This window comes from Stenotrophomonas sp. FSL W7-1447 (assembly GCF_037966425.1).
Taxonomy (GTDB): Bacteria; Pseudomonadota; Gammaproteobacteria; order Xanthomonadales; family Xanthomonadaceae; genus Stenotrophomonas; species Stenotrophomonas pavanii.
Genome location: NZ_CP150199.1, coordinates 4,650,001 through 4,705,421 on the forward strand (window position 1 = coordinate 4,650,001; position 55,421 = coordinate 4,705,421).

Annotated in this window: 54 protein-coding genes (2 of these 54 only partly in view); 27 read left to right on the plus strand and 27 right to left on the minus strand. The window is 69.0% G+C overall.

The annotated features are described in order from the left end of the window. A protein-coding gene (locus NSQ78_RS21535) for a benzoate/H(+) symporter BenE family transporter (protein ID WP_049470725.1) crosses the window boundary here: on the plus strand, nt 1–33 show its end. It extends 1,155 nt beyond the left edge of the window; the window shows 33 of its 1,188 coding nt (coding positions 1,156–1,188); the start codon falls outside the window, past its left edge; its stop codon occupies nt 31–33. A 9-nt stretch (nt 34–42) separates the two neighbouring features. On the opposite strand, the gene NSQ78_RS21540 is transcribed toward NSQ78_RS21535, so the two are convergent. From NSQ78_RS21540 to egtB, 5 genes are all read right to left on the minus strand, one after another. Continuing rightward, on the minus strand, nt 43–588 hold the full coding sequence (locus tag NSQ78_RS21540) for a DUF2628 domain-containing protein (RefSeq protein WP_064239543.1): 546 nt from the start codon (nt 586–588) through the stop codon (nt 43–45). A 71-nt stretch (nt 589–659) separates the two neighbouring features. Then, nucleotides 660–1,442 (minus strand): DUF2628 domain-containing protein, encoded by a 783-nt coding sequence (locus NSQ78_RS21545; RefSeq protein ID WP_057495296.1) that lies wholly within the window; start codon nt 1,440–1,442, stop codon nt 660–662. A 26-nt stretch (nt 1,443–1,468) separates the two neighbouring features. Continuing rightward, nucleotides 1,469–3,655, minus strand: coding sequence for a lytic murein transglycosylase (locus NSQ78_RS21550; RefSeq protein WP_080473180.1), 2,187 nt, complete (start codon nt 3,653–3,655; stop codon nt 1,469–1,471). 81 nt (nt 3,656–3,736) lie between these two features. Continuing rightward, nucleotides 3,737–4,711 (minus strand): L-histidine N(alpha)-methyltransferase, encoded by a 975-nt coding sequence (gene egtD / locus NSQ78_RS21555; protein ID WP_064239544.1) that lies wholly within the window; start codon nt 4,709–4,711, stop codon nt 3,737–3,739. Continuing rightward, nucleotides 4,708–5,979 (minus strand): ergothioneine biosynthesis protein EgtB, encoded by a 1,272-nt coding sequence (gene egtB, locus NSQ78_RS21560; protein WP_064239545.1) that lies wholly within the window; start codon nt 5,977–5,979, stop codon nt 4,708–4,710. Before egtB ends, egtD begins: the two co-directional genes overlap by 4 nt. Nucleotides 5,980–6,122: 143 nt before the next feature. Here egtB and NSQ78_RS21565 point away from each other — a divergent pair, with 143 nt between their 5' ends. Further along, a complete protein-coding gene (locus NSQ78_RS21565; protein WP_064239546.1) occupies nt 6,123–7,403 on the plus strand; it encodes a GGDEF domain-containing protein in 1,281 nt (426 codons plus the stop codon). Between the two features lie 2 nt (nt 7,404–7,405). Here NSQ78_RS21565 and NSQ78_RS21570 read toward each other — a convergent pair whose 3' ends face one another. Continuing rightward, a complete protein-coding gene (locus NSQ78_RS21570) occupies nt 7,406–7,798 on the minus strand; it encodes a YchJ family protein (RefSeq protein ID WP_049470708.1) in 393 nt (130 codons plus the stop codon). Between the two features lie 104 nt (nt 7,799–7,902). Here NSQ78_RS21570 and NSQ78_RS21575 point away from each other — a divergent pair, with 104 nt between their 5' ends. Continuing rightward, nucleotides 7,903–8,682 (plus strand): TSUP family transporter, encoded by a 780-nt coding sequence (locus NSQ78_RS21575; protein WP_049470705.1) that lies wholly within the window; start codon nt 7,903–7,905, stop codon nt 8,680–8,682. A 214-nt stretch (nt 8,683–8,896) separates the two neighbouring features. Here NSQ78_RS21575 and NSQ78_RS21580 read toward each other — a convergent pair whose 3' ends face one another. The 4 genes from NSQ78_RS21580 to folE form a co-directional block, all read right to left on the minus strand. Continuing rightward, the gene (locus NSQ78_RS21580; protein WP_064239547.1) at nt 8,897–12,277 is read right to left on the minus strand and encodes an SbcC/MukB-like Walker B domain-containing protein; all 3,381 of its coding nucleotides are present in this window, start codon (nt 12,275–12,277) and stop codon (nt 8,897–8,899) included. Between the two features lie 16 nt (nt 12,278–12,293). Further along, nucleotides 12,294–12,995, minus strand: a complete 702-nt coding sequence (locus tag NSQ78_RS21585) for a DUF4194 domain-containing protein (RefSeq protein WP_049466320.1) — start codon at nt 12,993–12,995, stop codon at nt 12,294–12,296. Next, nucleotides 12,982–14,451, minus strand: a complete 1,470-nt coding sequence (locus NSQ78_RS21590; RefSeq protein ID WP_049466319.1) for a DUF3375 domain-containing protein — start codon at nt 14,449–14,451, stop codon at nt 12,982–12,984. The genes NSQ78_RS21585 and NSQ78_RS21590 overlap by 14 nt, the downstream gene beginning before the upstream one ends. A 112-nt stretch (nt 14,452–14,563) precedes the next feature. Beyond that, nucleotides 14,564–15,175: a GTP cyclohydrolase I FolE gene (gene folE / locus NSQ78_RS21595; protein ID WP_004141296.1), complete on the minus strand. Its 612-nt coding sequence runs from the start codon at nt 15,173–15,175 to the stop codon at nt 14,564–14,566. A 578-nt stretch (nt 15,176–15,753) separates the two neighbouring features. Between folE and NSQ78_RS21600 the strand changes: the two genes are divergently transcribed. The 12 genes from NSQ78_RS21600 (at nt 15,754) to NSQ78_RS21655 (ending at nt 26,055) form a co-directional block, all read left to right on the plus strand. Next, nucleotides 15,754–16,209: a MarR family transcriptional regulator gene (locus NSQ78_RS21600; protein ID WP_005421298.1), complete on the plus strand. Its 456-nt coding sequence runs from the start codon at nt 15,754–15,756 to the stop codon at nt 16,207–16,209. Between the two features lie 107 nt (nt 16,210–16,316). Next, nucleotides 16,317–16,526 (plus strand): DUF1656 domain-containing protein, encoded by a 210-nt coding sequence (locus tag NSQ78_RS21605; RefSeq protein WP_010487502.1) that lies wholly within the window; start codon nt 16,317–16,319, stop codon nt 16,524–16,526. Further along, nucleotides 16,523–17,440, plus strand: coding sequence for an HlyD family secretion protein (locus NSQ78_RS21610; RefSeq protein WP_064239548.1), 918 nt, complete (start codon nt 16,523–16,525; stop codon nt 17,438–17,440). Before NSQ78_RS21605 ends, NSQ78_RS21610 begins: the two co-directional genes overlap by 4 nt. Beyond that, a complete protein-coding gene (locus NSQ78_RS21615) occupies nt 17,437–18,897 on the plus strand; it encodes an efflux transporter outer membrane subunit (RefSeq protein ID WP_057494914.1) in 1,461 nt (486 codons plus the stop codon). Before NSQ78_RS21610 ends, NSQ78_RS21615 begins: the two co-directional genes overlap by 4 nt. Before the next feature lie 3 nt (nt 18,898–18,900). Then, nucleotides 18,901–20,940: an FUSC family protein gene (locus tag NSQ78_RS21620; RefSeq protein WP_064239549.1), complete on the plus strand. Its 2,040-nt coding sequence runs from the start codon at nt 18,901–18,903 to the stop codon at nt 20,938–20,940. Between the two features lie 94 nt (nt 20,941–21,034). Beyond that, nucleotides 21,035–21,433, plus strand: coding sequence for a hypothetical protein (locus NSQ78_RS21625; RefSeq protein WP_064239550.1), 399 nt, complete (start codon nt 21,035–21,037; stop codon nt 21,431–21,433). Between the two features lie 171 nt (nt 21,434–21,604). Continuing rightward, the gene (locus tag NSQ78_RS21630; RefSeq protein ID WP_064239551.1) at nt 21,605–22,039 is read left to right on the plus strand and encodes a hypothetical protein; all 435 of its coding nucleotides are present in this window, start codon (nt 21,605–21,607) and stop codon (nt 22,037–22,039) included. 32 nt (nt 22,040–22,071) lie between these two features. Next, nucleotides 22,072–22,248 carry a hypothetical protein gene (locus tag NSQ78_RS21635; RefSeq protein ID WP_154803416.1) on the plus strand — a complete coding sequence of 59 codons (177 nt, stop codon included), beginning with the start codon at nt 22,072–22,074 and terminating at the stop codon, nt 22,246–22,248. 218 nt (nt 22,249–22,466) lie between these two features. After that, nucleotides 22,467–23,411: a 2OG-Fe dioxygenase family protein gene (locus NSQ78_RS21640; RefSeq protein ID WP_064239552.1), complete on the plus strand. Its 945-nt coding sequence runs from the start codon at nt 22,467–22,469 to the stop codon at nt 23,409–23,411. Beyond that, nucleotides 23,408–24,205: a hypothetical protein gene (locus NSQ78_RS21645; RefSeq protein ID WP_149901874.1), complete on the plus strand. Its 798-nt coding sequence runs from the start codon at nt 23,408–23,410 to the stop codon at nt 24,203–24,205. Before NSQ78_RS21640 ends, NSQ78_RS21645 begins: the two co-directional genes overlap by 4 nt. A gap of 88 nt (nt 24,206–24,293) precedes the next feature. Further along, nucleotides 24,294–25,478, plus strand: coding sequence for a hypothetical protein (locus NSQ78_RS21650; protein ID WP_064239554.1), 1,185 nt, complete (start codon nt 24,294–24,296; stop codon nt 25,476–25,478). Nucleotides 25,479–25,563: 85 nt separating this feature from the next. Beyond that, complete coding sequence (locus tag NSQ78_RS21655; protein WP_223224805.1) at nt 25,564–26,055, plus strand: lysozyme; 492 nt, start codon at nt 25,564–25,566, stop codon at nt 26,053–26,055. Nucleotides 26,056–26,115: 60 nt separating this feature from the next. On the opposite strand, the gene NSQ78_RS21660 is transcribed toward NSQ78_RS21655, so the two are convergent. From NSQ78_RS21660 to recC, 10 genes are all read right to left on the minus strand, one after another. Beyond that, nucleotides 26,116–26,895 (minus strand): hypothetical protein, encoded by a 780-nt coding sequence (locus tag NSQ78_RS21660; protein WP_064239556.1) that lies wholly within the window; start codon nt 26,893–26,895, stop codon nt 26,116–26,118. Nucleotides 26,896–26,929: 34 nt separating this feature from the next. Next, nucleotides 26,930–27,121, minus strand: a complete 192-nt coding sequence (locus NSQ78_RS21665; protein WP_064239557.1) for a hypothetical protein — start codon at nt 27,119–27,121, stop codon at nt 26,930–26,932. Nucleotides 27,122–27,123: 2 nt separating this feature from the next. After that, nucleotides 27,124–27,579, minus strand: coding sequence for a hypothetical protein (locus tag NSQ78_RS21670; protein WP_064239558.1), 456 nt, complete (start codon nt 27,577–27,579; stop codon nt 27,124–27,126). Further along, a complete protein-coding gene (locus tag NSQ78_RS21675) occupies nt 27,576–27,833 on the minus strand; it encodes a hypothetical protein (protein WP_064239559.1) in 258 nt (85 codons plus the stop codon). Before NSQ78_RS21675 ends, NSQ78_RS21670 begins: the two co-directional genes overlap by 4 nt. Before the next feature lie 81 nt (nt 27,834–27,914). Continuing rightward, nucleotides 27,915–28,553 carry a DUF2589 domain-containing protein gene (locus NSQ78_RS21680; RefSeq protein ID WP_064239560.1) on the minus strand — a complete coding sequence of 213 codons (639 nt, stop codon included), beginning with the start codon at nt 28,551–28,553 and terminating at the stop codon, nt 27,915–27,917. 84 nt (nt 28,554–28,637) lie between these two features. Next, nucleotides 28,638–29,144, minus strand: coding sequence for a DUF2589 domain-containing protein (locus NSQ78_RS21685; RefSeq protein WP_188238370.1), 507 nt, complete (start codon nt 29,142–29,144; stop codon nt 28,638–28,640). Nucleotides 29,145–29,260: 116 nt separating this feature from the next. Continuing rightward, nucleotides 29,261–29,680: an AraC family transcriptional regulator gene (locus tag NSQ78_RS21690; protein ID WP_162272199.1), complete on the minus strand. Its 420-nt coding sequence runs from the start codon at nt 29,678–29,680 to the stop codon at nt 29,261–29,263. 500 nt (nt 29,681–30,180) lie between these two features. Continuing rightward, nucleotides 30,181–32,070 (minus strand): exodeoxyribonuclease V subunit alpha, encoded by a 1,890-nt coding sequence (gene recD / locus NSQ78_RS21695; RefSeq protein WP_064239563.1) that lies wholly within the window; start codon nt 32,068–32,070, stop codon nt 30,181–30,183. Continuing rightward, nucleotides 32,067–35,747: an exodeoxyribonuclease V subunit beta gene (gene recB / locus NSQ78_RS21700; RefSeq protein ID WP_064239564.1), complete on the minus strand. Its 3,681-nt coding sequence runs from the start codon at nt 35,745–35,747 to the stop codon at nt 32,067–32,069. Before recB ends, recD begins: the two co-directional genes overlap by 4 nt. Beyond that, nucleotides 35,744–39,088 carry an exodeoxyribonuclease V subunit gamma gene (gene recC, locus NSQ78_RS21705; RefSeq protein WP_064239565.1) on the minus strand — a complete coding sequence of 1,115 codons (3,345 nt, stop codon included), beginning with the start codon at nt 39,086–39,088 and terminating at the stop codon, nt 35,744–35,746. Before recC ends, recB begins: the two co-directional genes overlap by 4 nt. Nucleotides 39,089–39,277: 189 nt before the next feature. Here recC and NSQ78_RS21710 point away from each other — a divergent pair, with 189 nt between their 5' ends. From NSQ78_RS21710 to NSQ78_RS21735, 6 genes are read left to right on the plus strand one after another with little or no spacing between them, the layout of a single operon-like run. Then, the gene (locus tag NSQ78_RS21710) at nt 39,278–40,066 is read left to right on the plus strand and encodes an ATP-binding cassette domain-containing protein (protein WP_049468356.1); all 789 of its coding nucleotides are present in this window, start codon (nt 39,278–39,280) and stop codon (nt 40,064–40,066) included. After that, nucleotides 40,066–40,815, plus strand: a complete 750-nt coding sequence (locus tag NSQ78_RS21715; RefSeq protein WP_005414955.1) for an MlaE family lipid ABC transporter permease subunit — start codon at nt 40,066–40,068, stop codon at nt 40,813–40,815. The genes NSQ78_RS21710 and NSQ78_RS21715 overlap by 1 nt, the downstream gene beginning before the upstream one ends. Nucleotides 40,816–40,874: 59 nt before the next feature. Beyond that, a complete protein-coding gene (gene mlaD / locus NSQ78_RS21720) occupies nt 40,875–41,399 on the plus strand; it encodes an outer membrane lipid asymmetry maintenance protein MlaD (protein WP_049468358.1) in 525 nt (174 codons plus the stop codon). Then, nucleotides 41,396–42,058 carry an ABC transporter substrate-binding protein gene (locus tag NSQ78_RS21725; protein ID WP_049468359.1) on the plus strand — a complete coding sequence of 221 codons (663 nt, stop codon included), beginning with the start codon at nt 41,396–41,398 and terminating at the stop codon, nt 42,056–42,058. Before mlaD ends, NSQ78_RS21725 begins: the two co-directional genes overlap by 4 nt. After that, nucleotides 42,048–42,359 (plus strand): STAS domain-containing protein, encoded by a 312-nt coding sequence (locus tag NSQ78_RS21730; protein ID WP_049468361.1) that lies wholly within the window; start codon nt 42,048–42,050, stop codon nt 42,357–42,359. The genes NSQ78_RS21725 and NSQ78_RS21730 overlap by 11 nt, the downstream gene beginning before the upstream one ends. A 1-nt stretch (nt 42,360) precedes the next feature. Further along, a complete protein-coding gene (locus NSQ78_RS21735) occupies nt 42,361–43,377 on the plus strand; it encodes a VacJ family lipoprotein (RefSeq protein WP_064239566.1) in 1,017 nt (338 codons plus the stop codon). Between the two features lie 84 nt (nt 43,378–43,461). Here the strand turns inward: NSQ78_RS21735 and NSQ78_RS21740 are convergent, their stop codons facing one another. From NSQ78_RS21740 to rmuC, 3 genes are all read right to left on the minus strand, one after another. Beyond that, complete coding sequence (locus NSQ78_RS21740; protein ID WP_053461715.1) at nt 43,462–44,007, minus strand: glutathione peroxidase; 546 nt, start codon at nt 44,005–44,007, stop codon at nt 43,462–43,464. A gap of 137 nt (nt 44,008–44,144) precedes the next feature. Beyond that, the gene (locus tag NSQ78_RS21745; protein ID WP_064239567.1) at nt 44,145–44,540 is read right to left on the minus strand and encodes a hypothetical protein; all 396 of its coding nucleotides are present in this window, start codon (nt 44,538–44,540) and stop codon (nt 44,145–44,147) included. 70 nt (nt 44,541–44,610) lie between these two features. After that, nucleotides 44,611–46,161, minus strand: a complete 1,551-nt coding sequence (gene rmuC / locus NSQ78_RS21750; protein ID WP_049468370.1) for a DNA recombination protein RmuC — start codon at nt 46,159–46,161, stop codon at nt 44,611–44,613. Nucleotides 46,162–46,206: 45 nt separating this feature from the next. Here rmuC and NSQ78_RS21755 point away from each other — a divergent pair, with 45 nt between their 5' ends. Beyond that, nucleotides 46,207–46,809: a glutathione S-transferase N-terminal domain-containing protein gene (locus NSQ78_RS21755; RefSeq protein WP_064239568.1), complete on the plus strand. Its 603-nt coding sequence runs from the start codon at nt 46,207–46,209 to the stop codon at nt 46,807–46,809. 64 nt (nt 46,810–46,873) lie between these two features. Here NSQ78_RS21755 and NSQ78_RS21760 read toward each other — a convergent pair whose 3' ends face one another. After that, complete coding sequence (locus tag NSQ78_RS21760; RefSeq protein WP_064239569.1) at nt 46,874–47,881, minus strand: zinc-binding alcohol dehydrogenase family protein; 1,008 nt, start codon at nt 47,879–47,881, stop codon at nt 46,874–46,876. A gap of 91 nt (nt 47,882–47,972) precedes the next feature. Here NSQ78_RS21760 and NSQ78_RS21765 point away from each other — a divergent pair, with 91 nt between their 5' ends. Together NSQ78_RS21765 and leuE are read left to right on the plus strand one after the other, a co-directional pair. Continuing rightward, a complete protein-coding gene (locus tag NSQ78_RS21765) occupies nt 47,973–48,944 on the plus strand; it encodes a LysR family transcriptional regulator (protein WP_064239570.1) in 972 nt (323 codons plus the stop codon). Between the two features lie 15 nt (nt 48,945–48,959). After that, nucleotides 48,960–49,583: a leucine efflux protein LeuE gene (leuE, locus tag NSQ78_RS21770; RefSeq protein WP_064239571.1), complete on the plus strand. Its 624-nt coding sequence runs from the start codon at nt 48,960–48,962 to the stop codon at nt 49,581–49,583. Nucleotides 49,584–49,613: 30 nt separating this feature from the next. On the opposite strand, the gene NSQ78_RS21775 is transcribed toward leuE, so the two are convergent. Next, a complete protein-coding gene (locus tag NSQ78_RS21775; protein WP_049417160.1) occupies nt 49,614–50,528 on the minus strand; it encodes a LysR family transcriptional regulator in 915 nt (304 codons plus the stop codon). Between the two features lie 97 nt (nt 50,529–50,625). Here NSQ78_RS21775 and NSQ78_RS21780 point away from each other — a divergent pair, with 97 nt between their 5' ends. The 3 genes from NSQ78_RS21780 to NSQ78_RS21790 all read left to right on the plus strand — a co-directional run bounded on the left by NSQ78_RS21780 (nt 50,626) and on the right by NSQ78_RS21790 (nt 53,774). Further along, nucleotides 50,626–51,708 (plus strand): aldo/keto reductase, encoded by a 1,083-nt coding sequence (locus NSQ78_RS21780; RefSeq protein WP_202969452.1) that lies wholly within the window; start codon nt 50,626–50,628, stop codon nt 51,706–51,708. Nucleotides 51,709–51,765: 57 nt separating this feature from the next. Next, nucleotides 51,766–52,182, plus strand: coding sequence for a hypothetical protein (locus tag NSQ78_RS21785; RefSeq protein ID WP_064239572.1), 417 nt, complete (start codon nt 51,766–51,768; stop codon nt 52,180–52,182). Between the two features lie 164 nt (nt 52,183–52,346). Then, nucleotides 52,347–53,774, plus strand: coding sequence for an amino acid permease (locus NSQ78_RS21790; RefSeq protein ID WP_049417155.1), 1,428 nt, complete (start codon nt 52,347–52,349; stop codon nt 53,772–53,774). Nucleotides 53,775–53,866: 92 nt separating this feature from the next. Here the strand turns inward: NSQ78_RS21790 and NSQ78_RS21795 are convergent, their stop codons facing one another. Then, a complete protein-coding gene (locus tag NSQ78_RS21795) occupies nt 53,867–55,108 on the minus strand; it encodes a dipeptidase (RefSeq protein ID WP_064239573.1) in 1,242 nt (413 codons plus the stop codon). Nucleotides 55,109–55,202: 94 nt separating this feature from the next. Next, nucleotides 55,203–55,421, minus strand: the end of a protein-coding gene (locus NSQ78_RS21800; protein ID WP_049468387.1) for a class I SAM-dependent rRNA methyltransferase. Its footprint extends 951 nt past the window's final position; only the last 219 of its 1,170 coding nucleotides appear in the window; its start codon lies off the right edge, out of view; it ends in the stop codon at nt 55,203–55,205.

Consider the following 55,421-nt stretch of genomic DNA (forward strand, 5'->3'; position numbering starts at 1 on the left):
CTGCTGGTGCTGCGGGCGCGGACACCGGCCTGATCCACCCGATCAGGCCGCCAGGCGGGCGACGCTGTTGATCACCGCGACGAACGCCATGCCGATCACTACCGCCCACACACTGGTGCCACCGCGCCGCTGCAGCTCAGTGCGGATGCGGTTGTGCTGCCCGGCATGGGCAGCCTTCACTTTGCCCAGCAGCCGCGTGCAATAGCGCAGGTACAGCGCATTGGCGGTCACCGCGATGGCCAAGCGGGGCACCGCCAGCAACACCACCGTGAGCAGCGGGCTGGCGCGGGCCGCCAGCAACGCGATGCCGAACATGGCCAACTCGAAGAGGATGGCCGCCAGGTACATCTTCCGGTGCAGCAGCCAGTACATCGGCACCAGGAACGCGGGCCAGTGCCACGGCCGCGGCGGCTTCGGCACCGGGCTGTCCAGGTGCCAGCGCTGCCGGTAGAGCGCCGCGTTGGGCCCCACCGGGAGGTTCAGATGGTCCGCATCGGACGGAGCCGTCGTGCCGTCCACCTCTGCCGCAGGCGCCAGATAGGGATTGTCATCGGCCGGGGCAACCGGCGGGGTATCCAGATGCATCATGTCGGCGATTCCTTGCCCGGGACGAACCTGCGGTAGCGGCAGGTGCGGGCAGTTCTGAAGCCGCGCAGGCGTCAGCCCGCCATCGCCTGGCCCACCAGCATCATCGCAACGACCACGATGGCGACCATGGCCGCCCCTGGTGCGTTGGTATCACCCCGCGCGGCCAACTCGCTGCGCAGGCGCGCCTGGTCGTTTCCCGCCAGCGCGCGCGCACGGGCGATCTCACGCTGGCAATGCGCCAGGTACCACCGGTTGGCATACACCGCAGCGAGGGTGTTGATCACGAGGGTGATGACCATCGAGACGCCTTCCGGTACGCCGAGCAGCGCCTCGGCGATGCTGAAGAACACCAGCATGCCGGCCCAGATCGCCGCCAGCGTGTACATCCGCCGGTACACCATCCAGATGACGCCGATCAGGAAGGCCGGCCAGTGCCAGGTGCCACTGCCTCCGGCAACGCCCTGGTCCAGCCGCCAGCGCTGGCGATAGATCGGAAAGTTGCCGCCGACCACGGCGGCGTACAGGGCGATGTCACCTTCCAGCGCTGGCGCTGCCGCAGGTGCCGCCACAATTGCCGGCGCAGCAGCGGGCGCACGGTAGGGGTCGGACGGATCGATGACCGCAGCGACGCTGCCGGCATCGGCGTGCACCGGTTCAACCGGCGGCGGGGACGGGCGATCCGGCGCCAACGACGGATCCAGTTCGGCCAGCGGCCGCCACGATGCCATCCCCTCGCGCCACAGCAGTGTGCGGGCGTTTACGGTCCCGTCCTGCTGCAGGCGGCGCAGCCCGGCCAGATCCACCGGTCCCTCGCTCTGCCTGCTGTTGGCGTACCACCACTGCGCGTCCTGCATGAAAACGTCCCTGTCGCGTTGATCCGTTATTTGTTGACTGGCGTCCAGGGCGCTGCGGACAGCGTCTGCGACAGCACGTGCCTGCCGCCGGGCGGCAGCGTCACCACGTCGGGCCCCGCGTTGGCCGCTTCCAGGCACACATAGTCGCGCCAGCCTGCACCGACGTCCGCCATCTTCGCTGCGGCCTCGGCCCCCGGGTTCCACGCAACCAGCGAGCGGCTTCCCTCGGTACGGATGTCGATGCGGCGCTTGAGCACCGGATCGCGCAGGACATAGTGGCCGTTGGCCTGCGTGTAGATGCGGTCGCTGCGGCCGGGGTCGCGCGGGTCGCGCAACGACCAGGGCCCCTGCTGCCGGCGCGGCTGCGCATAGTTCTCGAACTTGTCCAGATACTCCAGCCCGTCCACGCCATCCACGTCCACCGCGCTGGCGTCACCCACGCGGAAATAGTTGTGCAGCGCCTGGGTGATGCTGGCAGGGGTACTGCCGGTGTTCTCGGTGATCAGCTGCTGGGTGAGCTGGCGACCCACGCGGACGATCATGCGCAGGCGCAGGTCCAGGCGCTGCAGGACCGGTGGCGCCAGGGTCAGCTCGATGCTTCCGTCGTCCAGGCGACGGGCCTGCTGCAGCTCCCAGGGCAAGGTGCGCACGAACCCGTGCGCGGGCACGTCGTTGCCCTGGCCCTGACGGCCGAAGTACGGCCAGCAGACCGGGCTGCCTCCGCGGATCGGCGTGGGCGGTTCGGCGCGCCGGGGAGACAGCCACATCAGGTCCGGCTGGCCCTTGGGCACGAAGGAAAGCAGTTGGCCTCCAAAGACGCTGATGGCCGCGCTGGCGTCGGCGGTGTCCACCAGCCAGGCATCGAGCCCCTGGTACTGCCCGCTGCGCAGGCCCTGGATCTGCTGCACGTTGGATCGACTCCTGATGGCCGGCGACTGCGCGGCGCTGTAGTTGCTGGGAAGCGTGAAACGGGTGGGCACCGGCGCGGTAGCCGGCGCGTCCTGCAGTGCGCGCAGGATACGCTGTCCGGCCCGCCCATCGGTATTGGCCCAGCCCAGGCGCTGCTGCTCGGCCTGGATCGCGCGTCGCGTGGCGTTACCGATCATGCCGTCGGCGGCACCGATGTCGTGGCCACGGGCCAGCAGCAGCGTCTGCAGCTGACGGCGCTCGTCGCGGCCGATGCCGGGATCATCGGTCGGCCAGGCCGTGGCCAGCCCGGCGCCACCGCGCAGCTGGTCGGCCAGCGTAGCGATCGCCAGCGCATAGCTTTCGGCGGCGTTGTAGCTGTAGATCGCATCGTAGTTGCGGAACACCAGCAATGCCGGCCCCTTGGTGCCAGCGGGCAGCAGCAGGGCGGCACGTGCATCGGCGGGCAGGTTGGCCGGGGCCAGGGCGCTGCCATCCAGCGCGGTCACCCCCTGCGCGCGCCAGTCGGCCAGCGCACGGCGCTGGGTGCGGCCCGCCTGGCGGGCATTGAACCCGGCCGGAACGCGAACTTCCATGCCCCACGGCTCGCCACTGCGCCACCCTGCACGCTTGAGGTAGTTGGCGGTGGAGGCCAGGGCGTCGGGAATGCTGCCGACCAGGTCGCGGCGTCCATCGCCATCACCGTCCACGGCGATGCGTGCATAGGTGCTGGGCATGAACTGCGTATGCCCGAAGGCGCCGGCCCACGAGCCGGTGAGCCCTTGCGCCTGCAGGTCGCCACGGTCGATCAGGGTAAGCAGCGCCAGCAGCTCGCCGCGGAAAAAGGCCTGGCGGCGGCCGGCACAGGACAGCGTGGCCAGCGACTGCAGCAACGGGCGCTTGCCGAACACGCGGCCATAGTCGCTCTCTACGCCCCAGACGGCGACGATGGTGGCGGGATCGACACCGTACTGCGCCGATACCCGATCGAGCAGATCGCGGTGCTGCCGCAGCTGGAGGCGTCCATCCTCGACGCGCTGGCGATCGACCAGCGCGGCCAGGTAGTCCCAGATCGGTGTGGTGAATTCCGGCTGCGCATCGAGCAGGCCGAGCACGCTGGGGTCCGCGGTGAGGCCGGCGGTGATTCCGTTGAATCGGTCGACGCTGATGCCCTGGGCTGCGGCGCTGGCCTGGATACCCGCCAGGCAGCGACTGAAAGCGGGATCACCATCGGCAGCAGGTGCCGCAGGCGGCGTCGGTGCCGAGGCGAGCGCGGCCACCAGGCCGAGCGTGGTCAGGATGGGCATGGCGTCCTCCGTGTTGCCGTTGCACGGCCATCTTAGAGGCAGCGCCGCCGGCGAACCTGAAGCGGGCGCGGCCGCTCCGCCCTAGACCGCGCGCAGCAGGCGCAGGCCGTAGGCGGGGCTTTCGACGTCCCAGCGCTGCGAGACCTGCAGGCCGGCCTGCAGCAGCAGCGCCTCGAAGCTGTCGTCGGTGTACTTGTGGCTGTACTCCACGCGGATCGGCTCATCGGCAGCGAAGTGGAACGTGTGGCCATCCAGATGGACGTCCTGTGGCCAGCGGCTGACCAGATCGGTTTCGATGCGCAGCCGCGCGGTGCTGTAGCGCGCGCGGTGGCGGAAGCCGTCGAGATCGAAGTCGCTGCCGATCTCGCGGTTGAGCCGGTCCAGCAGGTTGAGGGTGAAGGCCGCAGTGACACCCTGCGCATCGTTGTAGGCCGCTTCGATCACTGCCGGGTCCTTGTGCAGGTCGATGCCCACCAGGGCGAGGCCGTCAGCGCCCATGGTCTGGCGCATCGCGCGCAGCAGCGCGATCGCCTCTTCTTCGACGAAGTTGCCCAGCGTGGAGCCGGGAAAGAACAACAGGCGGCGCGCCGGCGCACGTTCCGGTGCGGGAACGGCGACAGGGCGGGTGAAGTCGGCACAGACCGGCAGCATCTCGACCTCGGGCAGCGCCGGCGCCAGGTGGTCGATGCTGGACAGCAGCGCCGCACGCGAGATCTCGATCGGGGTGTACGCCACCGGGTCCTGCAGGGCGGCCAGCAGCAGAGCGGTCTTGCGGCCACTGCCGCTGCCCAGTTCCACCACGTGCAGGCGCGGGCCGACCACGCGCGCGACGTCCGGCAACACCCGATCCAGCAGCGCCAGCTCGGTGCGCGTGGGGTAGTACTCGCGGGTCTGGGTGATCTGCTCGAACAGGCGCGAGCCGCGCGCATCATAGAAGTACTTGGAGGGCAGCTGCCGCGACGGGCCTGACAGGCCGGCGAGCACATCGGCCAGGATCTGCTGCCGGCTGGGCGTGAGGTCGGTCAGCGCCTGCAGCGCGTCCTGCACCGTGCTCATGCCAGGTCCCTGGCCAGGCGCAGGCCCGAGAACTGCCAGCGCGCCGGCGGCATGAAGAAGTTGCGGTAACTGGCGCGCACGTGGTCGCGGGGCGTGGCGCAGCTGCCGCCGCGCAGTACCCACTGGCCACACATGAACTTGCCGTTGTACTCGCCGAGGTTGCCGGCGAAGGGGCGGAACCGCGGGTAGGCGCCATACGCGCTGGCGGTCCACTCCCAGACATCGCCAAACAGCTGCCGCAGCCCACTGCCCTGCCCCGCCCGCGGGTGCAGGTGGTCGTCATCGGCGAAATGGCCATGCAGCGGCTGCGACGCGGCGGCGGCTTCCCACTCGAACTCGCTGGGCAGGCGCGCACCGGCCCAGCGGGCGCAGGCGTCGGCCTCGTAGTAACTGAGATGGCAGACCGGCGCATGTGGATCCAGCTCGCGCCAACCGCCAAGGGTGTACTCACGCTGCAGGGTCGCGTCCCAGTACAGGGGATGCTGCCAGTCTTCTGCCTCGCGCAGCGCCCAGCCTTCGCTGAGCCACCAGCGCGGCTCGCGGTAGCCGCCAGCCTCGATGAACGCGCGGTACTCGGCATTGCTGACCGGGCGCTCGGCCAGTGCATGCGCCGGCAGCAGCACGCGGTGAGGGGGCGATTCGTTGTCGTAGGCGAAATCGGCGTGCTGCGGCCATGCCGGGGCGCCGACGGTGACGATGCGTTCGGGCGATTCGATCCAGCCCTGCGCCGTGGCGACGCTGGCGACGGGCCGCAGGTCATCGCGGTAGGCCGGCTGCAGCGGATTGCACCAGAATGCGTGCTTGATGTCGGTCAGCAACAACTCCTGGTGCTGCTGCTCGTGCTGCAGGCCCAGCTGAAGGTGCTGCAGCGCCCGCTCATCCAGGTCACCGGCGGCCAACCGCGCCTGCACCTGGGCGTCGACCTGTTGCCGGTAATCCTGCACCTGCTGCAGCGAGGGCCGCGACAGCAACCCGCGCTGTGGCCTGGCATGCGCCGGGCCGAGGCTCTTGTAGTAACTGTTGAACAGGTAATCCCAGGCCGGATCATGCGCCGCCGCAGTGGCGAAACCGGCCAGCACGAAGCGTTCGAAGAACCAGGTGGTGTGGGCCAGATGCCATTTGCTGGGGCTGGCGTCGGGCATGCTCTGCAGCATGGCGTCCTCGGCGCTGAGCGGGGCGGCCAGTTGCAGGCTGCGCGCCCGCACCCGGGCAAAGTGGCGGGCGAGATCACGCTGCGGGGCAGCGACGGCGACGGGTACGCTGTCCATGCATACAGCATCGGCGCAGTGCGGTGAGTGCGACGTCATGGCCGCGCACCGCACCGTTCACACGGTGACGTATTCAAGAAGCACGCAGGGACGCCGCTAACGGCAATGTTGCGGCCGCATCGTCACCGCACTGGACTTCCCGCGTGCCCCTGCATCCGCTCCGCCAGCCTGCGCATTACCTGTTCGTGCTGCCCGCCGTGCTGGTCGTTCTGGTGCTGTGGATGGCACTGGGCACCGAGGATGTGGCCAGCCCGGCGCAGCGCATCCTGCCCTGGCTGCTGGCCTGCCTCGGCGCTGGCCTGGCCCTGCTCTACCACCATGTGCGCACGCTGTGCCTGCTGCTGGTGGCGGCGGTGGCGTTCGCCCTGCTCCACCGCGACGTTGCGGGTTACCTGCACAGTGGCCATGTGGACGCCCTGACTCCGCTGCGCTTCCACGCGATCTCGGCGTGGCTGCCGCTGCTGTTCGCCGGGCTGGCGCTGTGGCCGGAACGTGGACGCCGCCGCCAGGACCTGCTGCTGCGCAGCGTGGTGTGGGGTGCGGCGCTGCTGGTCTTCCTGCTGCTGGCGGCACAGCAGCCGCAGGGCATGCACGATCTGTTGTCGAACCGTCACTGGCGCTGGATTCCCGCCGACTGGAACGCGCTGGCACAGCTGCCGGCACTGTTGTTCCTGCTGGCGACCGCAGCGCTGGGCTGGCAGGCCTGGCGGCATCCACGGCCGCTGCACACGGCCATGCTGCTGGCCCTGCTGTGCCTGTGGTGGATGCTACCGAGGGTCTTCCTGCAGCCGGTGCTGCTGCCTGCACTGAGCAGCGCCGCGTTGCTGCTGATGCTCGGCGCGATGCTGCAGGAATCCTTCCACATGGCCTTCCGCGATGAGCTGACCGGCCTGCCGGGGCGACGGGCGTTCAACGAGACCCTGCAGCGGGCGCGCGGCACCTACAGCATCGCGATGGTGGACGTGGACCACTTCAAGTCGTTCAACGACACCCACGGCCACGATACCGGTGACGATGTGCTGCGCCTGGTGGCGTCGCGGCTGGCCCGGGTCGGTGACGGAGGCCGTGCGTTCCGCTACGGCGGCGAGGAGTTCGCCGTCGTGTTCCTGGACCGCCCGGCGGAGGCCTGTGTCGATGCCGTGGAAGCGCTGCGGCAGCGCATCGAAGACACGCGCATGCAGCTGCGCGACCGCAGCACCCGCAGCCGTGACGATGAAACCGGCCGGCAGCAGCGCGGACGCGGCGGCAACGGCCAGGTGGTGCAGGTAACGGTGAGCATCGGGCTGGCCGACAGTGACGTGGATCGCCGGCCGATGGCGGTGGTCAAGGCGGCCGACCAGGCCCTGTATGTGGCCAAGGACGGGGGCCGCAACCAGGTGCGGACACACCGCGGACAGCGCGGCCTGGCCGTGCGTGGCGGGTAGATTCAGACCGCGTCGAGGTAGTACCAGCGGCCGTCGATGCGTTGGAAGCGGCTGTGCTCGGTCATTTTCACTGCGCTGCCGCCGCCCACCCGGTAGCGCGCGGTGAAGCGGACCTCGGCACGGTCGGCGCCGGTGACCGTGTGCTCGTGCACGGTCAGGCCCAGCCAATGCGTGCGCTGCCCTGGCGCATCGTCCAGCGTCAGCTCGGCCGGACGCGTGTCCGGGTGCCAGGTCTGGCGCAGGTAGCCGGCCAGACCCCGCACATAGGCGCTGTAGCGCGAACGCATCAGGTGCTCGGCATCGGGCGCGACGTCACCGGCATGGAAACGGCCGCAGCAAGCAGCGTAGTCGGCGGGCAGGCCGCAGGGGCAGGGATCGGCGGATTTTCGGCTCATGGCGGCATTGTCGCCGGGTTGCAGGCATTGATCCACGCGCGCGGCGGGCGCCGCCTGGAGCGGGACAGGCGTATGCTGTCGCGCCCCCCACCTGATGGATCGCCGTGCTGGACCTGGTTCCCCCCGAATTGTGGTGGCTGGTGGTGATCGCCTTCATCGCCGGTCTTGTGGATGCCGCCGTCGGTGGCGGTGGCCTGGTGCAGCTGCCGGGCCTGTTCACGGTGCTGCCGCAGCAGACGCCGGCGATGCTGTTCGGTACCAACAAATTCAGTTCGATGTTCGGCACGGGTGCGGCCGCCTGGCGTTATGCGCGCAACGTGCGCTTCCCGTGGAAGCCGGTGCTGTTCGCAGCCGGCACGGCCTTCGTCTTCTCCTTTGCCGGTGCCACCGCGGTAAGCCTGCTGCCCAAGGACGCGGTGCGCCCGCTGGTGCTGGTGCTGCTGGTCGCGATGCTGGCCTATACGCTGTGGAAGAAGGACTTCGGTGCGCTGCACCGGCCACAGGAGATCGGCCGCCGCGAACTGGTGATCGCGCTGGCGATCGGTGCGGCGATCGGCTTCTATGACGGCTTCTTCGGGCCGGGCACCGGCAGCTTCCTGATCTTCCTGTTCGTGCGCTTCTTCGGCCTGGATTTCCTGCGCGCCTCGGCGGCGTCGAAGGTGGTGAACCTGGCGACGAACGTGGCAGCGATCTCGTTCTTCGTGCCGACCGGCAACATCCTGTGGCTGTTCGCGCTGCCGATGGCCGCAGCCAACATCATCGGTTCGGTGGTGGGCACGCGCCTGGCGCTGAAGGGCGGTACGCCGTTCATCCGCAAGCTGTTCGTGGGGCTGGTGGTGGTGCTGATCGCGCGGATGGCCTGGGATACGTTCCGCGGTGCGTGAATGCGGTTGTAGGCCAGCGGCTACACTACCGGGTCATGAGCCCCGCCCATGGGTGGTGCGCCGGCCGCTGGTAAGCATTCCCATTCGATCGGGTCATGAACCCCGCCCGTGGGTAGTGCCGGCCGCTGGCCGGCATTCCCATTCGATCGGGTCATGAACCCCGCCCGTGGGTAGTGCCGGCCGCTGGCCGGCATTTCCCATTCGATCGGCCGGGTCAGGCCTCGGCTTCTTCCGGTTCGTTGGCCTGCTGGCGGCTGCGCTCAGGCAGCTTCAGGCGCTTGCCTTCTTCGTCGTACTCGATCAACAGCACGCCGGAGTCGTGGCGGCCGCTGATCTCGACAAAGCAGGCGCCGCCGATGAACGGTTCCAGCGTCATCACCGACTTCAGCGGGGTCGCGACCACCATCTGGAAGCCGAAGTTGTCGAAGATGTTCATCGCCAGTGCGGTGAACTCGTTGTCGGCCTTGTCGAAGGCTTCGTCGAGCACCACGGCGGCATAGCTGGGCAGCTGGCTGTCGGCACCGCCGAGCTGGTAGCGCAGCGCCGCGGCCAGGCAGGTGGTGGCCAGCTTCTGGCGCTGGCCACCGGACTTGCCCGCGCCGCTGCGGTAGATCTCGACCTGCTGGCGCGTTTCCGCATCCAGCTCGACGCCAATGAACTCCACGTGCATGCGCACGTCCAGCACCAGTTCGCGCCAGCGCTTGTCCTCGCCTTCCTGCGAGCCCAGGCGGTTGACCAGCTGGCGCAGCACGGTGAACTGCGATTCGGCCAGTTCGCGCTGCTCGGTCTGCTGCTGCGACAGCACTTCGCGCAGCTGCTGATGGAACTCGGCCACTTCCGGCAGGCGGCGGTCGCTCAGTTCGATGGTCAGCAGCGTGCCGCGGTTGAACGGTACCTGTTCCAGGCTGGCGTTCACTTCATCCAGGCGCTGGCCGATCGACTTGCGTGCCTCTGCGCTGTGGCGCTGCAGGGCCAGCAGGTTGTTCTTGCTCTGGTTCTGCAGCAGATCGAAGAAGCGCTCCTCGTGCTGCGGCAGGCCATCGCGCTCCAGCCGCTCGAGGCGGGCGAGGAAGTCCTCGGCCGAGGCCACCGATGCGGTGAAGTCGCCCGATTCCTCCGGCCACTGCTGGATGAAGCGGCGGAAGCAGCCGATCAGCTGGTTCTCGATGCGGTTGAGGTCCTGCTGCGAGGACGACAGCTGCTCGTTCAGCGCGTTGCTGACCTGGCGCATGTGCGCTTCGAGCGTTTCCAGGCTGAGCGGGCCCTGCTCCTGCAGGCGCTCGGCGAGGCCGGCCTCCTGCTCCTGGGCCAGGGTCGGCAGCACCAGCGCACGGCTCTGCTGGCGTGCGCGGTCGAGGCGATCGCGCTCCCTGACCAGCTGGCCACGCTCGACGCGGACGTCTTCGTACGTGCGGCGGGCCTGCTCGATGTCGGCGCGCACGGCGTCGATCTGCTTGGCCAGCCTGGCAAGATCGGCGTTGCCTTCGCGCAGGTCGCGCAGGGTGGCCTCGATATCGGTCAGGCGCTGCTGCGGTGCGGCGACGTCGATCTCGTTCCAGCTGATGCTGACCAGCTCGTGGCAGGCCAGGCGGCGTTCGTTGTCGCGGTCACGCTGGCCGCGCAGGCGCGCGATATCGGTCTCGCAGCTGGCGATACGCTTGGCCAGTTCCTGGGCTTCGCGCTCGAAGGCGCCGACCTTGTCGTGGTTGTTGAAGCCGAGGATCCAGCGCCGGCGGTCGCCCACCGCGCTGCGGTCGTCCTTTTCGAAGCGGTCGCCCGGATGCTTGACCTGGCCTTCGCGGGTAATGCCGCGGTCGACGTTGCGCAGCTGCTTGGCATCCACGCACTCGTAGTCAAACCGCTTCCCCAGCTCGCGGCGCAGCCAGCTTTCGAACACGTGCTCGCGCAGCTCCAGCTTGTGCAGCAGCGACTTCGCCGACGGCTCGCGCGCGAACGCTTCATCGTTGCGGCGGACACGGTAGTACGTGAAGCGCATGCCAAGGTGAGTGCGATTCACCCACTCGGCAACCTCGTTGTAGTGCTTGTCATCGACCAGCAGCGACAGCGCGAAGCCGCCCAGCACGCGCTCGATGGCACCCTGCCAGCCCTGCTCTTCCGAGCGGACCTGGATCAGCTCGCCGACGAACGGCAGCGCCGCCTCGGCAATGCCGGTTTCCTCGGCCAGGCGCGCGCGCAGCTTCTGCATCGGCGCCGGGATGTTGGAGGGCGTGCGCTGCATCGCTTCGAGTTCCGCACGGACTTCGCCGAAACGGCGCTCGTCATCGCGCTTGCCGCCGAGGCGCTCGCTGATCGCATCGTCCAGCGCCGAAGAGGCACGCTGGCGGTCCTGCAGTTCGTTCTGCGCACGCTCGACAAGCTCGGCGAAGCCGTGTGCGTCGTCCGGCAGGTCAGCCCCCAGCTGCTGCGCGGCCAGGCTTGCCTGCTCGCGCTTGGCCTGGCGGCGATCGCGCTCCGCTTCCGCACGGCCCTGCTCGCGTTCCAGTTCCTCGATGCGTTCGCCGCCCTGCTGGCGGCGCTGCAGTTCCAGTTCGGCCAGCCGTTCGGTGTGGTTGTCGAGCGCCGCGCGGCGCTGGGCTTCTTCGCCAAGCAGGCCGCGATCACGTACATCCATCTCGCGCAGGCGCGCTTCGATCAGTGCTTGGCGGCGGCTTTCGCGGAAGCTGTCGACACCCAGCTTCAGCGCTTCGTCGTCGCCGCGACGGCGGTGCATTTCCTTCAGGTCGTTGTAGTAGGCACGCGCCGGCAGCAGGGTTTCCACCTGGCGGCGGGCGGTGACCACCGCCTGGTGCGCGCCATCGAGCTCGGCGAAGTCGCTGACCAGGCGCTCGGCGGCGTCGAAGGTCTTCGGCGTGTCGAGCATGAAGTCGCGCAGGAAGACGTTCAGGTCGCCCAGGTTCTTCGCCGACTGCGTCTTGTGCAGCAGGCGCAGCGCCATCTCGTTGTCGATGCCGAGCAGGTCGCGGAAACGCTCGGCGTAACCGGAGAAGGTGTCGAAATGGTGCAGGTCGGGCAGCTTCTGCTTGAGCTTGCGCAGGTCCAGGTCGAAGCCGCCGAGATCCTTGGCGATGTCGAACGGACGTTCGGCGATCATGTAGTGCTTGCGCACATCGCCGGCCGAGGTGCCGTTGCCGGAGATCCACAGCAGGCGCACCAGGCTGACCACGCGGCCATCGCCGGCGCGGTATTCCAGCACCAGTGCGGTCCAGGTGGCACCCTTGCGCAGGTACTGGGTGGCGATCTCGCCGGTGCCGCTGTCCTGCTGGTCGGCCCAGGCGCCACGCACGTAGGACACCAGGTTGCGGTCGCGGCCACTGCGCTCGGCTTCACGCGCAGCGGCGTTGAAGTCGACGATGGCCGGCGGCGTCAGCAGCGCGGACATGGCATCGAGCAGGGTCGACTTGCCCGAGCCGGAGCGGCCGACGAACAGGAAGCCGCGCTCGGCGATCGGCACTTCGGTCAGGCCGTTGAAGGTGCCCCAGTTGTGCACCTGCAGGCGGCGCATGCGGAACTGCTGCAGGCGCGGGTCCGGCAGGCCTTCGTTGAACAGGGCGGGAGTGTGCTTGGAGATAGCCATGCGATGGTCGGGTCTCTCAGGCCTCGGCGGCCGGGGTTTCGCGCAGCTGGCGGTAGACCGCCGAAAGCTGGGACACGTCTTCGGCGGAGAACAGCAGCTTCAGCGCCGGCGAGACTTCGTGGCGGTCGTCCTGGCCGCTGAGGCGGGTCAGGATGTGGTTGTCCTTCATCTTCTGCACCGCCGATGCAACGCGGCGGTTGAAACCGGCGCGGTCGGTGGACAGGTTCTTTTCGTAGATGGCCAGCGCTTCGGCCATCTCGGCGTCGGCCACCACCGCGCGGTTGCCGCGCGCATCGGCCTCGGCCAGCTGCTGGCGCAGGTACAGCAGCAGCACCGAGTCGATGAAGGTCAGCGGCGAGGTGCGCAGCAGCACCGGCGCATCCACGTCTTCGGTGTCGGCCTGGCGGGTGAACGCCACGCCGCTGTCGCGGTCGAGCACCAGTTCCAGGAACAGGTCCGCCAGCGACGAGCGGATGGCCGCCTCGCTGCGGATCAGCGCGGGCCACAGCTTGGCGTGGCGCAGCTGGTCGATGCTGGGGCCGATCAGCAGCTGGCACAGCGCGCGGCGCGCATCCAGCGGCAGGCGCCCGGTGTCGCCCAGGTAATACACGTCGTTGCCACGGCGGGGCTGCGCCACGGTCGCCACCGGTTCGGCGTCGTAGGCGTCTTCCGCCCCCTCGGCCTGCGGTGCTTCGATGGGATCTTCATGCCAGCTCATGGCGTCTCTCCTGGGTGAACCAAACCAGCGGGATGCGGGCGCGACGGATCTGGCCGTCGCCGCCTCGCCATTGCGCAAGCTCCTGCTCGCCGGCAACCACGTTGCCAAAACGCGTGCCCAGCGACAGGTAGCCGATGACGCTGCCGAGGCCCTGCGGCGCTTCGCGCTGCGACAGGGCCTGGGCGATGCTGAGCCGCGGCTGTGCGTCGAGCAGGTCGTGCAGGTCGCGGCGCAGGGTACGGAAGTCGATTTCGGACGAAGCGACCAGATCGCCGACGCTTTCCAGGCTGATCGCAGCGGCATCGTTGTATTCGACGTTGCCATCGACCTGGGCGCTGCGCGGATCGTGCAGCTTCCATTGCGACCACGAGCGCAGGCGGCTGGTGGTCAGCTGCAGGTCACGGCCGATGCCGCGTTGTGCGGGGAACTCGTCACGCAGTGCCAGCGCCTCGGACTGCGCCTGCTTCAGCAGCTGGTTGAGGCGGCGCTGTTCCAGATAGCCACGGCTCTGCACGAAACCGCGCAGGCTGCGCGCGAAGTTCTGCAGCACATCGTGTACCTGGCCGCCACGCTCGAGCATGGTGCTGGTGAAGCCGCGCAGGAAGTTGCGTTCGTTGCGGTCCAGGCGGCGGGCGAAGCCACGCGCCAGCACCGCTTCCAGGGCGGCATCGAGCTGGGCGCTCTGCTCGGCATCGTTGAGCAGGCGCCAGAAGGCCTGGAAACTGCGCCCGGCATCGCTTTCGCCGATCACATCCACGCCTTCGAACAGCTGCGACAGCACGTCGCCGCGCTCGCCTTCATCGTCGATGATGCGTTCGCGGAACTCGCGGTTGAGCTGCTCGAAGTCGTCGCGCACGCGACGGAAATCCTCGGTCAGCTCGTCGGCCAGGCCGATGATCTGGCGCGCACGTTCCAGCGCGCGCTTGCCGTCCAGCGCGGTGACGCGGCCGGCGCCGACGCGGGCGATCTCGGCATCGATGCGGTCGCGCTCGTCGCGCAGCGCCGACAGGCGGGCGTCGGGGTCGGACTCGGTCTGCGCGGCCAGCTGCGAGAGCTGCTCGATGACCAGTGCCAGGCGGCTCTCGGTGGCGGCCACGCGGGCCTGCTCGAGGCCGTCGGCGAAGCGGATCGCCTGCAGCGCTGCGGTCGACAGCTCGTACTGTTCCTGGTCGGCGCCTTCGGGCAGGCGGCGCTCCAGCCAGCCCTGCGCCAGCCAGTGCGCGATGTAGGCCTGCGCGGTACGCGGCAGCTCGCGCGACAGTTCATCGCCATTGAGCTGGTCCAGTGCCCGTTGCAGGCGCTCGTTGAGCACCGAGGAGGGCAGCGTGCGCTCGCCATCCATCAACAGGCCCTGCAGCAGGCCGATGATTTCCGGAGCGTGGTCGGCGGCAAGCAGCTTCCACTGGGGCTGTTCGCGCAGATGGCGGTAACGGGAGATGCGTTCGCGATGCTTCATGCAGCGAAAAGAGTCATGAGGGCTGGCGGGGACGAACAGCCACCCGCGGCGGCCGCGCGGACAGCCGTGGGCATGCCGGCCGCACGGGGCCGGCGGGGTGCAGGCAAGCGGCTCAGCGCTTGCCGCCCACTTCGATGAAACGCAGGAACTCGGCGCGGGTACGCGCGTCGTCGCGGAAGCTGCCCAGCATCTTGGAGGTGACCATGCTGACGCCACGCTTGTGGATGCCGCGGGTGGTCATGCATTCGTGGGCGCCTTCGACGACCACGCCGACACCGATCGGCTGCAGCACATCCTGGATGCACTGGGCGATCTGCGCGGTCATCTTCTCCTGCACCTGGAAACGGCGGGCGTAGGCTTCGACGACGCGGGCCAGCTTGCTGATGCCCACCACCTTGCCGGCCGGCAGGTAACCGACGTGCACGCGGCCGATGATCGGCGCCATGTGGTGTTCGCAGTGGCTTTCGTACTCGATGTCGCGCAGGACGATCAGTTCGTCATAGCCAGCCACTTCCTCGAAGGTCCGCTCCATGTAGGCGCGCGGGTCATCGCGGTAACCGCTGAACCAGTCGCCATAGGCCTCGGCGACACGGCGGGGGGTATCCAGCAGGCCTTCGCGGGACGGGTCCTCACCGGCCCAGCGCAGCAGGGTGCGCACGGCATCCTCGGCCTGGTCCTGGGTCACGTCGCCCTGCGGGGCGGCCTTTTCGTTGTTCTTGCTCATTGCGTACAGCGTCCCGAACGGGGGGCGAGCATCGTACCCGACCGGGGGGTGGGTCGTCCTGTGGGGACGGTTCATCGGGGGGCATTGTTGGCGCGTCGTTGCTATCGGTTTGGAGTGGGAGAGGGGGCTGCGCAGGACACGCCGTAAACCCGTCCATGGGGGCTCGATGGCGCCATCCATAGCGCCAACGGTCCTGCGCAGCCCCCTCTCCCACTCCCTGGCGATGTCCCGCGGGCGCGGCCTGCCCCCCGAAAGCGGGGGCAAAAGCGGGGGTTCATGGCTTCGGAAGCGGCGCGCCGCTGCTTTGGCCACTCCCCTGGTGGGTGCGGACCGTTGGTCCGCACTGCTTCTGCTCTTGCTTCTAAGAGCCAACCCACCGCGCTCGCGGGGGGGATGGGAAGGCAGCGGGGGCCGGGCGGGGCCGGACCCCCGGAGGTGGGTTTACGGCGTGTCCTGCACCGTCCGGCGCCCGCTGCCCCACCGACACCAGGCAGGCGCAACGCCTTCCTCACTACACCCCACCCATTCAGAAAAACCTATTGATAGGAATGAAATTAGTAGTATCCTATCTATCTCTTATGGACCGACCCCTCGACGAGCGCACCGTGCTGCAGATGCAGCTCAGCTCCGGCCTGCTTTATGCAGGGCGGCAGTGGCAGCGCCTGGCCGACAGCCGGCTCGGCAGCTACGGCATCTCCACCGCCTGCACCATGCCCCTGCTGATGATCGGCCGCTCCGGCGGTGGCATCCGCCAGGTGGCGCTGGCCCAGCAGCTGGGCATGGAAGGGCCTTCGCTGGTACGCCTGCTGGACAAGCTGTGCGCCAGCGGCCTGGTCCGTCGCGAGAGCGACGCCAGCGACCGCCGCGCCAACCTGTTGTGGCTGACCGACGAGGGCCATGCGCTGGTCAGCGAATTGGAAGACCAGTTGATCGGCCTGCGCCAGGACGTGTTCGGCGAACTTTCCATGGATGAACTGCACGCCGTGCTGAAGGCATGGCGCCTGCTGGCCGAGGCCGCCGACCGCATCACGTAAGACCGCTGCTGCCGGACGCTGCCGCTGCCGTGCACACGCCAGCGGCGTTTGCCCGTTGTCGTTGTTCTGTTGTCCCTCCCCCTCCCTCCTCGCCCCCGCCCCTACCGATGCCCGGTGAATTCAGTCTCCACGGAGTGTTCGTCCCGACCCTGCTCGGGTTGATGCTGTTGGCCTATCTGGTCAACAGCGGCCTGCACGCGCTGTTGCAGCGTGCCGGCGCCTACCGCCATGTCTGGCACCCGGCGCTGTTCAACCTGGCGCTGTACGGGATCGTGCTTGGCCTTCTGTTCCACCTCCTGCGTTGGATGCAATCGTGAACAAGATCGTGAAGAAGACCCTGCCGGTGCTGCTCACCAGCGCAGCCGTGATCGTCGCCCTGCTGGTGCTGCGCCAGCTGTGGGTCTATTACATGGATGAGCCGTGGACTCGAGACGCCCATGTCGGCGCCGACGTGGTGCAGGTGGCGCCGGATGTCTCCGGGCTGGTTGAAACGGTGCAGGTGGCCGACAACCAGGCGGTGAGCAAGGGCGACCTGCTGTTCGTGGTCGACCGCGCGCGCTATCGCATCGCGCTGGAACAGGCCAAGGCCAGCCTGGCCGAGCGCCAGGCCTCGGTGGCCCAGCTGCGCCGCGAGATCGGCCGTGACCGCAGCCTGCAGGACCTGGTTGCCGCCGAGGACGCCGAAGTGCGCCGCGCCAAGCTGCAGGCCGCACAGGCCGCGCTGGCCACGGCACAGGCCGCCGTGGACCTGGCCGAGCTCAACCTGGGCCGCACCGAGGTGCGCGCGCCGGCCGACGGCCGGGTCAACGACCGCACGATGCGCGTGGGCGACTACGTGGTGGCCGGCAAGCCGGTGCTGGCGCTGCTGGACACCGGTTCGTTCCGCATCGATGGCTACTTCGAGGAAACCCGGCTGCGCGGCGTGGCGCCGGGGCAGCGCGTGGACATCCGCCTGATGGGCGAATCGACCCCGCTGCGTGGCCATGTGGAGAGCATCGCTGCCGGCATCGAGGATCGCTACCGCAGCATTGGCAGCTCCCTGCTGCCGAACGTGACCCCGGCCTTCGACTGGGTGCGCCTGGCCCAGCGCATTCCGGTGCGCATCGCCATCGACGAGGTGCCCAAGGGCGTGGAACTGATTGCCGGCCGCACCGCGACGGTGACCGTGGACACCGGCCGTCACCCGCACAACGACAAGGCCGGCACTGCGCCGACACAGGCGGGCCTGTGAACGCCGCCCTGCCCCGTCTCGGCCTGATCGTCGCGCTGGCCAGCCTGGCCGCGTGCAGGACCGTTGGCCCCGACTATGCACTGCCGGAAGGCTCGGCCTTCAAGCGCCCGGAGGCCAATGCGGCGTTCATCGATACGCAGAACCCGCAGATTGCCGCCAACCAGGCGCTGCCCGACCGCTGGTGGTCGCTGTACAACGACCCGGTGCTGGATGGCCTGATCACCCAGGCGCTGCGAGACAACGTCGAACTGAAGGCCGCCGATGCGCACCTGCGCCGTGCGGCGGCGGTATACGAACAGGCGCTGGACGCCGGTGGCTTCGAGTACGAAGCCGAGGCCGGGGTCAGCCGCGCGCAGCTGTCGGCCGAATCGTTCCTGCAGGAGCACGAACTGCCGGTGATCAACCTGGCCGATGGCAAGTTCGCGGTCAGCTACCAGTTCGACCTGTTCGGCAAGCTCAAGCGCGGCGCCGAGGCGGCGCGTGCCGACGAGCAATCCGTTGCTGCGGCGCGCGACCTGGCCCAGGTCAGCGTGGTCGCGCAGGTCGCCGACAGCTACCTGGAAATCTGCCACGCCAACCACGAACTGCACGTGGCCGAGCATTCGCTGCAGCTGCAGCAGCGCAGCCGCAGCGTCACCGAGCGCCTGATCGCGGCCGGCCGCGGCACGCCGCCGGAGCTGGCCCGCGCCAATGCGCAGGTGGCACTGCTGGAAGCCGCGCTACCGCCGCTGCGCGCGCAGCGTTCGGCGGCCGCCTATTCGCTGGCCGCGCTGCTTGGGAAAACCCCGGGCCAGCTGCCAGCCGGCGTGATCGACTGTGCGCACGCACCCGGCCTGGCGCAGCCGCTGCCGGTCGGTGACGGCCGGGCACTGCTGCAACGCCGCCCGGACGTGCGCCAGGCCGAGCGCAAGCTGGCCTCGGCCACGGCGCGGATCGGCGTCGCCACCGCTGAGCTGTATCCGGACATCCGCCTGGGCGCCTCGCTCGGTGCCGCCGGCCTGCTGGAAGACTTCGGCACGCCGATGACCCAGCAGTGGTCGATCGGCCCACTGATCTCGTGGACGTTGCCGTCGTCCGGTACCCACGCGCGCATCCACGCCGCCGAAGCCGGTGCCGACGCGGCACTGGCCGAGTTCGACCACACCGTGCTGCAGGCGCTGCGCGAGACCCAGACCGCGCTGGACCGCTACGCCCAGGACCTGCGCCGGCTGCAGTCGCTGCGCACCGCGCAGGAACAGGCCGCCTTGGCCGCCGAGCAGAACCGCCGGCTGTACCAGGGGGGCCGCACGCCGTACCTGTCCAGCCTGGATGCCGACCGCAGCCTGGCCAGCAGCGATGCCACCCTGGCCGCTGCCGAAGCACAGGTCTCGCGCGACCAGATCCACCTGTTCCTGGTGCTGGGCGGAGGCTGGCAGGCCAGCGCCGCCGCGCCCGATGCCGCAACCGCAGCGAAGTAGGCCATGAACGCGCTGACCGACCGCCAGGCGTGGCTGTTCTCGATCAAGACCTACCTGGCCGCGGTGGCCGCGCTGTACATCGCCATGGCCGGCAACCTGTCGCGCCCGTACTGGGCGATGGGCACGGTTTACATCGTCAGCCAGCCGCTGCTGGGGCCGACCCGCGCCAAGGGCGTCTACCGCATCGTCGGCACGCTGGTGGCCGGCCTGGCCACCCTGCTGGTGCTGCCGGCGCTGGTGGAAACGCCGCTGGTACTGAGCGCGGCGATGTCGATCTGGCTGGCCGGGTGCCTGTTCATGGCCCTGCTCAACCGTGGCCCGCGCGGTTACGCGTTCCTGCTGGCCGGCTACACCACCGCCTTCATCGGCTTCCCGGCAGTGACCTCGCCGGAGACCATCTTCGACACCGTGGTGGCGCGCAGCGAGGAGATCATCCTCGGCACCGTGGTGGCGGTGCTGTTTGCTTCGCTGCTGTTCCCGGCCTCGGTACGCCCGATGCTGCGCGCCCGCATCGGCAACTGGATGGAGGACGCCGCGCAGTGGTGCCGGCAGATCCTCGAGCGCGGCCGCGCGCATGCGCCGCGCAATCGGCTGGCCGCGGACCTGGTGCAGTTCGAGGCGCTGATCGAATTCCTGCGCCGCGATGATCCACGCCATGCTGGTTCGGCAGTGTCGATGGAGCGCCTGCGCGAGCGCATGCTGCTGCTGTTGCCGGTGCTGTCCTCGATTGCCGATCGCCTGAGCGCGCTGCGCAGCGATGGCCAGGCCCTGCCGGACGGGCTGCCGGCGCTGGTCGACGACATCCGCGATTGGCTGGATGGCCCGACCAACGCCAGTGAGTACGCGCGACTGCGCGCGCGCATCAGCGCGCTGAAGCCGCAGGTGGACCGCGACCTGCAGCACCTGCAGCTGGCCAGCCTGCTGCTGCGCCTGGAGGAGCTGGTGGACCTGTGGCAGGACTGCCGCACCCTGCAGCACGCGATCGACCAGGGCACGGCGCCGCTGGACCGCGCGCACTACCGCATCCGCACCGAACGGGTGGCCGCCGACAGGCACGTCGACTACGGCATGGCACTGTTCTCCGCGCTCAGTGCCGGCGTGGCACTGATGAGCTACTGCGTGCTGTGGATCGCGCTCGGTTGGGAGGGCGGTGGCAACGGCGCGATGATGGCGGCGGTGACCGCCGCATTCTTCGCCGCACAGGACGATCCGGCCCCCAGCATGGTGCAGTTCCTGGTGTGGGCGATGGTCGCCTCGGTGGTGGCCGGCGTGTACCTGTTCGGCGTGTTCCCGGCCGTGCACGATTTCGGCCTGCTGGCGCTGGTGCTGGCGGTGGCGTTCCTGCCGTTGGGGCTGCTGTTGCATCACCCCAAGAGCGCGCTGTTCGCGCTGCCGCTGACGGTCAACCTGGCCGCACTGCTGAGCCTGCAGAACACCTACAGCGCCAACATCCAGACCTTCCTCAATTCGTCGATCGCGATGTTCATCGGCATCGGCTTTGCGGTGGTGATGACCCGCCTGTTCCGCTCGGTGGGTGCCGAGTGGACCGCGCGCCGCCTGGTGCGGCAGGGCTGGACCACGCTGGCCGAGGCCGCCGAAGGACGTGGCCAGCAGGACCGGCAGCGCTTCGCCGCGCGCATGCTCGACCTGCTGGGCCTGCTCGCGCCGCGCCTGGCGGCGACGCCGGAGGGCAGCGACATCGCCTCGGTGGACATGCTCAACGAAGCACGCATCGGCCTGAACATCCTGCAGCTGCGCCGCGCCCGGCTGGAACTGCCCGAGCGCAGCCGTGAGGCGGTCGAGCACATTCTGGAAGAGGTGGCCGTGCACTACCGCCGGCAGATCGCCGCGCGCAGGCCGATGGTGGCAGCCGACGCATTGCGCGAGCGGCTGGATACCTCGATGGCACGGGTCGGCAGCGTGGCCGCCTGCAAGGCGCGCGACGAGGCGCTGATGGGCCTGATCGGCCTGCGCTTCGCGCTGTTCCCGGAGGCGAAGGCGTTGGCGCCGGGCTTGGCCATGAGTGCGGCCGAACAGCCCTAGCGCGATACCCTGTGCGTCCACAGTCCCCGTTGCCGGGGTCGGATCCTTCGCCGCAGGCGAAGGCGCTGACCCCTGCTCTGCACAGGAAGCTCCAATGAGTTACGACATGATGGTGTTCGAGGCCAGCGCCGCACCACGCGAGGCGGCAGCCTTCATCGCCTGGTTCGAGAAGCAGACGCAGTGGAACGAGCGCCACGAGTATGACGACCCGGCGGTCAGCAGCCCGGCGCTGCAGGCGTGGTTCGCGGAGATGGCGCAGGACTTCCCGCCGCTGGACGGACCACTCAGCAACGACGATGACGATCGTGACGAAGTGACCGAGTACAGCATCGGCCGCCAGGTGATCTACGGCGCGTTCGCCTACTCGGTGGCTGAGCGCGCGCACGGGCGCGTGCAGGACTTGGCCGAGAAGCACGGCGTGGGCTTCTTCGACGTGAGTGCGGATGAAGCGGCGATCGTGTTCCCGGATGGGTTGGTACTGATTCCCGACTGAGCAGATGCGATGCTTCGGCTACCGCATGCTCCATCTGCAACACGTGGCCGCAGATCGGGCACGTACGGACCAGGGCCGCCGCACGTGCGCTCCTATACAGGGAGCGCGGCATGCCATGCCGCCGGCACGCACACCGCGCTGCCGTCCTGCATCGCTTCCTGGAGAACAGCCATGTTCCAGACCCTGCATCGCCTGCGCCGCCCCCTGCTGGCCCTGTTGTCGGCGCTGTCGCTATCGCTTGCCTTTGCTCTGCCGACGATGGCCTGCACCGTGGCCGGCCCGCCGTCGGCAACCAATGCCGCAACCATTGCCACGAGCATCAGCAACGGCCATGCGTATACCAAGCACAGCGGTGAGTTCATCAATGGTGTGGTGATCGCCGGCCTGGCCTTCCCGAACGCCACCATTGCCAGCAAGGGCGCCTTTGCCACCTTCCTGCAACCGATCGTCAGCAGTGGCGCGACCAACAAGGCCCTGTCCAGCAACCGCCATGCGTTCTGGGATACGTCCACCGGCACGGTGGTGATCTTCAATCCGGGTGCCAGCGACTGCGGCACTGCCTTTCGTCCTACCAACGGGCAGGCGTACTACACTGCGCTGAAGTAAGTTCCTGCTGCCGCAGATCTCCGGAGCCTGCCATGTCCCCCCTGCCGCCACTGAGCCACGACGAAATCATCGGCCTGCTCAACGCTCTGAACTACTTCGGCCATGCGGTCGATGCCGATACCTGCCAGACGCTGACCGGGCTGGAACAGGCACAGATGCAGGCGCTGCATGCACGTCTGGACCAGACGCTGGCCGGCACCCAGGACTGACCGCGGGCCGCAACTTCGGCCGCACGCTACGTTGCCTCACGGCCACCGCATGCCCTGCGGTGGCCGTGCTGTCTCTGCAGCATGCTGCACGTTGCACACGGTTGCGCCACGCGGACAAGCAGCCGCAACACCAAGCACCGCGGCGCGGGCAGGTGCTGGCTATACAGGACACGCACACGCCACTGACGGCGCGCTGCTTTCCGTTCCTGGAGACCACCATGGCCATTCCTGCCGCTGCGTCCGATGCGCTGCCCGCATCGGATGCGCCCCCGACACTGCACGCCCAGCGTTGCCTCGGCCAACCGCTGCCCCCACAGCGCCAGCGCGGCCCGTGGCCACAGTTGTTCAAACTCGACCAGCTGGGCCTTTCATCGCGTCTGCTGGATACGCTGGCCACCCACACCGATGCGCTGTGCTGGGATACCTACGACGTGGCCCAGCGGCGCCGGCGCCTGATCAAGCGTCACCACGGCATCCTGCAGGCACCGGTACGCACCCTGCTGGACCGCTGGGACGGCAGTGAACAGGATGCGGCCTGGCTGCCGCTGTTGGACGCATTGCCATCAATGCTGCGCGCGGCGGTGCTGCGCGTGGCACCCCATCGCCGACGCGCCCTGCGGAAGTATGGGCTGGACCGCGTGGCACCTGCCTGCTGGAACATACAGCCACTGGACGACCCGCACTTCGAGCAGCCCGCCAGCGGCGACCGCGCTCCACGCCGAACCTTCGCGTTGCTGCCGCCCGAACTGGCCTGCGATGCCGATCTGCTGCGGCTGTTGGCCGGCATCGCCGAGACCGTGCACGAGCGTTGTGGTGCGACCCGGCTGGCGGTATCGCTGCATCAGATGCTGACCCTCGCGCGACCCCATTGCACGGCCGAACCGGCACCGGAGGGCGTGCACCAGGACGGCGCCGACTACATCGTGTCGGCCCTGGTGATCCGCCGCCACAACGTCTGTGGCGGCAACTCGCGGGTCTACCTCGGCCGCGGCGGACGCCTGCTGCTCTCGCACACGCTGGCCGAGGGCCAGGGCCTGTTCCAGCCCGACGCGCGCTCGCCGCTGTGGCATGAGGTGACTGCCATCCACGCCGACAGCGACGCCGGCGGCGAACGGATGATCCTCGGCTTGGACATCCATGTGCTGCCAGCAGGTGCCGCATGAGCCTGCGCCGCCGACACGGTACCCGCCGTAGGCTATCGTCCCCCCCCTCAGGCTGGCGCGAACGGCTGGTGAAACTGGTGCACATGGTGGCCGAGCAGGCACTGCCGCTGACCATTGCCGGTGTGTCGTTCGTGATCGCACTGGATGCCTGGCTGTCGGCCCGACCGATGCAGTGGGAACACCAGCGGGCGCTGGCTTCGCTGTCCATCAGCAGCGACGTCGACAGCCAAGGCAAGCGCAACGCGGACAGTTTGCACACGCTGACCATCACCAATGTCGGCGAACTGAGCTTTGCCGTGCTGGACATCCAGCTGGAGCTGTCGGCACAGGAGGGGCTACGCGTGCCCTGGTCGCGCAACACGCTGCTGCAGGACCCAGCGGTGCTGCCGATCGGCCTGCGCCCGTTCCATATGGAAGTGGCCGGAGACAGGCGCAGTGCGCGCTTCAGCTTCCGCACCGAGACCGCGGGCTGGCACGTGATCGATCCGGGGCGTTCGGTCGACCTGGTATTCGCCCAGCCATTGCTGGGTCATGGGCGGCTGGGCATTCGTGCCGAGGTGTTTACCCAACCACTGCGCATGGCCGCGATGGGCGAGCAAATGACCGTCGAGCGCGTGGTCGCCGGCCGTATCCGCCACGTATCGGAAGAATCGGGCATGAACGTAATCTCCGATCTGGGCGTGTACCCCTACACCGCCGCGACCACGGTCATGGTGCCCGGCGCCGGCCGTGCCGTGGCCGAGCATGGGCCGGCACACCGAACGCGGCGTTGGCAGGGCTCGGCAAACCACTGAAACACCGCGCGCGATGGGGCGCATGCGAGCGCCCTATACCTGTGTGGCGGGGACGATGAGCCCCGCGCCACCTGCACGGAGTCCACCGATGCCCTGCCCCCGCCCCGCGCCGCGCGCACCTGCCTGCCCTCCCACACAGGCCCGGCGGCGCCGCCATTTCCGGCGCGCCGCGCTGCTGCGCATCGTGGCCCTGCTGCTGGCCGCACTGTTGGGCAGCCTGCTGTCACCGAAATTGCCGGCGGCCGAACCGGAGGCACCACGCGTACTCGGCCTGCACGGCCACCTGGAGCTGGACTACAGCATCACCGTGCGCGTGCAGGGGCTGGCGGTCTGGGCGGCACGCAACGACGCGCGACGGCTGGTGCCGTTCATCGATGGCCGCGCGCTGCCCGGCACGTTTCCCGAATCGATCGACCTGGGCAACGGCCTGCTGGTCTACCACCCACGGATCAACAACGACAGCCGCAGCGTGTGGACGGATCTACTCGGCGCGCCGGATGGCATGCGGCGTGCGGTCACCTTCAGCGTCGGCCCGGTCGACGGCTCGCCGTTCGCCAGCGTGCACGACGAGCGCGGGCGGGTGCAGCTGACCGTGATCTCGCCCATCTACGGCGGTATCGCGCTGGCCGTGGTGGTGGTCACCCTGCTGGTATTCGTGCACCTGGCGCGCACCACCAGCATCATCCGCAAGCCGATCCCTTACGGGCTGGGGCCCTACGATCTCGGCCGTTTCCAGATGGCGGTGTGGTTCTTCCTGATCTACCTCTCCTACACCGCCATCTGGCTCGTGACCGACGACACCGACACCATCCATCCCTCGCTGCTGGCGCTGCTGGGCATCAGCGCCGGCACGGCATTGAGCGACGCGGTGATCGATGCTGGCGGCCCCGCGCCCGGCACTTTCCCACCGCTCGTGGATGCGCCTGCCGCCGACGCGCGCGGGCAGTGGCCGGCCCAACGCACCTCGATCGGGCAAAGCCGCAGCCGCCTGCATGCCGCCCGCCGTCAGCTGGCCGAGCACGGCGGTGCCGGGCCGGACGCTGAAAGCGGCCACAACGCCTCGCACGGGCTGCTGCACGATCTGCTGTCCGATGCGCACGGCTACCGCTTCGACCGGTTCCAGATCTTCGCCTTCACCCTGATCCTCGGCGTGGTGTTCCTGTCCGGTGTCTACAACAACCTGAGCATGCCCGAGCTCAGCCCGACCCTGCTGGGCCTGATGGGCCTCAGTTCGGGTACCTACATCGGCTTCAAGCTGCCCGAGCGGCGATGAAGGCCACCGATGCCCGGCCATGCTCACATGGCACGGCGACCTCTCCTGGATGCGCCCAGACCAACGAGGAAGCACGATGAACGCAATGACGTTGAGCCCACAGGGCATCGACTGGCTCAAGCGGGTGGAAGGACAGCGGCTGCAACCCTACGATGACCAGACAGGCAAGGCGATCGACCATTGGGTGGCCGGTGCGACCGTCGGCTACGGGCACCTGATCACCCGCGACGAATGGGCGGCACTGGGCCGGGGCGTCACCTTGGCCGAAGCCGAACGGCTGCTGCTCAGGGACCTGGCGCCCTTCGAGCAGATGGTCGTCCGCAGCGTGAAACCCAGCCTGGCCCAGCACCAGTTCGATGCCCTGGTGATCCTGTGCTTCAACATCGGTAGCGGCAATTTCGGCCGTTCCTCGGTGCTCAAGCTGGTCAACGATCCGCACGTGGCCACGCCCTACGCCAACCTGGAGGCGGCCTGGATGGCATGGACACGGTCGCAGGGCAAAGTGATGAAGGGACTGGTCAACCGCCGTGGCGCCGAGTGGCGCATGTACAGCAGCGGCAGCTACGACCACTGGTAACGGCAACGCCCCGCGATGCCTGGTCGGGCATCGCGGGGCGCGGGTGGGTACGCGGCATGCTCAGGGCGTGCGTTGCAGACTGCAGTTGGGCACGCATTCCCCGATGCCCGGTTCGATCTGCAGCCGTGTGGCATCCGCATCGGCCTGCACCCGCAGCCAGTGGCCGATCAGGCGGTCGCAGGCCTGCCCTCCCGGCCCCGGCAGTGCGCTGAACCAGCTGCCCTGTGCAGTGGTGCCTTCATAGCGCAGCGGAGCACGACAGCTGCGCGGGCTGTCATAGGCCAGTTCACTGCCCCGGTCGCCAGGGTCACGCGCCGCCAGCCGCAGGCGCAGGGCAATCGGCCGCCCATTGCTGGTCACCGTGCTCACCCAGCGGCCCTGCACGGCATCGGCACCCCCATCGGTGGCCTGGCCGGGTTTCCACATCGCGACTGCGACCGGTGTGGTGCCGGGCACGTGCAGCGTCGCCTGCGGGCCCTGCACTTCGAGCGTGGCGATCTGGCCCACCAGCGCGTTGCAGCGGTAGCCCCCGTTGGCATCGTTGATGGTCAGGCGCACCTGGCCATTTTCGGCGAGGTTACGTGCGGCCTTGACCCTGCAGTTGTAGGGTTCACCGAATTCCAGCGTGACCTGGCGCCCATCCGCGCCGTCACTCAGGCGCAGTGACCAGGGTCGGCCGCTGCCGGCATTGCTGCCTACCCAGGTGGCTGCTGCGGTGGGCGTGGTGGCGTCGGGCTGGCGCAGTGCAGCCACGGCGCTATCCGGGTATGGGCTGGCCCAGGCCAGCAGCGGGGCCAGCAGCAGCGTCGGCGAGCGGCGGAGGGAAAGTGGGGCATGCATCGGAATCTCCTGTCATTGGGGCGGCCACAGCCGCTCAGAGATGGCGGTTCAACAAGGCGATGGCGAACACCAGCAACCACAGCGTGGTGAGCAGCTGACGCCGGCGGCGGCGGCGGCGTTCGGCCGCCTGTTGGCGGCGCTGCGCCAGCACCGGGGCCAGCCAGAGCCGGACCTGGCGTGCATCTTCATCGGACAACCACAGGCGCAGGCGCGCGCGTCGGGCCATGGTCATGCCTCCCGGCCAGTGATGGGATCGATCAGCAGGGGCCTCAGCAGCTGGCCATCCAGCAGCAGTTCGCCGCGCAGCGGGTTGCCGCCGTACAGCACGATGGTCAGCCGGTGCGGCGCGTCACGGTGGGTGGGCAGCAGGGCCAGTGCCGGCGGCTGCCCGTCCTGGTCTGGCTCGGCTTCCTCCACGTCGCAGTCAATCTGCACTTCCAGCGTGGACGCCAGAATGCGCCCAGGCGCGACCAGTTCATGCAGCGGCACGTCCATCGCCTGCCAGCGTCCGTCCTGCCAATGCTGCACGCACAGGGCCTGCCCGCGATACAGGCGTGCCTGCAGGCGTTGCAGGTGGGCTTGTGCGCAGGACTGGCGCGTACGCGCCAGGGCGCGGGCCAGGGTCGCGATCAGGTCGTCCAGGTGCGGGTCGGCATGGCCCCGCCTGCCGGTACCATGGTTCACTCGCTCATCCACACCGGCCGCCGCGGGAAGCCGACGTGGTAGGCCAGCCACTGCAGCACCACCTGGTGCTCGCCGATCTGCAGGATGGTGAAGCTGCGCTCGATGCCCAGGATCGCTCCCTTGGGCGTGTCGCTCAGGCAGCGGTTGAGCAATGACTGGGCCTGGGCCAGATCATCGTCGGTCAGCATCTGTGTCGGGTTGTTGCTACCCACCACAATCCGTCTGACGAACTTTACGTCGTTGAGATCGAACATGAAGCGCTCCCCTGCGTTGGATGACCGGAACCGCCACGCCAGGCCGGCGCGGCGGTCCGTGCTGCGATGCGATGGACCGGCTTACGCCGCCACCGGCACCGGTGCGCTGACCTTGCGCGGTGCGGTGGCGGTCTGCAGGATGTCCATCACCCGGGCCAGTCCTTCAGGCATGCCGGTATCCTCGGCCAGCACCGACACGGTGTACTTGGCCGAGTTGTCCGAGCTGCGGGCATTTTCCTTGTGCGAGGCCACCGAGCCCTGGATGTTCACCTTGGCCGAGAAGATTCCCCAGCCGACCTTCATCTCGGCCTGCAGACTGGCCGAGTAGTCACTGGATTCCTTGGCCGAGAACGAGGACTTCACTTCCATCTCGAAATTGATGTCGACCTTCTGGATGCTCAGGTTCGGCACCTTGACGATGGCCAGCAGTGGCACTTCCAGTTCCACTTCTTCTTCGGCGAAGGGCTGGGCCGCCTTGGTCGCCGGATCGAGGTTGTCGACAGGGCGCTTGAAGCGGAACAGCGCGGTGCGGGTGGCACCGACCGCGTTGGGATCGGCGTTGGCGGGGTCCGGCGGCAGGAAGCCGACAGAGCGGATGAAGCTGGCGGTGGCTTGGGCCAGCTTGATCTGTGAATCGCAGGCGGCCGTCAACGGACCACCGATGAGATCGCTCATCGGCAGGCCCTTGAACTGGCTGGAGATATTGACCAATTCGCTCATTGCGCGTTACTCCTGTGGGTTGGCGTGCCGCCGGCCGCCGGATGCGGCGCGGGGCATACGCGGGGGTGCAACAGCCGGGGTGGATCAGGTTGCCTTGATGGTCTTGAAGACCCCCTGGCTTTGCGCCAGGTGGTTCATCAACCGGGCCGCGCCATCGGTCGGCTCGGTTCCTTCCACGCGCAGCTGCACGTGTACGTTGCCCACGCCCTTGCCGCGGCCGGTGTCCAGTCCTACGTGTCGCGCCGCCGGCCGCGGCGACTCCCAGGCATCCGCTGCGCCCGGCGCAGGCACATCCGGATCCTCGGCTCCCAGGTCCGCCAGGTCCGCGTCGAAACTGATCTCCACTTCCCGGATGCGCAGGTTGTTGGTGGAGACCAGGGGCAACAGCGGAGCGCGGTAGAGGTCTTCATCACCTTCCTCGGCCTGGGGGTGCTGCGAGGGGAGGCGGATGGTGACGCTCCTGGGCCGGTTGTCTTCATCGAAGAAGTCGCGCAGGTTTGAAAGCTGATGCATCTCGATGCTGTCCTGGGCCTCGATGACGGCCCCGGCCAGTGCTTCGATCAAACTGTGGAAAGTCATGGTGCCGCTCATGTCGCCTGCGCTCCTGGTGATGGGTATGCCTGCCGCGGGGCGGCGATGTGCCCGGTGCCACGCGGTCATTGATAGCCGGACGGCAATGCGGCCATCCGGCGTGGTGTTGCAGCGGCTTAGCGCCGGGTTGCAGGCGTGCGCGGCGGGTTGCCGCGCATGCTCGACGGCGGTTCGCCGTAGTGGTGCCGGTAAGCGCGGCTGAAGCCGGACAGGCTGACAAAGCCCACCGCGTAGGCCACATCCGATACATTGCCTTCGCCTTCGCACAGCAGGCGCCGCGCAAGCTGCAGGCGCACCAGCCGGATCAGTTCACCCGGTGGGTGGCCAATACTGGCCACCAGCTTGCGGTGCAGGCTGGTGCGCGACATGTTCAGGGCCGACGCCAGCTGGTCCACCGACAGCGTTTCATCATCGGCATGCCGCTCGATCCAGTGCCGCGCACGTTCAACCAGCCGCGCCGCAGCGGTGCCATGCGGTCGGATGCGCGTGCGCGCCAGCAGCGCATCCCAGGCGTCGTCGGCTGAAGCGGCGTCCATCTCAGCGCAGCTGCAGTGGTGCATGCGCGAGAACAGGGCCAGACTCCATGCCAGACGCGGCCCATCACCGTCGTCATGGCCATCGGCGCCTTCGGGCAAAGGTCCACTGTGTGGGGGGATGAAGTCGAGACTTCGCTGGAAAAACTCCATAGCCGTGCCACCTCCTTCTGCTGAAATGCCGGTCCGATGCATCAACGGATCCCGCCCGCAGACCGCCGGCAGTGCTGCCGGCATGACGGTGGCGATGGCTCAGGATCCCCCGCTGCGGAAAGTCGGGAACGACACCGCAGCATCCTGCTACCGGTGTAACCGGCGGCGTCTGCGCGGATTTGGCATCACGTTGCAGATGTTTGGCAGGACGTTGCAGTGCGCTGTCGTATCGGCAGCGCACCGCTCCTGCTGGATTAGCGGCGTCCCCGACGCCGGGCGATTGTGATGCGCCTCACTGTGTTCACGAGGTCTGCACCGCAGTTGGCTTTGTCATCACGACTTCAGCTCGATCAGAACAACTGGCCCTGTGCCGGTATGTCCTGCACTGTTGAAAACGCGGTATCGGTCTCACCTGCGTCGATGGCACCCAACCGCCATGCCAACCCGCCCAGCCTACCGGCATGGCGTGCCAGCGCCACCTTCAGCACCGCCTCACTGGCGGCAACGTGAAGGCGCTGGCGAGCACGGGTCAGGCCGGTGTAGACCAGTTCGCGCGACAGCACGCGGCTGTCCTGGCGTGGCAGCTGCAACCACACTTCATCGAACTCCGAGCCCTGTGCCTTGTGCACGGTCATCGCAAAGGCGCTTTCGTGCGCGGGCAGTGCTGCGGGGTGGAAGGCGCGCGGCTGCTCGACGGTGTCGCCGGGGAACCAGGCGACCATCGCGCCGCTGCTGTCGCGCAGGCAGATGCCGATATCGCCGTTGAACAGGCGGTGCCGGTAGCTGTTCTCGGTCACCAGCAGCAGGCGGCCCTGGAAGTAGCCCGGGGTGTTGCCCGCCAGCAGCTGCTCGATACGGCTGTTGAGGCCACGCGCGCCCTGCGGGCCTTCGCGCAGCGCGGTCAGCACGCGCAGTCGCCCGGCCTGCTGCAGGGCAAGCACCGGATCGGCGGCGTCGGCCAACGCACGCCAATGGCCCAGCAGGTGCTCGCGCTGGCCGCGCAGCGGGTCCGCCTCTCCTTCGTGGAAATGCACGCCGGCCAGTTCACCGCCGCGCAGCAGCTGCAAGGCGGCGCCGGCCTCACCCTCGCGCACGGCGTCTGCCAACGGGGCCAGCACCAGTGCATCGCTCTGCCGGTACCCACGTTGCAGCTGCACGCGGCGGCCGGCGAAGGCGCGCGGTTCGGCCTGGGGCTGCAGCGTGGACGGCGCCAGCAATCCACGCAGCGCCTGCGCGTCATCGGCGCGGGTGCCGATGCCATCACCGCTGGCACGCAGGATCGCACTGAGCACGTCGCCGGCTTCCACCGACGGCAGCTGGTCGGGATCGCCGAGCAGGATCAGCCGCGTGCCGCTGGCGACCGCGTCAACCAGCTTGGCCATCATCGGCAGATCGATCATCGACGCTTCGTCGACCACCACCACGTCCACCGGCAGCGGATTGTCGGCGTGGTGGCGGAAGCGCGGCGAATCCGGGATCACGCCAAGCAGGCGATGCAGGGTGGTGCCGGTACTGGGCAGTGCTGCGCACAGCGCCGGGTCCACGCCGTGCTCCTGCAGGCGCTGCACGGCCAGCCGCAGGCTCTCGGCCATGCGTTCGGCGGCGCGCCCGGTCGGCGCGGCCAACGCCACCTCGGGCAGCGGTTGGCCGGCATGCCGGGCCTGCGCCGCCAGCAGCAGCAACAGGCGTGCGATGGTGGTGGTCTTGCCGGTGCCGGGGCCGCCGGTGACCAGCGCCAGCGGATGGCGCAGGGTCACGCCGGCTGCGCGTGCCTGGTGGTCCTCGCCGCCCAATGCCTGCGGGAACAGCTGCGCGAACAGCGGTGCCAGCGCGGCCATGTCCGGCGGCGGCAGCGGATGCCGGCCGATGCGCTGCAGCCCGGCCGCCAGCTGCCGCTCGTACTCCCGGTAGCGGCGCAGGTAGAGCAGACCGTTTTCCAGCACCAGCGGCGCGTCCTCGGCGATGGCATCGGCCTGCTGCGGCGTCGCTACCCACGGTGATGCTCGCAACTGTGCCAGCCAGTCCTGCGCGGCAGGCCATTCGGGCACGCCGTCCAGCAACCGCTGCGGCTGTGCCGGATCAAACCCGGCATGGCCCTGCGACACCGCCAGCGAGGCCAGCGCGGCCGCCACTGCCACGCTGTCAGGGGTATCCGCCCGCAAGCGTTGCAGGCTGGTCGCCAGTGCGTGATCGAGCGTGCGCAGCTGGCCGTTGCGATACAGCTCGTGCAGCAGGCTCATGCGCTGCCCCCCCGCGCACGTGCGGCCAGTTCGGCCTGGGCCTGCCCGCCACCGGCGAACAGCGCATCCAGCGCATCCACCAGCGCGAACGGGAAGCGATCCACGTGCACGCCGTTGCCGGTGCCGTCCAGGCCACGGCAGAACAGGTAACGGATGCCGCCCATGTCGCGCTCGTAGTCGTAGGCCGCGCCCAGCCGGAAGCGCAGCCAGCGGTGCAGCGCCACGGTATAGATCAGCGCCTGCAGGTCGTACTCGCTGTGGCGCATGGCGATGGCCAGCAGGTCCGGACTGTAGCCGGGCAGGCGATTGGACTTGTAGTCGAGCACATACCAGCGACCATCGCGCACGTAGGTCAGGTCGATCATGCCGGTCATCAGCCCTTCCAGGCGGCGGCGTTGGCCGAAGCCGCGCCGGCCACTGGAAACGCCGTGTGCATGCAGCACCTGCAGCAGCGCCGGCACCGTGGTGGGTTCGATGGCGAAATGGAAATCGATCTCCGCACGGCGCTCGCCTTCGCCAAGGCTGTGCAGGGCTCCGCCTTCGGGCAGCGGCACGGTGAGCGTGTGGCCGACCAGGGGCACCAGCACGGCCACGCCCTCCTCAAGATCGGCATCGGCGTAGCCCTCGTCGTGCAGCGCCTTGCGCAGCACCTCGGCCTGGCCTTCCGGCGCCGGCAGGCCGGGTTGCCAGCCGGCCCATGCGGCGAAGTCAACGTTCTCCATGGCCTCATGCAGCACGTTGCCGAAGCGGCTGCCCATGAAGCGCGGGTCCACAGGCGTGCTGTCCTCGGCGGCGACGGCCGGGTCCGGCAGTGCCGGTTCCAGCGGCAGTTCCGCGCCCGCGGGTTCGTCGGCGGCGGGCGCCGGCAGCTCGGTGGCCGCCGCTTCGATATCACCGCCAGCGCCAGCATCGGCATGCGCCAGCTGGGTGAAGCTGTATACCCACCAGTCGTGCGGCACGCGCCGGGTCAGTGCCCGCACTGCCGGAAGATCGCCTTCCACTTCAGCCGCCAGCTGCGGCAGCGTGGCCGGGACCTCGCTGTCGTCGATGTGCACGTCGGGATGCGAGCGCAGCACCTGCAGGTCGCCCAGCAGCGGTGCCAGCCGGGTCTTTCGCAGCCGGGCCAGATCGCCCACGGCGATCCACAGCGCGTGCTCGGCGCGGGTCAGGCCGACGTACAGCAGGCGCGCATCCTCGGCGCGCTGCTCGCGCTCGCGCTGGCTGCTGGCCGCTTCCCAGGCGTCGTCCTTGCCCAGCTTCCAGTGCAGCTGGCGCTGACCATCGACGTGCACGGTGCAGTGCGACGCGGTGTTCGGTGCACCGCCGTCGATGCCGACGAAGGGCAGGTACACCAGCGGATACTCCAGGCCCTTGCTCTTGTGCAGGGTGATGATCTGTACGCGGCGTGCATCCGATTCCAGGCGCAGCAGCTGCTGCTCGTCATCCTGGTCGGCGCTGGCCATCTGGCCCTGCAGCCAGTCCAGCAGGCCATGCATGCCCAACGCCTGCGCCGAGGCCTCCTGCAACAGTTCGCCCAACTGCAGGTAGTTGGTCAGGCGGCGCTCACCGTCAATCAGCGCCAGCAGGCGTTCGCCCTGTGCGGCACAGACATCGGCAATCACCGCGAAGGGGCCGCCGCGCTGCCAGCGCTCACGCCAGTGCAGCAGCTGCGCCTGGAACCCGCGTTGCAGGTCGCCCTCGCGCTCCATCGCCGCGATCGCGCTGGCCCGCTGGCCGAGCAGCACGGTGGCCAACGCCGCGCGCAGGCGGCCCTCGTCGGCCGGTTGCAGCAGTGCCAGCAGCAACGCACGCAAATCGCGCGCTTCGCTGGTGGCGAACAGGCTCTGCTTGCCGGCCGCCACCGCAGGAATGCCGACCGCCGCCAGCGCGCGCTGCACCAGGGTGGCCTCACGGTGCGAACGCACCAGCACGGCCATGTCGCCCGGCTGTACCGGCCGCCCGCGCAGCAGCGCCTTGCCGGCGCGCGCATCGACCAGGGTCTGGTGGATCGCGGCCACGCACGCCCGCGTCGCAGCGTCGCGCGAGGCGTCGGCACTCATCGCCTTGTCGGACCCGCTGCGCGGCACGCGCAGGGTCAGCGCCACCGCAGCATCGCCGTGGCGCAGGTAGTCCGAATCGGTGCGCACGCCGCCGGGACGCACCGGCTCGAACTGGATGCCGGGTTCGAGGAAGGCGTCGTCGCCACCGTTGTCGTACAGCGCCTGCAGCGCACGCAGCACGGCCGGTCGCGAGCGGAAGTTCTGGTCCAGCACCGGCGCCTGCTGCGCGGCCTGCTTGGCCTTCAGGTAAGTGTGGACATCACCGCCGCGGAAGCCGTAGATCGCCTGCTTCGGGTCGCCGATCAGGAACAGCGCCGGCGCCAGGCCGAGTTCGTGCACCTCCGGCGAATCGCCGAACACGCTGTGGAAGATGCCCCACTGGCGATCGTCGGTATCCTGGAACTCGTCGACCAGCGCGATGCGGTACTGCGCGCGCAGCTGCCTGACCAGCGCCAGCCGCTGCGGGCCTTCCAGGGCTGCGGCCACGCCATCGATCAGGTCGTCGTAGGTCTGAACCCGGCGCGTTCGCTTCAGCGCCTGCAGGCGCTGCGCGGCTTCTTCGCGCAGGCGGTGCAGGAAGGCCAGCGCGCTGTCCCGCAGCCAGGCATCGCGTTCGGCCAGCAGCGCGACATAACGCGCCAACGGTGCCTGCAAGGGCGACGACGGTGTCCGATCGGCAAACTTCTTGTTGGTCTTGTCGGCCAGCACGTCCGGCAGCAGTGCCGGCAGGCGTTCGCTGGCCAGCAGTTCGCGGGGATCGTCGCGCTCGGCCCAGGCCAGCAGCTGCCGGCCCAGCGGGTGCAACCAGCCCAGCTTGTAGGACACGCCGTTGATCCACTTGTTGTCGACCGCATCGCAGAGATCGATGAAGAACTGCTCGCCGTGCTCGCGCACGCTCGCGGACAGCACTGCCGCCGCGTGCTGCAGGGCGGCCTGCGGGTCGGCCAGCGTCACTGCCTGTGGCAACGGGTGCAGCGGCGGCGCGCCCAGCAGCGCGCGCAGGTCGGCCGCCAGCGCGTCCGGGTTGGACCAGAGCCAGGTCAGCGGCTCCAGCGTGGCCGGATCGTTGGCATGCACGCGCCACAGGTCGGCCGCAAGCTCTTCCAGCAGCTCGCGGTCGCTGGCCAGCAGCTCCGGTGGATCGAACGTGTGGCCGCTTTCCAGCGCGTGCTCACGCAGCACGCGGGTGCAGAAACCGTGGATGGTGAAGATCGCGGCCAGATCGATCTCGTCGGCCGCCACCTGCAGCCGGCGCTTCAGCGCGGCCGGGCTCTCGCTGCCACTCCGCAGGTGGCGCTGCAGCACCTCGCGGGTCAGCCGCACGTCCGGCGCTTCGCCCTCGGCCGGTTCCAGATCGACCAGGCGCGCAGCCAGCGCCAGGCGCTCGCGGATGCGCTTGCGCAGCTCCTGGGTGGCGGCATCGGTGAAGGTGACCGCCAGGATCTGGCCGATGCGCAGGCCCTGCTCCACCACCAGGCGGGTGAACAACGTCGCCAGGGTGAAGGTCTTGCCGGTGCCGGCGCTGGCTTCGATCAGGCGGATGCCGTCCAGCGGCAGGGCCAGGTAGGGATCGCCAGCCATGCGCTGAAGTCCTTCGTCTGCCATGGAGGTATTCATCCGCTGCCCTCCTGGCTGGCGGCGGCAAGCGCGCGGCCTTCGCGCACGGCGCTGAAGACCACCTGGCTGTTGCGCAGCAGGTCGGCGTAGCCCGCGTCGGTGGCGAAGGGGTCGGCACCGCGCAGCAGCAGCTGCCAGGCGTCGCTGCGCGATTCGCCCCACGTGCGGTCACTGCCGTGCCACTGCTTCCAGCCTTCGCTGCGCTGCTTCTCACCTGCCGTGGTGTACAGCACCCAGCCGGTATACGGGGCAAAGCGCAGCGGTTCGCGCAGGCCGCGCCGGCGCAGCTGCAGCAGCGCGCGCAAGGCCGCACGTGCTGCGGGAACATTCAGTGCCGGCAGCACGTGCGGGCCCGGGCCGTTGTCGCCGCCATCGTAGAACTGCACCAGCGGCAGGGCGTCGCCAGCCGCGTTGGCCAGCAGCCAGTCCAGGCCCTGGCGGATCACCGCATTGCCATTGAGCGGGCCGGCGCGCAGGCGCACCAGCCCTGCGGGATGCCGATCGGCCACGCGGCCATGCAGGCGCACGCCGTCGATCTCTACCTCGTAGCGGCGGCTTTCCAGCGGTTCGCCCTGCATCCAGCCCAGCAGCGCGCTGGCATACGGGCGGGTCTTCAGCTGTTCGGTGTCGAACTGGCGCTCGCCCAATGGACCCGACGGCAACAGGCCACGCGCGCGCAGCCGCGGGTACAACGGCTCGGTATCGCCGCTGAGCGTGGCACGCACCACCGCCGCCTGCACGCTGCGCTTCTCCGGGCCGCGCGAAGACAGCACCAGCGGTTCCAGGTCATCGACTTCCTCGACGTCGTCGGCCAGGCGCAGGCCCAGCGACTGTGCGAGGAACTGCCCGGCCGGATCGCACAGGAAACGACGCAGGGTATCCAGCGCGACGTCGTCTTCCACCGCATCGTCGAGCGGCGGCGGCAACGGTGCATCGAACCACGGCTGCAGGTCGCCCCGCTGGCCGCTGAGGCGCCCGGCCGCCGGGTGCCACTGCCGCCGATAGCTGAAGCGACGCGGATCGCCATCGCCGAAAGCGGCCGGTGAGAACGGCTGCAGGGCATGGCGCACGGTGAAGTCGCGGGCGGCCGCAGGCGGGTCGAGGTGATACGCCGCGGCGGCATCGATCAGTTCACTGACCAGCACCGACGGCTCACGCACGCTGCCATCGCGCGGATCGGCGCCCAGGTAGCTGAGGTAGAACACCTCCTGCGCGGCCGCGAACAGCTGCAGGAACAGGAAGCGGTCGTCTTCGCGGGTGGAGCGGTCGCCCGGTCGGCGGCGCGGCGTGTCCAGCTCGGCGGTGAGCTGGTTGAGACCGGCGGCGGGGTCACGCCGGGGGAAGTCGCCGTCATTGAGGCCCAGCACGCAGATCACCCGGAACGGCAGCAGCCGCATCGGCACCATGCGGCCGAAGCTAATGCCACCGGTCAACAACGGCGCGCGCGTATCGGCCTCGCCCAGCACGGCGGCGAAGTGCGCGCGCACCACCTCCGGCGGCACGCCTTCGTCGAAGCCGGCCTTGGCCGCATCGTCGGCGAACTGGTTTAGCAGCTTGCGCAGGCGTTCCAGGGCACGCTGGCTGTTGGGCGAGCTGGGCGCAGTCGGCAGCAGCGCATCCAGCAACGACAGCAGCCGTTGCCGCCATTGCGCCGGCGTCAGCAGCTCACCCAGGCGGCGCTGATAGATCGCCAGCACGCGCAACAGGCGCAGCAGCCGGTCAAGCGCTTCCAGCGCACCGCCTTCCAGTTCGATCCACGGCGCCACGCCGGCCACATCGGCCTCGCTGCCGGTGGCATGGCCCAGCACCAGCCGGTCCAGCGCGAACTGCCAGGTGTAGGCATCGTCGGCCGGCGCCTGGTGCTGGTTGCGGTGCTTCGCATCCAGGCCCCAGCGTGCGCCGGCCTGCTGCAGCCAGCCATGCAGGCGGTCGAAGTCCACCGCTTCCAGGCCCGCCGCTTCGGCCAATGGGGCGCTGGCCAGCAGGTCCAGCACTTCGTTCAGGCCGAAGCGCGAGACCGGCAGGCCCAGCAGGTGCACGAACACGTCGGCCAGCGGCTCGCCGGCGAGCGGGCTGCTGTCGGCCAGTGCATAGGGAATGTGCTCGTCCTCGCCGCCACGGCCGCCGAACACCGCTTCCAGATACGGCACATAGGGGTCGATGTCCGGTGCAAGCACGGCGATCTCCCGCGCCTGCAGCGGCGGGTCGAAGCGCGGGTCCTGCAGCAGGCTGCGCAGCTGGTCGTGCAGCACCTGCAGTTCGCGCAGGCGGGTATGGCAGGCATGCACCTGCAGGCTGGGATCGTCGCTGCGCAGCCCGTCGCGCAGCTCGCCCGAGGGCAGCGCACGGCGGTGGAAAAGATCGCGCTGCAGGCGATGCAGCAGGCTGTCGGACAGGCCGCCTTCGTCCAGGGTTGGGCGGGTGTCGTCCTCCGGATCCGAATACGCGGCAATCTCGCCGGCCGGGTGCACCACCTCGTAGCTGCCCAGCACCGCCATGAAATCGCGCCCGGCCGCTCCCCAGGCTTCCAGCAGCCGGTTCTCGCCGGCTGCTTCGCCGAAGGGATCCGGCGCGCCACTGCGCAGGCGCTCGGCCAGGGTCTGCAGGTCGCCCCAGTACGACTGCACGGGCGTGGGCATGTAGAAATGCAGTTCGCCCACCCGCGCCTGGGTGGCCATCACCCGCAGCACGTCGGGCGAAATGTTGAGCGTCGCGAACGCCGACATGCGCCGCGGCAGGCCTTCCGGCAGCGGCTGGCCAGCGCCCTCGAAACGATCGAGATAGGCCTGGATGCGCCGCGCACGATAGTCGTGGCCACCGGCAATGGTGCGCCACAGGATGGCCTGCGGATCGGCCGGGTCGGCGCCGGCCTCCCAGCGCAGCAGCCAGTCACGCCGCCAGGCCTGGTACTTCTCGAACACCGAGGCCAGTTCGCCGGCCAGTGCCCAGGGCTTCAGCGCGTCGCCACCGGCAAGATAGGACTGCAGCGCGCGCATTGCTGGCTGCGCCAGCAACGCCGGGTCGCGCAGTGCCTGGTACAGCTTCCAGTGCAGGCCGGCCGCGTCGAGGTCGTCGCGTTCCCCCGGCACATTGGCGTTCAGTGCACGGGCCACGAACTCGCCCGGGGTCAGGAACTCAAGGTTGGCGGCAACGCCATATTCGGCAGCAAGTGTCGCTTGCAGCCAACGCCGCATCGCCACCTGTGGGATCAGCACCACGTCCGGCGTCAGCAACGGCTGGCCCGGAACCGGCGTACGCACGTTGCGCGCCAGCAGCGCAGCCAGCACGTCCAGGGAATTGGAATGGTAGAGGCGGAAATCGCTGCCCGGGTCACTCATCATGCACAGTGTGCAGCAGAGCAGGCCGTATTCAATGGCTGGCTCATCGCCGGTACGGATTGTTCCGCGCTGCCGGCCGATTGTCCCGGCCTGGCAGGGGCCTTGCCGTGCCACAATACTGGACCGTCCAGTCTGCTTATGTTCAGCCGACGGGCCCGATCCTTCGATGTCTAAAAAACGTTAATGGTGCCCATGTCGGCTTCCACGTCCAGTCTGGTGCAGTTATCCAACGTCCGCATCGACCGGAGCGGGCGCACGATCCTGCGTGACGTGTCGCTGCAGGTGCCCAAGGGCAGCATCACTGCGGTGCTGGGCCCATCGGGCAGCGGCAAGTCGACCCTGTTGGCGGCACTGACCGGTGAACTGCGCCCGGTCGCCGGCGAGGTCACCCTGTTCGGCAAGCCGATCCCGCAGGACAGCGGCGCACTGCTGGAAATGCGCAAGAGCGTGGGGGTGCTGCTGCAGGGCAATGGCCTGCTGACCGACCTGACCGTCGCCGAGAACGTCGCGCTGCCGCTGCGTACCCATACCCGCCTGCCGGCCGCCGTGCTGCGCCGGCTGGTGGAAATGAAGCTGCATGCGGTGGGCCTGCTGGCCGCTGCCGATGCCTGGCCGCGCGAGCTGTCCGGTGGCATGGCACGCCGCGTGGCGCTGGCGCGCGCGCTGGCGCTGGACCCGCCGCTGATGATCTACGACGAGCCGCTGACCGGGCTGGACCCGATCGCCTCCGGCGTGATCATGAGCCTGATCCAGCGCCTCAACCACAGCCTGGGCCTGACCAGCATCATCGTCAGCCACCACGTGCACGAGACCCTGCCGATCTGCGACCAGGTGATCGCGATCGCCAACGGCGGCATCGTGTTCCAGGGCACGCCCGAGGCGCTGCAGTCCAGCCAGGACCCGCTGCTGCGGCAGTTCCTGCACGGCCAGCCCGATGGCCCCATCCCGTTCGATGCCGCGCCGCGCGCGAGGGTCGCCTGATGCCGTTCGTCCAAGCCACCCGCTCGCTGGGCCGCGCCGGCCTGTTCTCGCTGACCGTGCTGCGTGGTTCGTTGCCGACCCGTGATTTCCTGGCCGAGCTGACCCGCGAGATCTACAAGATCGGCGCGCGCTCGCTGCCGATCATCGCCGTCGGTGGCGCCTTCGTCGGCCTGGTGCTGACCCTGCAGGGCTACCGCACGCTGACCACCTTCGGTGCGGCCGACGCGCTGTCGACCCTGCTCGGCCTGTCGCTGTACCGCGAACTGGCACCGGTGCTGACCGCGCTGCTGTTCATCGGCCGCGCCGGCAGCTCGATCGCCGCCGAACTGGGCCTGATGCGCGCCACCGACCAGATCAAGGCGCTGGAGCTGATGGCCATCGACCCGGTGGCCAAGGCCGTGGCACCGCGCTTCTGGGCGGCGGTGCTGACCGTGCCGCTGCTGACCGGCATCTTCTGCTCGCTGGCGATCAGTGCCAGCTACTTCGAGGCCGTGCACGTGCTGGGCCTGGACAATGGCGTGTTCTGGTCGGCGCTGCGCAACAGCGTCGATTTCTGGGACGACTTCGGCGTGGCGATGCTGAAGTCGGCGATCTTCGGCGGCACCGCCGCGCTGGTGGCCGCCTACGTCGGTTTCCATGCCGAGCCGACCATCGAGGGCACCTCGGTGGCCACCACCCGTGCGGTGGTCAACGCCTCGCTGCTGGTACTGATGTTCAACTTCGTGCTGTCGGCAATGTTGTTCACCTAACCCCTCCACCGGCGGTGCGCAGGCGCGCGCGGCCACCACGACTCGATCAGGTATTCCACATGGCCATCCGCGGTCCCAGACTCGAATTTTCCGTCGGCGCCTTCCTGCTGCTGGCCCTGGCCTCGCTGCTGGTGCTGGCCGTGGCCTCGACCAACCAGCGCTGGAGCTGGGGCAGCCAGGGCTACGAGCTGAAGGCGCGCTTCTCCCAGGTCGGGCAGCTGCGCAAGCAGGCGCCGGTGAAGATCGGCGGTGTCACCGTGGGCCAGGTCGCCGCGATCGACCTGGATCCGGTGAAGTTCGAATCCATCGTGACCCTGCGCATGGACAGCAAGGTCAAGGACCTGCCGGCAGATACCTCGGCCGGCATCTTCACCAGTGGTTTGCTTGGCGAGAGCTATATCGGTCTTCAGCCGGGCGGTGACCCGGACGTGCTGAAGGCTGGCGACGAGATCGTCTTCACCCAGCCGGCGGTGGACCTGATCCAGCTGGTTGGCAAGTACATGTTCAGTGGCGGCGCCGGTGGCGGCGCTGCTCAGAAGCCCAACGATGGCGCGCAGGCGCCTGCAACGGAACCGCAACCATGAAAACGAAACTGATCCCGGCCCTGCTCGCCTCGGCGCTGCTGCTGGCCACGCCGTTCTTCGCCCAGGCCCAGGCCGCCGCCCCCGCTGCCGCTGCGACGCAGGGCCAGGCCGGCAAGGTGGTGATCGATGCCAGCACGCGCATCCTCAACACCCTGCAGCAGCGCCGGAGCGAGTTCGGCAGCAACCCCGCCAGCCTGCGCAGCTACATCGACAGCGAGCTGAACCGCACCTTCGACCGCGACTATGCCGCGCGCCTGGTGCTGGGCCCGCACGCCCGCGGTGCTTCTGACGCGGACATCAAGCTGTTTGCCGATGCCATGGCCGACAGCCTGATGCAGCGCTACGGCTCGACCCTGCTCAACATCCAGGGCAAGCCGAGCTTCCGCCTGAAGGGTGAGAGCCCGCTGCCGGGCAACCGCGGCGTGCGCGTGAGCACCGAACTGGTGCGCGCCGGCAGCGAACCGACCCCGGTCGAGTACTGGATGCGCAACGTCAACGGCCAGTGGAAGATCTTCGACGTCAACATCGAAGGCATCTCCTACGTGCAGACCTTCCGCAACCAGTTCGATACTCCGCTGCGCCAGAAGGGCATCAAGCAGGTGGCCAGCGAACTGCACAGCGGCAGCATGCAGGCCGGGCCCGCGGGCAATGGCAAGTAACGCACTGGCGCTGCTGGAAGGCGACACCCTGCGCCTGCGCGGGGTGCTCGACCGTGCCGCGGTGATCGCGCTGTGGCCGCAGCTGCAGGCCCTGCCGGCCAAGCTGGCACGGCTGGAGCTGGGTGAGGTGGAGCGCGTGGACAGCGCCGGCCTGGCCCTGCTGGCCGAACTGGCGGCCCGTGCGCGCAAGGCGGGCCACCTGCTGGCAATTGCCGGCGCGCCGGCCGGCTACAACGAGCTGAGCGCAGCCTACCGGCTGTCGCCCGACCTGGATTTCAACGCTACTTCTGCTGCGAGCTGACATGAACGTCGTACGCACTTTCCCCCTGATCCTCCTGGCCACCGCCCTGACCGCCTGTGCCGGCAAGCCCGCGCGCAGCGATGCACCGGTCGCCAGCACCGTGGTCGCGGCCAGCACGGTGGCCGAGGCACCGGTAGCAACCGCCGATACCGGCGGCGCCGACGCGACGCCGGTCGCAGCCGCGGCCACTCCACCGGCGCCTTCCGCACCGTCGCCGGCTGCGTCGGCACACGGCGCAGAGACCAGCGCAGCGAAGACCGCAACGGCCACCGCCGCCGGGGGCGACGATGATTTCGACGCCCTGTATGGCGGCACCGGCACCACCAGCAGCGCTGCGGCCTACGATCCTTGGGAACCGTTCAACCGCAAGGTCCACACGTTCAACAATGCGGTCGACCGCGGTGTGGCCCGTCCGCTGGCCACCGCCTATACCCATGTGGTGCCGCGCTTCGCGCGTACCGGCATCAGCAACTTCTTCAGCAACCTGCGTGCGCCGGTGACCATCACCAACCAGCTGCTGCAGGGCCGCGGTGCCGATGCGTGGGACAGCCTCGGCCGCTTCCTGATGAACAGCACGCTGGGCATCGGTGGCCTGTTCGATCCGGCCAGCAAGGCGATGGTGCCGCGTCGCAATGAAGACTTCGGCCAGACCCTGGGTGCCTGGGGCTGGCGTCGTTCGCGCTACGTGGAGCTGCCGTTCTTCGGCCCGCGTACCGTGCGCGACGTGTTCGGCCTGGCCGGTGACATCCCGTTGTCGCCGATCCGGCGCGTCGAGGAAGACAAGATCCGCATCGGCCTGCAGGGCCTGCAGCTGGTCGACACCCGCGCACAGCTGCTGGCGATCGACGATCTGCGCGACACCGCAGTGGACGAATACGCCCTGGTCCGCGATGCGTGGATGCAGCGCCGCAACTACCAGATCGAGAACGACCTGCGCAGCAAGCGCGACCGCGGCCATGACGATGCCAATTCGCCGATCCCGGTCGATGCGATGCCGATGCCGCAGTGGACCCACTGAAGCCCTGCATCGGCGCATGAAAAACCCCGCCTTGGCGGGGTTTTTCTTTTCCGCTGGGTGCCAACCGCGGCTGGCACGCCTTGCTCAGGCCGCCAGCGCGGCCTCGATGGCCTCGCGCAGGCGTGCATCGTCGGCGGCCACGTCCGGGGCAAAGCGTGCGACGACCTTGCCATCACGGCCGACCAGGAACTTCTCGAAGTTCCACAGCACCGCCGGTGCCGGATGGATCGGGATCTCCTTGCTGGCCAGGCGCTCACGCAGCGGGCCTTCGCCGATCGACTGCGGCTGCGCGGCGGTCAGCTGCTGGTACAGCGGGTGGGTATCCTCGCCGGCCACGCTGATCTTGGAGAACATCGGGAAGCTGACGTCATAGGTGAGCTGGCAGAACTGCTGGATCTCGGCCTCGCTGCCCGGCTCCTGGCCGAGGAAGTTGTTGGCGGGGAAGCCCAGCACTTCCAGGCCCTGGGCGTGCTTTTCCGAATACAGCGCCTGCAGGCCTTCGTACTGCGGGGTCAGGCCGCACTTGGAGGCGACGTTGACCAGCAGCAGCACCTTGCCCTGGTAGTCGGCAAGCGAGGACGGCTGGCCGTCGATGGTGGTGAGGGGAATGTCCTGGATCGGGGTACTCACGCGGGGGCTCCGGCTACGTCGGGAAATGGCCGACCAGCATAGCGCCGCGCGATGCCGGTCGTGCCGGCCGCTGGCCGGCAATCGTGCGACCGTTCGCACGGGTTCATGAGGCTGCCGGCCAGCAGCCGGCGCGAGGATCAGTCCACGCAGAGCGTGCCCTGCGCCTTGCCGTCGTCGATGCGCTGGCGGCAACCGAAGTTCTGGCTGGCATCACGCTGGCAGGTGCCTGTCGCCACGACGCCGGCCACCCCCTCGCCCGTCGCCAGGCACTGGCCGGTGCAGTCGCTCTTGCGGCTGCAGGCCTTGCCGGCATCGGCATAGGGAATCACGCACTGCTCGCGCTGCAACCGGCCGAGCCGCTGCAGGGTGCCACCGGCAGCCTGGCAGTCGACGTCGCGCGCTTCGCGATAGGCCTCGGCGGCTTCAGGGCTGGTGGCCGTGGCCTGCGCGGTCGTGTCCACGCTTGGTGGCGCGCTGCTGCAGGCGGCAAGCAGTGCGGTCAGGACAAGGCTGGTGCAAAGGGGCAGGCGCATCGTGGTACCGGATCGGGCGGGCAGGCCGCCAGCATACGCACCGGCGATGCAGGTGGCGTGTCGGCGCCGGTCAGGCCTCCTCGCCGTCGCTCGCCTCTTCCTCGGCCGTGGCATCTCCCTCGGCCAGGTCGCCCAGCAACGACTGTGCCTGCTCGGCGGCCAGCGACTCGACACCCCGCAGGCGCCGTTCGATAGTGCGTGTCTTGCGGCTGGCCTCGCCGATGCTGCGCCCGACGGTGGTGATCTGCTTCTCGGCCTTCTCCAGGATGCCGGCGAACTTGCCGAACTCGCTCTTCACTGCGCCCAGCAGGCTCCAGACCTCGCTGGAGCGCTGCTCGATGGCCAGCGTGCGGAACCCCATCTGCAGGCTGTTGAGCAGCGCGGTGACCGTGGTCGGCCCGGCCACGACCACGCGGTGCTCGCGCTGCAGCAGATCGACCAGTCCCGGGCGCCGGATCACTTCGGCGTACAGACCTTCGGTGGGCAGGAACATCACTGCGAAATCGGTGGTATGCGGGGGTGCGATGTACTTGTCGCAGATCGACTTGGCCTGCACGCGCACCGCGCGCTCGAGCTGGATGCCCTGCAGGCGCACGCCCTCGGCGTCGCCCTGCTCCTGCGCGTCCAGCAGGCGCTCGTAGTCCTCGCGCGGGAACTTGGAGTCGATCGGCAGCCACACCGGGGTATCGCCGCTGCTGCGTCCCGGCAGGCGTACCGCGATGTCGACCATCTCGCCGCTGTCCGGCCGCACCTTCACCGCACGTGCGTACTGCTCCTGGGTGAGTGTCTGCTCAAGGATGTTCTCCAGCTGAACTTCGCCCCAGCTGCCGCGGTTCTTGACGTTGGTCAGCACGCGCTTGAGGTCGCCGACGCCGGTGGCCAGCTGCTGCATCTCGCCGAGGCCACGCTGCACCTGTTCCAAGCGCTCGGAGACGAGCTTGAAGGAATTGCCCAGGCGCGTCTCCAGCGTGGACTGCAGCTTCTCGTCCACGGTATGGCGCATCTGCTCCAGCTTCTGCGCGTTGTCGTTCTGCAGCGCGCGCAGCTGCTCTTCCAGCGTGGCGCGCATCTCGGCGATGCGCTGTTCGTTGCGCTGGGTCAGCTCCTGCAGGCGCAGGCCGAGGCTTTCGGTCAGGCGCTGCTGCGACTGCGCGCCTTCCTCGCGGCCCTTGCGCGCGTCATCGACCAGGGTCTGGCGCAACGCACCCAGCTGGGTATCGGTGCGCCCGGTGAGTTCCTGCAGCTGCTGGCCAAACGCATGGATGCGCGCCTCCTGCTGCTGGCCGAAGGCCTCCAGCTGGCCCCGCAGCTCCTGCAGGCGCTGTCCCGTCAGCGCGGCGCCGCGCTGCTGGCTGTCGGCAGCCTCGGCACGCGCCTTGCGCGCATCTTCGCCCAGCGCCTCGCGCAGCAGGTCCAGGCGCTGGTCGGTACGGGTGGACAGATCGGTCAGCGCGCGGGCGAAGCCATCGAGCTGTTCGCGCAGCTCGCTGCGCCCGGACCGTGCCTCCTCGCGCACCGCCTGCTCCAGGCGGTCATGCGGGGGGCGGCGCAGCAGGGCGACCAGTTGCAGGATGAGCACGGCCAACAGCAGGCCGGCAATGAGCAGGGATTCGGTTTGCATGCGGCAAGTGTAGGCTGGCCCAGTCTCAACTGCTGCGCCAGGACCATGCTTGCCCTGTACGGAAAGCCCACCTCCATCAACGTGCGCAAGGTGCTCTGGCTGTGCGCCGGCCTCGACCTGCCCCTGCACCACGAGCCTGCGCCACCCGCGGACCTGCTGGCCACCCTGAACCCGAACCGGCAGGTGCCGGTCCTGCGTGATGGCGAGTTCGTGCTGTGGGAGTCCAACAGCATCTGCCGCTACCTGGCGTCCCGCGCGGGCCGTGACGACCTGCTGCCCCGCACGGCACAGGATCGTGCGCGGGTCGAGCAGTGGATGGACTGGCAGGCCAGCGACCTCAACAGTGCCTGGCGGCACGTGTTCATGGCACGCGTGCGCCAGCATCCGGACTACCCGGACGATGCCCGCGCCGAGGCCAGCCTGGCCCAGTGGAACCGCTTGATGGGCGTGCTTGATGCCCAGCTGGCCGCTGGCGGCTACGCCGCTGGCAACACCTTCACCCTCGCCGACATCGTGCTCGGGCTGTCGACCCAGCGCTGGCGCAGCACACCGGGCCACACGCCGGCGCTGGCACACGTGGGCGCCTGGTTCGAGCGCCTGCGCCAGCAGCCCGGTTTCGCCGAACACGTCGACAACGGCGTGGCCTGAGGCAGGGGTCAGATCCTTTCCCGGGAAAGAGATCTGACCCCAAGGGCGTGGGAACGACCCGCCCTTACCAGCCTTCCAGCACGATCTTGCCCTTGGCGCGGTGGCTTTCCAGCAGCGCGTGGGCGCGCCGCAGGTTGGCCGCGTCGATGCGCCCGAAATGTTCGCCCAGCGTGGTCTGCAGCACGCCGGTATCGACCAGCTCGGCCACCCGGTTCAACAGGTCGTGCTGGCGCTGCATGTCGGCGGTGCGGTACAGCGGCCGGGTGAACATCGACTCCCAGTGCAGCGACAGTGCCTTGCGCTTGAGCGCCATCACATCCACCTGGCCCGGGTCATCGATCAGGCCGAACTGTCCCTGCGGCGCCAGCAGTTCCACGATCTGCGCGTAGTGCTGGTCGGAATGGGTCAGGCTGGCCACGTGCTGCACCTCGCTGATGCCCAGCCGCGCCAGGCCCTCGGCCAGCGGCAGGCGGTGGTCGATCACATGGTGCGCGCCCATCGCATACACCCAGTCCTGGGTCTCCGGGCGCGAGGCGGTGCCGATCACGGTCAGCCGGGTCAGCTTCCGCGCCAGCTGCACCAGGATCGAGCCGACACCGCCGGCAGCACCGATCACCAGCAGGGCCTGGCCTTCGCCACCGCCCTCGGGGATGCGCAGGCGGTCGAACAGCAGCTCCCAGGCGGTGATCGCAGTCAGTGGCAGCGCGGCGGCGGCGGCATCGTCGAGGCTGGCCGGCTTGCGGCCGACGCTGCGCTCATCCACCAGCTGGTACTCGGCGTTGCTGCCCGGGCGATCGATGACGCCGGCGTAGTAGACCGCGTCGCCGGGCTGGAACAGGGTCACCTCGCTGCCCACCGCGTCGACGATGCCGACCGCATCCCAGCCCAGCACGCGCGGGCCGTCGGTGGCCACGCCGCGGCGGACCTTGGTGTCGACCGGGTTCACCGCCACCGCGCGCACCGCCACCCGCAGGTCGCGCGGTCCGGGCTGCGGCAGGTCCAGTTCAATATCGATCAGGGCCTGCGGATCATCGATCGGCAGGCCGGCGTGGGTGTAGGCAATGGCGCGCATGGCAGCGGTCCAGTGGGGAAGGAGGCGACAGGTTGCGCCGCGCGCGCGACGGCAGAAAGGCGCAGAATCGGGCAGGACTTTCACTCCAGCAATGAAAATGATCCGCTTCGACGACCTGCAGCTGTTCGTTCGTACCGCCGCGCTGGGCAGCTTCTCGCAGGCCGCCCGCGAGGCCGACCTGCTGCCCGGCCAGGTCGCCGCGGCGGTGGCGCGGCTGGAACGTGAACTGGACCTGCGCCTGTTCGTGCGCACCACCCGCAGCCTGCGCCTGACCGGCGAGGGCGCGCTGTACCTGCCGTATGCGCAGGAGGTGCTGGCCACCCTGCGCGAGGGCCAGGCCCGCGTACAGGGCGAGGACACCGAGCTGCATGGCACCCTGCAACTGTCGGCGCCGTCGGACTTCGGCCGCAACCTGCTGCTGCCCTGGCTGAGCGCGTTCCGCGCGGCCCACCCGCGGCTGCGCCTGCATCTGCGCCTGTCCGACGAAGTGGCCGATGTGTTCCGGGACCCGGTCGACGTGGCCATCCGCATCGGCCACTTCGACGATGCCAACTACGTGGCCCTGCCCCTGCTGGAAGGCAACCGGCGCGTGCTGGCCGCCTCGCCCGGCTACCTGCAGCGGCGCGGCATGCCCACGCGGCTGGATGAGCTGCGCGAGCACGACTGCCTGGTCTACCAGCTCAGTGGCCGCGCCTACGATCGCTGGTCGTTCGAGGTGGACGGACGCCGCGCCGTGATCCCCGTGCGCGGCCCGCTGGTCTGCGACGACGCCGACGTGGTGCGGCGCTGGGCCGTGGCCGGTGAAGGCATCACCTACAAGTCCTGGCTGGACCTGCGCGAGGACGTGCTGGCCGGGCGCCTGCAGGTGCTGCTGGACGGCGTTGGCAGCAGCATCCCATTGCAGCTGGTGTGCCCGCACCGCAAGCAGTTCTCGCCCGCGGTAAGGCAGCTGCATGCGCAGCTGCGCCAGCACCTGCAACCGTTGCTGTCTGGGATGCCGGTTGGCCCCGCCGGCCCCCTGTCGCCTGCCGGGGCGCTGGCCGACAATGGCGGCCCCCCGTAACAAGAGCGCACCGCCATGCCGTGGATGGGCATCCAGGACCTGTGGACGTTTCTGGTCGCCGTGCTGGTGTTTCTCGCCCTGCCCGGTCCCGGTACCTTCACCCTGTTGACCGCCACCGGCCGTGGCGGCGTGCGTGGCGGCTACACCGCACTGGCCGGCCTGCTGGTCGGTGACCAGATCCTGATGTGGCTGGCGCTGGCCGGCGTGGCCGCGCTGCTCAAGGCCAACCCGCTGGTGTTCCACGCCGTGCAGTACCTGGGTGCGGCCTACCTGGTGTGGGTCGGCATCGGCCTGCTGCGCACGCCGAAGCACGAGGGCAGTGATGCCGGCCCGATCCGCATGCAGCCGGGCCGCTACTTCCAGCAGGCGATCCTGGTCAGCCTGCTCAACCCGAAGGCGATCCTGTTCTACATGGCGTTCCTGCCGTTGTTCATCGATCCGAAGGCGCACCAGGGCATCGCCACCTTCGCCGCGCTGGCCGGCATCATCCTGGTGGTCAGCATCGCCTACTGCTCGATGCTGATCGGCGTGGGCAACCTGGCCCGTCGCCGGCTGATCCAGCAGATCAGCGATGCGCTGCGCCGCGTGGCCGGCCTGTTCCTGGTCGGGTTCGGCATCCGTCTGGGGCTGAACGGCTGACAGCGCAGGCTCGACGCTACGCCTGCCGGCCTAGGTGGGCCCCGTCCCGCCGTGCAGTCCTGCGCGCAGATGGTCGATGAACACCCGCAGCTTCGGTGCCATGTGCTCGCGCGCGGGGTAATACAGGTGGAAGCCGGGGAACGGCGGTTGCCAGTCCTGCAGCACCGCCTGCAGGCGCCCGGATGCCAGGTCATCGGCCACCAGTGACGCGAACCCCTGCGCCATGCCGAGCCCGGCCAGCACGGCGCCGTGGGCCAGCTCGGCATCGTTGAACACCAGCCGGCCGTTGACCTCGACCTCCAGGTCATGGTCATCGCGGCTGAACTCCCAGGGCATCAGTCGGCCGTTGGCGCGGCGGTGGACGATGCATGCATGGCCCTGCAGTTCGTGCGGGCTGGCCGGAATGCCGTGCTGCGCGAAGTAGCCGGGCGTGGCCACCACCACCTGCCGCTCCGGCGGTCCGATCGGCACTGCGATCATGCCGCGCGCCAGCGACTCGCCAAGGCGGATACCCGCGTCGAAGCCTTCGGCCACCAGATCGGTCAACGCCGGCTCCACGCACAACTCCACGTCCACCTGTGGATAGCGCGCCAGGAACGAAGGCAGTGCCGGCAGCACCCGGCGCTCGGCCACGATGCGTGGAAGGGTGATGCGCAGCTTCCCGGCCGGAACCGCACGCGCGCTGTCGAGGTCGGCGAACGCCGAATCGATCTGCTCCAGTCCGCCGCGTACACGTTCAAGGAAGCGCGCACCGTGTTCGGTCAGGCCGACCCGGCGCGTGGTCCGTTGCAGCAGGCGCACGCCCATCCGCGCCTCCAGCGCGCGCACGCTCTGCGACAGTGCCGAGGTGGAGATGCCCAGCGCATCTGCGGCGCGGGTGAAGCTGGCATGGTCGGCGACGTGAACGAAGGCGACCACCGCCGACAACGGTGCGGAGGGATCCATTGTGAAGTCACTCTTCATGGTGAGTCCGGTGCCATCCAGTTTATCCACAGGAACGGTCGGCCGATGCTGTGCCTCCCGGCGGTACCGCCGCCTCCCTGTGAGACCCCCCATGTCGCTGGACCACTACCGCCTGCTCGGCCGCTCCGGCCTTCGCATCAGCCCGATGGCACTGGGCACGATGACCTTCGGCGCCGACTGGGGCTGGGGCGCGGACGAAACCGAGGCTCGCCGCATCTTCGACACCTACGTCGAACGTGGCGGCAATTTCATCGATACCGCCAACAACTACACCAACGGCAGTGCGGAAACCCTGCTTGGCCGGTTCGCCCAAGGCCAGCGCGACCGGCTGGTGATCGCCAGCAAGTACACCCTCGCCACCGTCCCCGGTGACCCCAACAACGCCGGCAACCACCGCAAGAGCATGCTGCGCTCGGTGGAGGACAGTCTGCGGCGGTTGGGGACCGACTACCTCGACCTGCTGTACCTGCACGCCTGGGACGACACCACCGGCGTTGACGAAGTCATGCGGGGCTTCGACGACCTGGTCCGCAGCGGCAAGGTGCTTTACGCCGGCATCTCGGACACGCCGGCCTGGCAGATCGCGCGCATGCAGACCCTGGCCGACCTGCGTGGCTGGTCGCCGCTGGTGGCGCTGCAGATCGAGTACAGCCTGATCCAGCGCAGCGTCGAGCATGAACTGCTGCCGATGGCCGATGCGCTGGGGCTGGGCGTGGTGGCGTGGTCGCCATTGGGCAGCGGCGTGCTGACCGGCAAGTACAGCACGGCCGACCTCGCCAGCGCCGAGGCGTTGCCAGCCACACCCGGCGGGTCGCGCCGCAGCGTGGCCCTGATCAATGGTGCGTTGACGCCGCGTTCGCTGCAGATTGCCGGGGACGTCGCAACCATCGCTGCCGATCTTTCGCATTCGCCTGCGCAGGTTGCACTCGCCTGGTTGCTGCAGCGCCCCGGCGCCGGCGCGCTGCCGATCATCGGCGCCCGCACCCTGGCGCAGTTCGAGCACAACCTGGACGCGCTGCAGCTGGTGCTGCCGGCCGAGGCCCTGGCCCACCTCGATGCGATCAGTGCAGTGGCACCGTCGTTCCCGCACGATTTCCTGCGGATGCCGTTGCCGCGGATGCTGATGAGCGGCGGCACCCAGCTGCGGCCGCGCGGGCGCTGAGGGCATGGCAGGCAGGGCGGGCTATGCTGGCCCCCCTTCTGCAATGGATGCGCGTGGATGGTCCGCCTGGCCGGCTTCGCCCTGACCCTGCTGTTCGCCGGCACCGCCTCTGGCGCCACCGTACAGGACCATCGCTGCCTGACGGGCGGCCGCAACGACAGCATCCACCTGGAATGGCGCTGGCTGGATGACGGCGCGGCCGACGTGCGCTACGCCGGCCAGCGCGGGCGCCTGCCCCTGCGCCGGGTCTCGATGGAGACCACGGTGCTGGCAGAGGATCGTCCCTACCAGTTCGACAGCGTGTGGGAGGAGCGCATCGACGGCCGCCTCAACGGCCGTTACCTGCTGAGTACCCAGGGCGCGCTGGTGCTGGACCTGAGCTATGAGCGTACCCGTGACGGGCGCAGGACCTCTTTCCACGATGACGTCGAGGCCTGGCAGGAAGACGGCTGCCACTGGCCCGCCCTGCCCTGACGTCACCCGACGCGGGGGTCCGGCCTGCTTTATGCCGATTCCGGCAGCCTGATCGCGGTGCAGCGCGCGGCACGTCGGGTATGACCCCCGTCAGTGGCAATGCTGCGCTGCGTTCGGTCACACTCGGGAACTTGTCGTTCTCAGTCACCCCTTCCGAGGCCTGCATGTCCCTGTTCCGGCGCAAGTCCCTAGATTCCGTCACCGTCCACGAAGCCGGCAGGCGCCTGATCCCGACGCTCAGCTGGCCGCACCTGATCGCGCTGGGCATCGGTGCCATCGTCGGTACCGGCATCTACACGCTGATCGGCGTCGGTGCCAACCTGGCCGGCCCGGCCGTGCTGATTTCCTTCGCCATCGCCGGTGCGGTCTGCGCCTGTGCGGCGCTGTCCTATGCCGAGCTGTCGACGATGATGCCGGCCGCCGGCAGCGCCTACACCTACAGCTACAGTGCGCTCGGCGAGGTGTTCGCCTGGGTGGTGGGCTGGAGCCTGATCCTGGAGTACTCGCTGGTGGTGAGTACGGTGGCGGTGGGCTGGTCCGGCTACTTCGTCGGCTTCCTCGAATGGGTGCACACCCAGTTCGGCTGGAACGTGCACCTGCCAGCCTGGCTGGCGGCCGGCCCGCACGTGGAAGGCGGCATGATCAATCTGCCGGCGATCATCATCACCTGGCTGGTAGCCGGCATGCTGATGGCCGGCACCAAGGAGAGCGCCACGCTCAATGCGATCCTGGTGGTGTTCAAGCTGATCGCGCTGGCGATCTTCGTGGCCGTGGCCCTGCCTGCGTTCGACAGCGCCAACCTGCAGCCGTTCATGCCGTATGGCTTTGCCAAGTCGATGGGCCCTGACGGGGTCGAGCACGGCGTGATGGCGGCAGCGGCGATCATCTTCTTCGCCTTCTACGGCTTCGATGCGATCTCCACCGCCGCCGAGGAAACCAAGAACCCCGGCCGCGACCTGTCGATCGGCATCATCGGGTCGATGATCGGCTGCACCATCGTCTACGTGCTGGTGGCGCTGGCCGCCGTGGGTGCGATGAGCTACGCGGTGTTCGGCCACAGCGCCGAACCGCTGGCGCTGATCATGCGCCAGCTCGGCCATCCGACCGCCGCGATGGTGATTGGCGTGATTGCGATCATCGCGCTGCCGACCGTGCTGCTGGCCTTCCTGTACGGCCAGAGCCGCATCTTCTTCGTGATGAGCCGCGATGGCCTGCTGCCGCGTGGCCTGTCCAAGGTCAATGCGCGCACCGGCACGCCGGTGGCGACCACGCTGTTCACCGCCGTGGTGGTGTCGGCGCTGGCCGGCGTGGCCCGCCTGGACGAGATCGCCGCGCTGGCCAATGCCGGTACCCTGGCCGCGTTCACTGCGGTGGGTATCTGCCTGGTGGTGCTGCGCCTGCGCGAGCCGAACCGCGAGCGAACCTTCCGCACACCGCTGGCCTTCGTGGTCGGGCCGCTGGCCGCGCTGGGCTGCATCTACCTGTTCATCAGCCTGCCGCACACCACGCAGTTGTACTTCCTGCTGTGGAACGTGGCCGGCCTGGTGCTGTACTTCCTGTACAGCCGCCGCCACGCACTGATCGCGAAGTAACCGGCTCGCCGGTCGTGCCGGCCGCTGGCCGGCACCTCGTATCCTGTTGATACGGGCAATGCCGGCCAGCGGCCGGCACGACCGAAGGGCGGTCAACCGCCCTGTTTTGCCGCGTAATCCTGCGCCTGGCGCATCACCCGCAGCAGGTTGCCGCCCCAGATGCCGGCAATCTGCTGCTCGGTATAGCCCTTGCGCAGCAGCCAGGCGGTGATCTTCGGCAGCTGGCTGACATCGGGCAGGTCGCTCAGGCCACCGCCACCATCCCAGTCCAGGCCGATGCCCACGTGCTCGGGGCCGACCACCTTGAGGATGTGCTCGAAGTGGGCGAAGAAATCATCCAGGCTGGCGTGGCGCACCGGGTGCTCGTGGTCCAGTGCCTGCTCGGCCTTCAGCAGGGCAACACCCTGCTCGATGCCCATGCCTTCCCAGCCGCCCAGCTGCTTGCTCAGCGCTTCTTCGGCCTGCTTGCGCTCGGGCGTCTTCGCCGTGTCGATCAGGTAGCCGCCATAGGCGTTCACCTGGATCACGCCGCCGGCCCTGGCCAGCTTGCGCAGGCGCGCGTCATCCAGATTGCGCGGATGGTCGTAGACCGCCTTGGCCGAGCTGTGCGACAGCACGAACGGCACCGGCATCATCGCCAGCAGATCGTCGAACACCGCGTCCGAGGCATGCGACTGATCGATCACGATGCCCAGCTTCACGGCGTGTCGCACCAGTTCCTTGCCGGCCGGGCTCAGGCCCTTCCATTCCGCGCCCTTGGGGTCGGTGGCCGAATCGGCGAACTCGTTGTTGGCGAAGTGCACGGTGCTGAGCAGGCGCAGCCCGGCACGGTGGTAGAACGAGAGCAGGCTGGGGTCGTCCACCAGCGGGCTGGCGTTTTCCATGCTGATGTACACCACGCGCTTGCCGGCGGCCTTGATCCGCGCGGCATCATCGGCGGTCAGTGCCAGCGCGAAGCGCTCGGGATTGGCCGCCAGCATTTCGCGGATCTGCATCAACCGCTGCAGGCCATGGTCACGCTCGGCCAGATGCGCGGCGGCGCTGCGGTCGCCCTGGTCGGTGTAGATCGCCCAGAAGCCGCCATCCAGCGCGCCTTCGACCATGCGCGGGTAATCCACCTGCGAAAGGGCGTTGCGGTCGTGGCGCTGCTCGATGTCAAAACCGGTTCGGCCGAAATTGGCCGGTGTATCCAGATGGCTGTCGAGGGTGACCAGGCGCTGTTGCAGCGCCTTGGCGCGGGTCAGCTCCTGCGCGCTGAACTCGATGGCATGGGCCGACAGCGGCGCGCACAGCGCCAGGGCGAGCACGACGGACAGGGGGCGCAACGAAGGCATGGGCTCTCACCGGCATTGGGAAGAGCCCGACCATAGCGCTGCGGCCTGCTGATTTGTAGAGCCGAGCGCGGCTCGGCTCTACAGCGTCACGCGGTCAGTCCACCACGCGGCAGAACACGGCCTTCAGGTAACGCGATTCCTGCACGTGGGCCATGAACGGGTGGTCCGGACCGGCGCCGGCCACCTTGAGGATCTGGATCGTGCGGCCGGAGAAATACGCCGCGCGGCGCAGCATGTCGAGGAACTGGTCCTCGGCCACCAGGCCGGTGCAGGAGAACGTGGCGAACAGGCCGCCCGGCTTGACCACGCCCAG

What these genes read in the sequence shown, in the direction of transcription:
- NSQ78_RS21540 (WP_064239543.1), bottom strand. Translation starts at nt 588, where the DNA reads ATGATGCATCTGGATACCCCGCCGGTTGCCCCGGCCGATGACAATCCC.
- NSQ78_RS21545 (WP_057495296.1), bottom strand. Translation starts at nt 1,442, where the DNA reads ATGCAGGACGCGCAGTGGTGGTACGCCAACAGCAGGCAGAGCGAGGGA.
- NSQ78_RS21550 (WP_080473180.1), bottom strand. Translation starts at nt 3,655, where the DNA reads ATGCCCATCCTGACCACGCTCGGCCTGGTGGCCGCGCTCGCCTCGGCA.
- egtD (WP_064239544.1), bottom strand. Translation starts at nt 4,711, where the DNA reads ATGAGCACGGTGCAGGACGCGCTGCAGGCGCTGACCGACCTCACGCCC.
- egtB (WP_064239545.1), bottom strand. Translation starts at nt 5,979, where the DNA reads ATGGACAGCGTACCCGTCGCCGTCGCTGCCCCGCAGCGTGATCTCGCC.
- NSQ78_RS21570 (WP_049470708.1), bottom strand. Translation starts at nt 7,798, where the DNA reads ATGAGCCGAAAATCCGCCGATCCCTGCCCCTGCGGCCTGCCCGCCGAC.
- NSQ78_RS21580 (WP_064239547.1), bottom strand. Translation starts at nt 12,277, where the DNA reads ATGGCTATCTCCAAGCACACTCCCGCCCTGTTCAACGAAGGCCTGCCG.
- NSQ78_RS21585 (WP_049466320.1), bottom strand. Translation starts at nt 12,995, where the DNA reads ATGAGCTGGCATGAAGATCCCATCGAAGCACCGCAGGCCGAGGGGGCG.
- NSQ78_RS21590 (WP_049466319.1), bottom strand. Translation starts at nt 14,451, where the DNA reads ATGAAGCATCGCGAACGCATCTCCCGTTACCGCCATCTGCGCGAACAG.
- folE (WP_004141296.1), bottom strand. Translation starts at nt 15,175, where the DNA reads ATGAGCAAGAACAACGAAAAGGCCGCCCCGCAGGGCGACGTGACCCAG.
- NSQ78_RS21600 (WP_005421298.1), top strand. Translation starts at nt 15,754, where the DNA reads ATGGACCGACCCCTCGACGAGCGCACCGTGCTGCAGATGCAGCTCAGC.
- NSQ78_RS21605 (WP_010487502.1), top strand. Translation starts at nt 16,317, where the DNA reads ATGCCCGGTGAATTCAGTCTCCACGGAGTGTTCGTCCCGACCCTGCTC.
- NSQ78_RS21620 (WP_064239549.1), top strand. Translation starts at nt 18,901, where the DNA reads ATGAACGCGCTGACCGACCGCCAGGCGTGGCTGTTCTCGATCAAGACC.
- NSQ78_RS21625 (WP_064239550.1), top strand. Translation starts at nt 21,035, where the DNA reads ATGAGTTACGACATGATGGTGTTCGAGGCCAGCGCCGCACCACGCGAG.
- NSQ78_RS21630 (WP_064239551.1), top strand. Translation starts at nt 21,605, where the DNA reads ATGTTCCAGACCCTGCATCGCCTGCGCCGCCCCCTGCTGGCCCTGTTG.
- NSQ78_RS21635 (WP_154803416.1), top strand. Translation starts at nt 22,072, where the DNA reads ATGTCCCCCCTGCCGCCACTGAGCCACGACGAAATCATCGGCCTGCTC.
- NSQ78_RS21640 (WP_064239552.1), top strand. Translation starts at nt 22,467, where the DNA reads ATGGCCATTCCTGCCGCTGCGTCCGATGCGCTGCCCGCATCGGATGCG.
- NSQ78_RS21645 (WP_149901874.1), top strand. Translation starts at nt 23,408, where the DNA reads ATGAGCCTGCGCCGCCGACACGGTACCCGCCGTAGGCTATCGTCCCCC.
- NSQ78_RS21650 (WP_064239554.1), top strand. Translation starts at nt 24,294, where the DNA reads ATGCCCTGCCCCCGCCCCGCGCCGCGCGCACCTGCCTGCCCTCCCACA.
- NSQ78_RS21655 (WP_223224805.1), top strand. Translation starts at nt 25,564, where the DNA reads ATGACGTTGAGCCCACAGGGCATCGACTGGCTCAAGCGGGTGGAAGGA.
- NSQ78_RS21660 (WP_064239556.1), bottom strand. Translation starts at nt 26,895, where the DNA reads ATGCATGCCCCACTTTCCCTCCGCCGCTCGCCGACGCTGCTGCTGGCC.
- NSQ78_RS21665 (WP_064239557.1), bottom strand. Translation starts at nt 27,121, where the DNA reads ATGGCCCGACGCGCGCGCCTGCGCCTGTGGTTGTCCGATGAAGATGCA.
- NSQ78_RS21675 (WP_064239559.1), bottom strand. Translation starts at nt 27,833, where the DNA reads ATGTTCGATCTCAACGACGTAAAGTTCGTCAGACGGATTGTGGTGGGT.
- NSQ78_RS21680 (WP_064239560.1), bottom strand. Translation starts at nt 28,553, where the DNA reads ATGAGCGAATTGGTCAATATCTCCAGCCAGTTCAAGGGCCTGCCGATG.
- NSQ78_RS21685 (WP_188238370.1), bottom strand. Translation starts at nt 29,144, where the DNA reads ATGAGCGGCACCATGACTTTCCACAGTTTGATCGAAGCACTGGCCGGG.
- NSQ78_RS21690 (WP_162272199.1), bottom strand. Translation starts at nt 29,680, where the DNA reads ATGGACGCCGCTTCAGCCGACGACGCCTGGGATGCGCTGCTGGCGCGC.
- recD (WP_064239563.1), bottom strand. Translation starts at nt 32,070, where the DNA reads ATGAGCCTGCTGCACGAGCTGTATCGCAACGGCCAGCTGCGCACGCTC.
- recB (WP_064239564.1), bottom strand. Translation starts at nt 35,747, where the DNA reads ATGAATACCTCCATGGCAGACGAAGGACTTCAGCGCATGGCTGGCGAT.
- recC (WP_064239565.1), bottom strand. Translation starts at nt 39,088, where the DNA reads ATGATGAGTGACCCGGGCAGCGATTTCCGCCTCTACCATTCCAATTCC.
- NSQ78_RS21710 (WP_049468356.1), top strand. Translation starts at nt 39,278, where the DNA reads ATGTCGGCTTCCACGTCCAGTCTGGTGCAGTTATCCAACGTCCGCATC.
- NSQ78_RS21715 (WP_005414955.1), top strand. Translation starts at nt 40,066, where the DNA reads ATGCCGTTCGTCCAAGCCACCCGCTCGCTGGGCCGCGCCGGCCTGTTC.
- mlaD (WP_049468358.1), top strand. Translation starts at nt 40,875, where the DNA reads ATGGCCATCCGCGGTCCCAGACTCGAATTTTCCGTCGGCGCCTTCCTG.
- NSQ78_RS21725 (WP_049468359.1), top strand. Translation starts at nt 41,396, where the DNA reads ATGAAAACGAAACTGATCCCGGCCCTGCTCGCCTCGGCGCTGCTGCTG.
- NSQ78_RS21730 (WP_049468361.1), top strand. Translation starts at nt 42,048, where the DNA reads ATGGCAAGTAACGCACTGGCGCTGCTGGAAGGCGACACCCTGCGCCTG.
- NSQ78_RS21735 (WP_064239566.1), top strand. Translation starts at nt 42,361, where the DNA reads ATGAACGTCGTACGCACTTTCCCCCTGATCCTCCTGGCCACCGCCCTG.
- NSQ78_RS21745 (WP_064239567.1), bottom strand. Translation starts at nt 44,540, where the DNA reads ATGCGCCTGCCCCTTTGCACCAGCCTTGTCCTGACCGCACTGCTTGCC.
- rmuC (WP_049468370.1), bottom strand. Translation starts at nt 46,161, where the DNA reads ATGCAAACCGAATCCCTGCTCATTGCCGGCCTGCTGTTGGCCGTGCTC.
- NSQ78_RS21755 (WP_064239568.1), top strand. Translation starts at nt 46,207, where the DNA reads ATGCTTGCCCTGTACGGAAAGCCCACCTCCATCAACGTGCGCAAGGTG.
- NSQ78_RS21760 (WP_064239569.1), bottom strand. Translation starts at nt 47,881, where the DNA reads ATGCGCGCCATTGCCTACACCCACGCCGGCCTGCCGATCGATGATCCG.
- NSQ78_RS21765 (WP_064239570.1), top strand. Translation starts at nt 47,973, where the DNA reads ATGAAAATGATCCGCTTCGACGACCTGCAGCTGTTCGTTCGTACCGCC.
- leuE (WP_064239571.1), top strand. Translation starts at nt 48,960, where the DNA reads ATGCCGTGGATGGGCATCCAGGACCTGTGGACGTTTCTGGTCGCCGTG.
- NSQ78_RS21775 (WP_049417160.1), bottom strand. Translation starts at nt 50,528, where the DNA reads ATGGATCCCTCCGCACCGTTGTCGGCGGTGGTCGCCTTCGTTCACGTC.
- NSQ78_RS21785 (WP_064239572.1), top strand. Translation starts at nt 51,766, where the DNA reads ATGGTCCGCCTGGCCGGCTTCGCCCTGACCCTGCTGTTCGCCGGCACC.
- NSQ78_RS21790 (WP_049417155.1), top strand. Translation starts at nt 52,347, where the DNA reads ATGTCCCTGTTCCGGCGCAAGTCCCTAGATTCCGTCACCGTCCACGAA.
- NSQ78_RS21795 (WP_064239573.1), bottom strand. Translation starts at nt 55,108, where the DNA reads ATGCCTTCGTTGCGCCCCCTGTCCGTCGTGCTCGCCCTGGCGCTGTGC.